We start from the raw sequence: 41,321 nt of genomic DNA on the forward strand, positions 1-41,321 counted from the left end.
CGCTTTGTTGGAGACGCAATCTGCCACGCGAATGTGCGGGGTGGCGGCGGCGATCCGAAGAAACCCGTCATTTTTCATGGTCGACATCCTTTCCTTGCTACTTTTCGAAATGAAATCGCTTAGCCCTCCGCTCCGGGTATTTTTCCTATATGCTGCGTGCGGGAGGGGGAGCCGTAGGATTCCAGGGATATTGGCGGGAGAGTTCCCAATTTCTTTGCAGGAACCGGTTCCCAAACACGGAACAAGAAAAAAGGGCGATGCAGCTTTCTGCATCGCCGGTTGACGTCCGTGTCAACGGATGGAATAGTCTTTTTCCAATTTCTTGTCCGTCGGCGCACACACTACATCCGGCAACTGCGGGGACAGCGGGTCGAATGATTCCGCCGTATAATGCCGCATCGCACGGTTAATCCGGCGCATGTTGGTTAAACAGCCGCGCATGGATTTCTTTTCGTTGTGCATGCGGAGTACGTACCAGTAACAGCAAAGCGCGGTTTTTCGCGTGAGCGCAAGATAGCTTTTGCGGTATTGGCAGAACTGGCCGCTCTTTTCCAGTGACACGCGCACCATCGCAACGGCGCGGATAAAATCGTTGATCTTGCTGGCGTTGATGGTGGCCAAGGTGCTGCCGCTGCGCTGTACATAATAATAGAGGGGTTCATCCAGGATGGCGATGCGCTCTGCATGGGCAAACACGCGGTTTGCGGTCGCCATGTCTTCAAACGCGATGCTTGGAAACTGGATGTTGTAATCGGTAAACAGGGAACGCTTGTACATTTTGTTCCATACCAGGCTTTGGATCTGCATATCGCGCAAAAGCTTGTTCATCGCTTCTTCGCGGGTCAATACCCCGCTGCACCGGAACGGGTATTCAAAGGTAAAGCCGGAGTTTGGAAAGAGATAATAATAGTAACAGCAGGAAATCTGTGCGTCGTTCTCCACACAGGCGTTGTACAAACGCTCCAAGAAGTTGGGCGCAACGTAATCGTCGCTGTCGATAAAACAGATATATTCCCCGCGGGCGAGGCTCAAGCCGCGGTTGCGCGCTTTGGACATGCCGCGGTTTTTCTGATCGATTACGGTGATAAAATCATATTTTTGCTCAAATTCACGCAGAATATCCAGGGAGTGATCGGTGGAACCATCGTTGACAGCGATAATCTCCCGATCCTGAAAGGTCTGTTTTACAAGGCTGGTAAGGCATTTGCGCAAAAATTTCTCCACGTTATAAACAGGGATGATGATGCTGACCGTGGGCGCTTTTGCTTCCATCTTTCAGACAGGCCTCCTTTCTTTGATTTCAGGTTACCCCGTACGGGATTAGCCGACGGGTGTGATGGGCGCTTCCGGGTCCGGCTGCACATCGGCCGAGGTTTCGGCGCCGCTGTCCGGCACGGTGGGGACCACCGTCCCATCCGTTGTGGCGGGCGGCTGTTCCGAAGAGGAATCTGCCGGCTGCTCCGTTGTGGGCGGCGTAGTGGTTTCCGGTTCGCTGTTGGTCGCAGGCGGTGTGGTGGTCTCCGGCGTGGAGGAAGCAGGCGGCGTGGTGGTTTCCGGCGTTGACGAAGATGGCGTCTCGCTGTTGGAAGCCGTGCCGTTGACCGGCTTGCCGGTATAATCCACCAGGACGGCCGTTGCCGGGTCGGTGTCCGGCCCGATGGAATAATAGGCCGGCGCAGGGCGGTAATACGAATTCGGAAGTTTTTCGGTCTTTACCACCTGGCCGTTTTTGTAATAAATGCGCTGTGCGCTGGCGCGGTATCCTTCCCGCGGTGCGGCGTCGTAGTGCATCGTTCCTTTTGCCATGGAATTGTCCACAGTGTACTTTGGCGTGGAATCGGGCTGGATGGTTTCCGTCAACTGGGAGGTAATCTCAATGGTATCATAGTCCGGAGATTGATACCCATACATGGTGACGGTCAATGTTTTTCCGCTCATGCCCGCGGAAATATACACAGGGTAATTTGTGGGGTTTTTAAACGAGAAGTTTAAATCCGGATAGCTGACCGCCGCATCCTGCCCAATGGGGCAATACGTCGCCTTGATCGAGTGGGAGGAGCGCTGCACGATCTCCATGGCGGACCGCAGGGCGGCGCCATAGATGGTGGTGCTCGTCTGGCAGACGCCGCCGCCATAGGACGGGACAAACTTGCCGTTGATGATGGCGTTCGCCTGCTTATATCCCTTTTCAGGGGTCGTATTCCCGACCACCTGCCAGTAGTCAAAGGTGCCGCCCGCCGGGATGCAGGTGCCGTTGACCGCTTCCAACGCGAGCCGCATGTTGGTGTTCCCGTTGCTGGTGTTGGTGGACACGGTGCTGTAGGTACCCAGCTTTTTCATATTGGCTTTGAGGTCTGCTGTGGACACCTGGTATGCTGTTTCGGTGACAGGCACTTCGACCGTGCCGGTCCCGCCTTCCTGTAGCAGGGCTTCGACCTGCTGGGTAAGTTCGTCGATATTGACCGTTACGCCGTTCTGCCCCTCTTCAAACGTAAAGGTTTCGCTCGCAGCGTCGAACGATTTAACGGTGGCGTCCTTTGCCGCCTGGTTGACCTCCTGGGTGAGCGTGGTCAAGGTTTCCTTGAGGTTGGTGGTGTCGGGCGTTGCGGTGATCTCATATGTTTTGGGCTGCGTCTCCAATGAGGAGAGAAGATCTTCGTCGGCCTGTTTGCCGTATTCGAAGGCCTCTTGCAGCACCTCATCCGTATTGTATGTGTAGGTAAAATTGGAGTTGGTCAATGTCCAGCTCTTATCGCCGGAGGTGAGGGTGATGTTGCAGGTGCTCAAGGACGGTTCCACGGCCTTGACCGCAGCGGTGGCCTCCTCCAGGGTCATGCCCTCGAGGTCAATCCCCTCGACCACAATCCCTTTCGGGAAAGTGGTGCGCTCCGCCGTTTGTTCCACGCCTGGTTCCTCGGAGGAAACCTGTGGGTCACCGAGCATTTTGATGCCGGCGCCGACTGCACAGACCACCACGACGGCTGCCAGAACACAGCCCCCGATGATCCATAGCCGTTTATGGTTTGTCTTGGACGCACCAGAATAGATATCGCGTCCGCTGTCTTGCTGTCTGTAATATCTTTTGCCGCTCATTTGGTGCCTCCCTATCTCTATCACAGGCCCTTGCGGGCCGCCGCTATTTTTTGCATACGCCGCCACTCAATCCTGCGGATTTAATAGTATGATATAACTTTTTTGAATAAAAGTAAAGTTACAGCTTTATCATTAATCACGCCAATTCCTGGCGGTTTACTTGCCATTTGCCTTTTTACGGGCATAATCGTTGTTTTTTAAGGGGTAGCGCAGAGATATCGGGATATTTTTGCAAGCGGCCCTTTCCAAGGATGCCTCCTTTTGTAGCGGATGGAGAAGATTTCGTGGTTCGTGTTGAATCGCCCTGAATATATGATATAATAATGAAATCAAAAGAGTTGTCGAAATCGTCCAAGGCAGGATAAATTTGCGGAAAAAGGATTTTTCCAATGCCAAAGGAGGGTCTTTGTGAAGGTATTGATTCTATCTGCCGCAACGGGAGGGGGGCATCTGCGCGCCGCCCGGGCGGTACAGACATGCCTGCGGGAGTATGAACCGTCCTGGCGCGTCGAGGTGGTGGATGCGCTCAAGTGCGTGGGGTCCCTGTTGGATAAAACATGCTGCGACGGTTACCGCTTCCTGGCGACCAAAACGCCAAAGGTCTTTGGACAACTATACCGCGCAACAAACGAAGAAAGCGTGCTCAACACGCTGATGACGCACTTCAGCGGGCTTCTCGGCCTGCGCCTGCTGCCCATGCTTCGGGAACAGGAGCCGGATCTGATCCTATCCACCCACCCCTTTGCCACGGAGATGATCTCCCATTTAAAGGAAAAGGGGCTGGTGCAGGCGCCGCTGATCTGCCTGATGACGGACTACGGCCCGCACCGCGCCTGGATTGCGCCGCGGGTGGACGCCTATGTGGTGAGCAATGAGGACATGCTCCCCGAGATGGTGGAGATGGGCGCCCCACGGGACATCATCTACCCGTTCGGCATCCCGGTGGACAATGTGTTTTTCAGCAAGGAAAACAAGGCCGCGCTGCTCCAGGAGATGGGGCTGGAACCGGGCGTGCCCACCATCTTATTCATGGCGGGCAGCTTTGGGGTGTCGGGTATTATGGATATTTACCGGGAGATCGCGGCGCAGGACATTGTGTTTCAGATCATTGTGATCACGGGCAAAAATCAAAAGCTCTATGAGGCGTTTGCCGTGGAGCTGGCCAAGAGCAAGCGCCGGACGAAGTTGATCTATTTCACGGATGAGGTGGAAAAATACATGCACGCCGCGGACCTGCTGGTGACAAAACCCGGCGGGTTGACGGTTTCCGAGGCGCTGGCGTGCGACATCCCCCTGGCGGTGTTCGACGCGATCCCGGGGCAGGAGGAGGACAACGCACAGTTCCTGCTCTCCCACAATATGGCGGTGCGCATCCGGGCTGGGGAGAGCTGCGGCAAGACCATCCGCATTGTTTTGGCGGACAACCGCCGGTTGGAGGACATGCGTTCTTCGTGCGAGCGCTTTGACAAATCCAAATCGGGGGAAAACATCCTCTGGCTCATCCGCTCGCTCACAGGAAAGGAGAAAGCGCTATGAGAATCTTGTTGCTATACGCCTCGGCGGGCGGTGGCCATAAGCGCGCGGCGCAGGCGATGGAGGCCTATTTCCGCGAGCACCTGCCGGGCGCAGAGGTGCGCGTGGAGGACGCGCTCCGGCATGTGGGGCGCGCGGTGAACGCGCTTTGCTGCGACGGATATAAGTTTTCCGCCAAGCATGCCCCGCAGATTTTTGGAACGCTGTACCGCAGCACCAACCGCGACACCAAATTCGCCGCCCTGCTGCCGCGGGTAAACGGGATGCTCGCCCGGAAGCTCCTGCCCTTGATCGAGGAGTTCCGGCCCGACGTCATCCTGGATACATACCATTTTGCCGGGCAGATGGTCTCGCGCCTGAAAGAGAAGGGGCTGGTCAGCGCCCCGCTGGTGAACGTGGTGACGGATTACGGCCCGCATATGGCGTGGCTGGCGCCGGAGGTGGACGCCTATGTGGTGGCGGAGGACGGGCTCCGGGATGCATTTGTCCGGATGGGCGCGCCCAAGGAAAAAATCCATACCTTTGGCATTCCAATCTTCGAGGCGTTTTACCAGGAGGAGGACCGCGCTTCGCTGCTGCGCGGGATGAACCTATCCCCCGAGCTGCCCACGGTTTTGATTATGGCGGGCAGCTTCGGCGTGAAAAACATCCTCCGCGTGTACCGCGACATTTCGACGCTGGGCACGGCGTTCCAGGTGATCGTCATCACCGGAAAGAATAAAACGCTTTACGAGGCGTTCCAAAAGGAGCTGCCAAACAGCTCCAAGCCGACCCACCTGGTCGAGTTTACCACCGAGGTACAGAAGTATATGCACGCATCCGACCTGCTCATCACCAAGCCCGGCGGGCTGACCGTCTCGGAGGCGCTGGCCAGCGGGCTGCCGATGGCCGTCTTCGACGCGATCCCGGGCCAGGAGGAGGACAACGCCCAGTTTTTGCAGGCACACAGGATGGGCGTCCGTCTCAAGAGCGGGGCGAGCTGTGCGTTTATGGTGCGGTCCCTCTTGCAGGACCCGCGCCGCTTGGCGGATATGCGCGCCGCGTGCAAAGCGTTCGATAAATCGGATTGCTGTCAAAACATCCTGTCTTTGCTACAGGAATTAACGAATGGGAAGAGGGAGTCAACTTGAAACCAAAATTTCGAATCGGCCTGTTGGGCTACTGCATCTTAGGGATCGCCGTCCTGGTGCTGATGGTGTTTGAGATCATGGACGGGAATGGCCCGATGATCGGCCTGGACGCGGTATTGCTGGCCTTTATTGCCTACATGATCTATAAAAGCGTCCGCGCTACAGGGAACGATACATCCACAAAACGATAGGGAACGGGTTGGAACGCCATCCGGCGTGGCTTGCCCGCTCGGGCGTACCTCTTGCCAGCGGCGTCTGGCACGGCATTGTAGGGACGTTCATAACGCAACAGAAAGCAACGGCTGCTGTTTTGGGGGAATCCTCCGGACAGCAGCCGTTTGATTTTTTCTTCATTCCAGTTTGTGTTCCTGGGGACTAAAATCCATACCCAAGTATAGATGGATTTATTTGGTGCGGTCAAACGGCGCTCCATCTTTATCGCAAAGTCAATTTCTCACAGGCTTTCTCCCTTGGCCCTGGAAAGCCGCGCCTTTCTGCCTATGCGCATAGAAAAAGGGAAGGCGAATATGCTTCGGCCTCCCTTCCGCGTCGTGATGGATTTTCACGGTGTACGCTTGGTCATGGAAATCCACCTATTTTTTTCTGCGTTTCCATTTTTTATTCATCTTATCCACCCAAGGCGTTGCCAGCCATTCGATCAGACTCGCTATAAACTCTGCGATAAAATCAATCATAAAATCCATCATACGATGTTTTTCTCCCCGCCATCATAAAAATCCGATTTGCCGCTCTGCCTTAAAAATATTACAAAACCTGTGAGCAGGCTGACCTCATTTCAGCCTGCTGGAAGCATGCTCTTCCCGGTCGGTCCGGTCTGGATCATGCGCGGGTCCGTCTTGGCTCGTCCGCGCATATAAATAGGAATCGTAGAGCATGCCGCGCTTGTAGACGCTGTTCCGCATAAGACCTTCCTGCTGGAATCCTGCCTTTTCCAAGACGCGGCGGGAGGCGAGGTTATAGGCGAACGGCACAGCGAAGATGCGCGCAAGGCCATAGGTTTGGAAGGCAAAGCCGCAGATCTGCCGGACTGCCTCCGGCATAATCCCCTGCCCCCAGTACGGCTCCGCAAGCCAGTAGCCGAGCTCCGCTGATTTAGAGGAAATATCCTCTCCGATGGAAAGGCTGATGCTGCCAACCGCCTCCCCATTCACCGCGATCGCGCGGAAGCAGCATCGGGCGGGGTCCGCGTCCAGGCAGCTTTGGATAAACGCCGCCGCATCTTGCTGGGTATAGGGGTGGGGGAAGGTGTCGCGCAGGTTGGCGGCGACTTTGGGGTTGTTGGCGTAGCGGGCGATGGATTCGGCGTCCTCCATCCGCCAGGGGCGCAGTTCAAATTCCATGGGATGTCCCTCCTGTCTCCGGCTTTTTGGCGCATTTCGGGCATTTGCCATAGATCGTCAATGTGTGGCTTTCCACAGTGAAGCCGGTCTCCTCCGCGATGGTCCGCTCCATGCCGGAGAGCGGGCAGTCGCAGAGCTTGATTTTGGCGTGGCACCCAGTACAGACCAGGTAATGGCCGTGCTGCTCCCGCGCCAGCGAATACCGCACCACACCGTCGCCAAAGTCGCTGCGTTCGACCAGCGCGTCCGCGGCGAAGCGCTCCAGGTTGCGGTAGATGGTGGACAGCGCCAGGGATGGAAACGCCGCCTTCATCTGTGCAAAGATGTCCTCCGCACTCAGCGGGTCGGTGCTCTGGCGCAGGACGCACAGCATGGCTTCGCGTTGTTTGGTGTTTTTCATAGCGGCGCTCCTTTCAAGATTGGATGGAACGGGAGGGCGGGGACGCAGCTGGCGCGTTGCCGCGCCAGCGTTTCGGCGTGCGCCGGAACCCCCGGCAAAAGGCCGGGGGGCGTCCCCGCTTGTCCCGGATTCGCTGCTTCTTATTATAAACAGAAAATCCAAAATTGCAATGGCGCGCGTTGCCCAGACTGCCGGGATGGTGTATAATAGGGACTTATGAATAGACATATCGGAGGTCCTGCCCCTTGAACGAAGTGTATCTCGACAATTCCTCCACCACCCGCGTATGCGAGACGGCGGCCGCCAAGGTGATGGAACTGATGACGGAAAATTACGGAAACCCTTCCTCCCTGCACGCGTTGGGCTTTCGCGCGGAACAAGCGTTGACCCAGGCGCGCCGGAGCGTGGCTGCGGCGCTGGGCGCGAAGGAGGAAGAGGTGTTCTTTACCTCCGGCGGGACGGAGAGCAACAACCTGGCCATTTTTGGCGCCGCATATGCCCGGAAGCGCATGGGGATGCATATCGTCACCACGCAGATCGAGCACCCGTCCGTGGCGAATGCCGTGCGCCAGCTGGAAAAGGAGGGCTGGGAGGTCACTTGGCTCCAGCCCGACCGCGAGGGCCATATCGCGCCGGAGGCTGTCCTGGAGGCGGTCCGGCCCGACACCACGCTGGTCAGCATGATGGCGGTCAACAATGAGGTGGGGACCATCCTGCCCATTGAGGCGGCGGCGCGCGCCATCGCGCTGAAGAAAGCGCCGGCCCTGCTCCATGTGGATGCGGTGCAGGCGTTTGGCAAGCTCGATACCAAGCCGGAGCGGAAAAAGATCGACCTGATGAGCATCAGCGCGCACAAAATTCACGGGCCCAAGGGCGTGGGCGCGCTGTATGTGCGCAAGGGCATCCGGATTCAGCCGCACTCCTTTGGGGGCGGGCAGGAGCGCGGGATACGGCCCGGCACGGAGGCGCTGCCCGCCATCGGCGGTTTTGGCGCGGCGGTGGAGGCGCTCCCGGCGGTGGGCGAGAGCTTGAAGCACGCGCAGGAGCTTGCCGCGGCCTGCCGGGAAAAATTGCGCGCGCTGCCCGGCGTGGCGCTCAATTCGCCGGAGGACGCGCTGCCCTATATCGTCAATTTCAGCGCGGGCGCGGTCCGCGCGGAGACCATGCTCCATTTCCTGGCGGCGCGGGGCGTCTATGTGTCGTCCGGGTCCGCTTGCTCCAAGGGGAAGCAGAGCCCGGTGTTGGAGGCCATGCAGCTGCCCAAAGAGCGGATTCAATCGGCCCTGCGGGTCAGCTTTTCCCGGTTTAATACGCTGGAAGACGTGGACGCCCTCATCGAAGGGGTGCGCGAGGGCATGGCCAGTTTGGCTGTCAAAAAATAAAAGTAAGGATTTGTAAGATGAAAGAGATTATTTTGATCAAATTGGGTGAAATTGTATTAAAGGGGCTGAACCGCCAGAGCTTTGAGTTCGCCCTGATCCGTAACCTGCGCCGGCGTTTGGAACCGTTGGGGAAATTTGATATCCGCGAGGCGCAGTCCACCATCTATGTGGAGCCCCTGGAGGATGGCATCGACTTGGGAGCTGCGGCGGAGCGCGTGGGGAAGGTGTTCGGCGTGATCGCCTTCTCCCGCGCGTGCATGGCGGAGAAGAACATGGACAGCATCCTGAAGACCGCGGCGGACTACCTGCGCGACCAGTTGAGCACCATCTCCAGCTTTAAAGTGGAGAGCAAACGCTCCGATAAACATTTCCCGCTGAAATCGCCCGAGATCTCCGCGGCGGTGGGCGAATACCTGTTGCAGCAGTTCCCCAACCTGCACGTCGACGTGCACAACCCCGACCTGGAGGTGCGGGTGGAGGTCCGCGACTTCGGCGCGTATATCCATGGGAAAGCGCTGCCCGGCGCGGGCGGCATCCCGGTGGGGACGGGCGGCAAGGCGGCGATCCTCATCAGCGGCGGCATCGACAGCCCTGTGGCTGCCTGGCAGATGGCCCGGCGCGGCCTGGAATTGACGGCTGTCCACTTCGCCAGCCCGCCCTACACCAGTGAGCGCGCGGAGCAGAAGGTGGTCGACCTGCTGCAAAAGGTCAGCGAATATGCGGGCCGGATGTTTATGTTTACGGTGCCGTTTACGAGGATTCAGGAGGAGATCCGGGACAAATGCCCCGAGGAGTACTTCACCTTGATTATGCGGCGCTTTATGATGCGCGCCGCGGAGCGCATTGCGCGCAAGGAGGGCTGTTCCGCGCTGATTACCGGCGAGAGCCTGGGGCAGGTGGCCAGCCAGACGCTGCAGGCGATCGTCTGCACGGACGCGGCCGCGATGATGCCGGTGTTCCGCCCGCTGATCGGCACGGACAAGAGCGAAATCGTCGCAATGGCGCGCAAAATCGACACATACGACCTCTCCATCCAGCCATACGAGGATTGCTGCACGGTCTTTACGCCGAAGCATCCGCGCACCCGCCCGGAGATGGAAAAGCTCTTGGAGGCGGAATCCGCATTGGACAGCGAAGCGCTTTTGGAGGACTGCGTGAACCGCACGACCTTCCGGAAGATTACGGCGTATCGTTGAGGAAATCAAGTGGGTGCCGCGGCGCACTCTTGCCCGCGGATGAGCGAGAAAATGGATCTGGAATTTTGCATACACATTTGGAAATTGTGAAGCGTTACCGTGAGGAGGTTACATCGGAATGAATGCGGAAATTATCTCTGTGGGCACCGAATTGCTTTTGGGCCATACGGTCAATACGGACACCACCATCATTGCACGCGAGCTTTCCGCGCTGGGGATCGACCTGCTCTTTTCCTGCACGGTGGGCGACAACGCAGAGCGCCTGCGCGCCGCATTGCGCGAAGCGCTCTCGCGCAGCGACGTCGTGATCACCACCGGCGGGCTTGGCCCCACAGGGGACGACCTGACCAAGGAGACCATCGCGGAGGCGGCGGGCGTGGAGCTCGTTTTGCATGAGGAGAGCCGCCAGCGCATCGAGACCTATTTTAAAGGGCGCTACTGCGGGGAAAACCAATACAAACAGGCCATGCTGCCCAAGGGGTGCACGGTCTTCCCGAACGATGCGGGCACGGCGCCGGGCTGCGGCTTGGAGACGGACACGGGCAAGGTGGTCATCATGCTGCCCGGCCCGCCGTCCGAGATGGAGCTGATGCTCAAGCGCTATGCGGTGCCGTATCTGGCGCAGCGGGAACAGGCGGTCATCGTCTCCCGGATGGTGCGCGTGTTTGGCATTGGGGAGGGCGCGGCGGAGGAAAAGATCCGCGATCTGACCGAAGGGGCCAACCCGACCGCGGCGACGTATGCCAAAGAGAACGAGATGTTTGTGCGCATAACGGCCAAGGCCGCGACAGAGCAGGAGGCCGCCGCCCTATGCGAACCGGTGGTGCGGGAGGTCTGTGCGCGCCTAGGCGAATTCGTTTACGGCGTGGACGTGGAGAGCCTGGAGGAAGTGGTGGTGCATGGCCTGCAAGAAAAGGGGCTGCACTTGGCCACTGCCGAATCCTGCACCGGCGGCCTGGTCGCCAAGCGCCTGACGGACGTGCCAGGCGCATCCGAGGTGTTTGAGATGGGCGCGGTGACCTATTCCAACGACGTCAAGAGCATGTTGCTGGGCGTGCCGGAGGAGCTGTTCCCCGCGTATGGCGCGGTGAGCGAGCCGGTGGCGCGCGCCATGGCCGAAGGCGTGCGGAAAAAAGCCGGGGCCAGCTTGGGGCTTGGGATTACGGGCCTCGCCGGGCCCGGCGGCGGTACACCGGAAAAGCCGGTCGGCCTGGTCTATATGGCATTGAGCGATGGGACGCACACCTGGGTGCGGCGGATGGACCCGCCGGGCCGCGTCAAGAACCGCACGTGGGTGCGCGACCGCGCGGCGCACTATGCGCTCGATATGGTGCGGCGGTATCTGGCGGGGCTGCCGGTGGAAGGACACGCGGTGTAAGCCGCGTCCCGATTTACTTCAAAGAAACGGAGGGAAAAACGATGGATGCTGGACTGCTGTTTTTTCAGGCGCGCCGGACATCCCTGTGTGAGCAGGAGGTGCGCAAAGCGGCGGCAAACCTGCGGGTTGCCCTGCAGGGCGTCAATGCGAGCGCACGCAGGGAGGGCTTGTGCCGCGCATTGGCCTCTTTCCTGAAAAAGTACCCCTTGATTTATCTGGTGAGCGCGGTGGAAGGCGGGCGGCTGCTCTGCGCGGACACCGTGTTCCAGGCGCTGCATGTGCCGCTGGACGAACAGGGCGAACCCAAACATGTGCGCCGCCTGACGGGTTTCGACGCCTGCGGCTATTTGCTGGAGAGCCAGACGCAGGCGATTGTCCTTTTGCCGGATCTGCCGGAAGAGCTGCGGATTCAACTGCCTGGCACCCAGCGGCGTCTGGTGGAAAAATTTGGCCTGACGCCAGTCCCTCCCCCGAAGGAGGTCGACTACGAGGCGTTGATCGAGCCCTTCTTTACGAGGTGATGTCCTATGATGGATTTGCGTTCCCAGATGAAGGTCGTAGACCTGTTGCTAAAGCTGTTCCGCGGCGACTTGCAGCACATCAACCCGTATCCGTTTGTGCCGCAGAAGCACAAAAATATCCCCAACGCCGATTCGGGCGGCCTGATGCGTTCCATCCCGGAACACGAGGGCATACCAAGCGCCCATCTCCAGCGCTTTTTTGAAGAGCTGGATGCCTGCCCATCCATCCATGTGCACAGCGCGATGGTGCTCCGCCATGGGAAGATCGTCGCGGAGGGGAGCTGGAAGCCGTATTCCGGCAGCTATCCGCATATGATGTTCTCGCTCTCCAAGAGCGTGGTGAGCATGGCGGTGGGGTTTGCCGTCCAGGAAGGGCTGCTCGCCCTCGACGACAAGGTGGCCGGATATTTCCCGGATAAAAATGTGCTGTTCCGCAGCCCGCGCATCAACAACATCACGGTGCGCCATCTGCTCAATATGACCTCCGGATTAAAATTCAACGAGGTCCATTCCGTGGTGGAGAAGGATTGGGTCCGCGCCATTTTGCAGTCGGACTGCTCATTTGAGCCGGGGACGGAATTCAGTTACAACAGCTTAAATACGTATTTGCTCAGCGCCATCCTTTGCAAGAAAACGGGGATGGGCCTGGTGGAATACCTGACGCCGCGCCTGTTTGACCCCCTGGGGATTCACAATGTGAGTTGGGACGTGTGCCCCATGGGGATTGAAAAAGGCGGCTGGGGTCTCTGGCTGCGCACCGTGGACATGGCCAAACTGGGGCAGTTTTATTTGCAGCGCGGCCGGTGGATGGTGGATGGCAAAGAAAAGCAGCTTTTGCCGGAGGACTGGGTGATCGAATCCACCAAAATGGACACGCCCACCCGCGAGGGCGACTACTCCAAGGGATACGGCTACCAGATTTGGAGCTTTGGGGCCAAGGGCGCCTATCAGTTCAACGGCATGTTGGGGCAATATGTGATCGTCCTGCCGGAGCGCGATATGGTCATTGCGATGACGGGGGGCAGCCCAAGCCTCTTTGCGGACGAGACCTGCCTGATCGTGGAGAAATACTTTGGCGATGCGGCAAAGGGGCTCTCGGACGATCCGCTGCCAAACGACATCCGTGCCCTGCGTTCGCTGCGCAACGCCCTGGGGAACCTCTATGCCATCCGGGAAACCGCCCCAAAGCCAAAGCGCCTTTCCACTTGGAGCCGTGTGTGGCGGCGTGTGTTCCCGGAAAAGCAGGTTGTGCCAACGGTCCCACCGGAGCTGCGCAAGCTCAACGGCCGTCAGTATCAGTTGGAAAGCAGCTCCGCCGCCCTGATGCCCTTGATCTTGCAGGGGACCACCAACAATTTTGGCGCCAACATTTCCAAAATCAGCATGGAATTTTCCCCCGGCGAATGCCGCCTGATCGTGGAGGATGGTGCGGAGACCAACCTCATTGTGGCGGGGATGGACGGGACCCCGCGCAAGGGCTGCGTGACCCTGAACGGCGAGATCTATGCGGTCGGCAGCACGGCGCGCCTGACGACGGACGAGGACGATCGCCCGGTGTTGAAGGTCTTTATCTGTTTCACAGAGACCCCGAGCGTCCGGATTATGAAATTCATCCTGTACAGCCCGGAGCGGATGCTGATCCGCTTTGACGAGCTGCCGAGTGTGGAAGCTTCGCTTGAGGTGCTCTTTTCCCTGGTGGGCGGCAGGGAGAACCAGAACAGCCTGAATAAACTCTTTATGGATACCGTGGGGCAGCAGCGCTTGGACGAACGCGTCGCGCAGGTTTCGCGCCCACGGGTGAAGGCCACGCGGGTGAGGCCGTGAGTGGCCGCCCGCCAAACGCATGGAATGCGTTTTTGCCGGAGAGGATCTCCGGCAGGAGCGCGCCGTGCGCGCCCGGCGGGCGGGAACAGCAAAGCATGCAAAGAGGGGCGCGTTTGACAAACGGAAGCAATGCGGCGAATGACACGGGCAGCCCCTAAAAAGAAAAGACAACGGCATCCAAGCGGGAAGAAATCCCATGGACGCCGTCTTTTTCTTTATTCTTTATATATAGATTTTTTCCAGCTGCTATTTACAGCGGCCGCGGCTTCGTTCGCATGGCGTGGCCCAAAGATCGGGAATGGGAAAAATGCGTTGAAAGAGTCTGCTTTTTGCGAAAAACCAAAGCCTGGACGCAATACGTCGCATGACAGAAGAAAAACCGCTCTGTGCATCACACCAGAGTTTATTCGGAAAATGGTTTTAACCGCGCGGTGAGATAAGCCTCCGCCTGTTCAAAGGTACAGTTGGGGCTCAGGGTGGTGTACGTTTCGCGATTAAAGAGGAGACCGTCGTCCGTCTCGAGGAAAACGCCATAGTTGCCCCCGCCAAGGCTGTAGTTGGCCAGGTCCGAATAATACAACGTCAGGCCGTTTTTGGTATATGTATCGTCCGCTTTGTACTGCCGGACAGGGATGAAATAGCCGCGCATACCCGCCCGCATGGCAGAGACGATTTCGGTCCCTTCGACCCATGTATGCAGATAGATCGGCCGGGGGAGCAAAACCGTCACCGTTTCCCCGGCGTCGAGGTCTCCCCGATCGCGCGGATCGTCCCCTGAAAGGCCGGGGTATGGTATGTTTGGAACGCCTCCTTTTCCGATAAAAACGCCATTTCACTTTGATGTTCTGGGAGAACAACGGAGGTCCGGAGAGGGACTGCGCGTATTTGCGGCGAGGAACGCGCCAGAGGGAGTTCATTGTGCGCCGTTAGCCAGAACATCGTGAGGAAGGACACCAAAAAACTGAATAAGCCGATCGCAATCCATACAATCTTTTTTCTCATAAGATAATTTTAGCGAAACACAACGGTTTTGTCAATCTTTCAACGCGAAAGCGTCCCCACAGGTAGGGAATAGTTCCCACCCGTGAGGACGCTTTTTTCAAAGGGATGGCTATTTTGCCTGGGACTCGAGGAACACCAAGTGCGCGATGCCGGGGATGCTCTCGCCCTGCTGCGAGGATGTGGTGGACATCAATGCGCCGGTGCCGATGAAGAGCACCTTTTTGAGCTCCCCGGAGGAAAGCTGCCGCAGGATGATCGAGCACAGCACCGCGGCGGAGCACCCGCAGCCGGAACCGCCGGCGTGGACGTCCTGCGCCTGGCGTTCGTAGATCATCAGGCCGCAATCGTTGTGAATTTCCCTGATGTCGATGCCGTCCTTTTCCAGAATCTCGTCCATCAGCTCGCAGCCGACCGCGCCGAGGTCGCCGGTGAGGATCAGGTCGTAGTCCGAGGGGGAGGCGCCGGTGTCGGTCAAATAGTCGTGCAGTGTCTGCGCGGCGGCGGGGGCCATCGCTGCGCCCATGTTGTTGGCGTCCTTGATGCCAAGGTCTGCGATGCGCCCAAAGGTTACGGCGTTGATTTTCACCTCCCCGCGCCCGTGCGCCCCGACGACGACAGAACCGGCCGCGGTCGCGGTCCACTGGGCGGTCGGGGTGCGCTGCCCGCCGTATTCCAGCGGGAAACGGAACTGCCGCTCTGCGGAGCAGAAATGCGAGGAGGTCACGGCTACGGCCCGCCGCGCGATCCCGGATTCCACAAACAGGGACGCCAGGCCCAAAGTTTGGGCCATCGTGGAGCAGGCCCCATATTGGCCAAGAAAGGGGATCCCCAGGCTGCGCAGGCCGAAGGTCGAGGAAATGCACTGGTTTAGCAGGTCGCCTGCGAGGATGTAATCCACGTCTTTGCCCTCCAGAGCGGCCTTTTTGAGCGCCGTCTGCACCGCTTCGGTTTGCAGCTGGCTTTCCGCTTTTTCCCAGCTCACGTCCCCCAGGGTGTTGTCGGTGTGGCTCACATCAAAGAAGGCGCCCAGCGGCCCCTCCTTCTCCTTCTTGCCCGCAACAGAGGCGAATCCCAAAATGCCGGGGGCTTTGTCCAATTGCAGCGTGTATTTTCCGATTCTGGTCGGCATGGAAGCACCCCTTTCAGTACATCTTAAAGAGGAAAAGGATCAGCCCATAGATGATGGAGGCGCATGTGCCGTAGACCAGCACCGGCCCGGCGATGGAAAACATCTTTGCGCCGATGCCCATGATATAGCCTTCGCTTTTGAACTCCATCGCAGGGGAGACAATCGAATTCGCAAAGCCGGTGATCGGCACCAGCGTGCCCGCGCCGGCGTGCTTTGCAATCTTGTCGTAGACTTTTAGGCCGGTCATAATGGCGCTCAAGGCGATCAGGGAGATGGAGACAAACGCCTTGGCTGTCTTTTCCGGCAGATCAAACGACAAAAACAGCGTGGTAAGCGCCTGTCCCAGGGCACAGATTGCCCCGCCGACCAGAAAGGCCATCACGCAATTGCGCAGTACCTTTGACTTCGGCGAAACAGTTTCGGCCATTTGCTGGTATTCGGTTCTGGTGACTTTGATGTCCAAATCCGCTCACATCCTTTTTGTTCTATTTACCTCCTATTTTGGCCTTTTGACACAGTTTTATACCGCATTCCCTGTGGGCGTGGGTTTTCATGGACCGGAAGGGATGCGCTGGTTCGGCGGCGAGCGAAAGAATGGTTCGAACGATCCTGTTGCTTTTATTTTGCATATAAATAAACATGTGCCTCTTTCGGCTTTTCACCGGAAGAGGCGCGTCTATAGTCTGATCTATTTGCAGCAGGTTTTAGCAGCTGTCTTGATTATAGGTATGGATGGTCTTTCCCATCCCCGCACAAATAATCAACGTGTTCATCTTCTAAAAGGGAAATCCGCAGGCGCAGGGCTTCCTTTTGCACATGCTCCAGCTCCCGCCAAACATGCAGGGCATGGAAAGAATCAATATAGGATGGCTGGCGGGCGACGTAGCGGTCCAGCCGCGCCATTTGCAGATAAAGGTCATGGATTCCTTGTTTGTCGCATCGAATCATCCAAACCATCCCCTTTTAGCTGTTATATCCATAATACAACACTAAAAGTAAAATATCAAGCATAAAAATCTCCTTTAAGGGTATAAAAATCCTATACAGTTAATTTGGGTGATGTATATGGGAGAGTTTTATGATTTTGGGCTGCGGTTGAAAGAATTGCGCCAAACAAAACGAATGACACAAAAACAAGTTGCCGAGCGGTTGAAATTAGGAGTTTCAACCGTTAGTGGTTATGAGAATAATACAAAGACTCCCTCCCTTGAGACACTGATCGACCTTGCACGCTTATATAATGTTTCCACCGATTACCTTTTGGGTGTGGATAACCGACCGATGTTGTATTTGGATGGGTTTACTCCCAAACAAGCCCGGTTGATTCGGGAGTTGCTGGATTCGTTCCGGGAAAGATAGTTTTTCTGCTTTAAAGTGAAGAAGAGACCTGTTGCAATAATAAGTGTGGCAGGTCTTTTTTAGATTCGTTTTGATTAAACAGAGAAAAAATCTCTAAATACAAATTTTTCATTGATATTTTTAATCAAGTTGCGTATACTTAAAATTAAAGGGGTGAGATAAATGTTAGTAAAAGTCAGTATAGAAAACTTTAAATCTTTTGACAGTAAGACCGAATTTACTATGATTTCCTCGAACAAAATTAGAAGTCATCGTGATCATAAAATTGAAATTAAAGGAACGGCATTGTTAAAATATGCCGTAATTTATGGTGCAAATGCTTCAGGTAAAACAAATTTAGTGGAGTTCTTCCGCTTTTTTAAAGAATGCGTAAGAACCGGCTTGTCCATTGAATCTGCAAAGATGTTCTGTAAAAATAAAAAGGAAAATGAAGAACGGGAGAGCTCTTTTGAGATTCAATTTACCTATAATGATAAATTTTATGCATATGGCTTTTCGGCTATATTAAGTCAAAGAAAATTTACGGGAGAATGGCTTTATGAGCTATTTCGAAATGGTTCAGCACATTGTTTGTTTGAACGTACGGGGAAATGTCGTCCTGTTCTGGGTGACACAATCCGTTTAAATGAAGAGGAAAAAAATAAATTTGATATTTATGCAGAAGACTTTGCAGGGAATGAGACGTTTCTGTTTTTGTCTGAAATGAACCACGGAAAAAAATACAATGAGGATTCTAAAATACGATTCTTTCAATGGATATTTCACTGGATTCAAAAGAATATAGTGGTTTTAACGCCAAATACTGTGATTACAAATTTTGAATATTACTATAATGAAAAATCGCTGGATCAGATTAATCGTTTAATTAAAACGTTTGATACAGGAATTAGCGAAGTCAAAATCGAGGAAACCAGTTTAGATGAACTTAGCGATGTTTTACCTAGACAAGTTTTTGAAGAGATTTTGCTCCAAATAAAAAGTAAGATAACGAATCAAAAGAAAACCCGTTTATCTATGAGATCGGATACAAACTTTTTTAATGTTGAAGTTGATAGAAATCAACAGGTAAAAGTTACAACAATACGGTTGCATCACGGAAAATCGTTTTTTGACTTCGGTTTTGAAGATGAATCCGATGGAACCCGCAGAATATTCGACTTATTGGATATGATCCTTACATCAAACGATGATATGATATTCGTCGTGGATGAATTAGAGCGAAGTTTACATCCGAAGTTGACAGAACATTTTCTAAAACTATTCATGCAGGCACACGATGATGATAAGGTACAGCTTTTGTTTACGACCCATGAATCTTCTATTATGGATCAATCGCTCTTTAGAAGAGATGAAATTTGGTTTGTAGAACGAGATAGTGAAAATTCCAGTAATATTTACTCCTTGGATCGATTTAAAGAAAGATATGATAAAATTTTAAGCAAGTCCTATTTAGAGGGTAGATATGGTGCTATCCCTATCTTTTCCTCTTTTGAATACGAAAGGGAGGAGTAATTATGCCACCTATTCGTAATTATTCTAATTGGAACAGACGGCCTTCTGATGCGCAAGATCAGATCGATCCATATCGAAGGTATTTTTTTATTTGTGAAGGCGCAAACACAGAGACTTGGTATTTTAAAAGATTAATTGATTTGCGAAAGGAATTGGATATTCATCCCCTAATTGATTTATGCCTATTAGAAAAAACAGAAGAAGATCGAAATATCAGTTATCCGATGCAACTAATAGACTTTGCAAATAAACAGAAAAAGAAAATCGGGTTTCATAAAAAATGGGACAAGATGATCGTAGTTTTTGATGCAGATATTTTTGAGAAGAAGGTGACAAATTTTCAAGAAGTAGTAGCTTTAGGAGAGAAAGAAAATATTTTAGCAATATCGAATCCATCGTTTGAATTATTTTTATTACTGCATTTTAAAGATGCATATGAGAAGGATATTTTGCCTAATATGGATGCAATTATAAAAAACGAAAAAGTTGGAAATCATACTTTTATCTATCATTTGCTTTGGAAAAGGACAGGAAAAAATTCGAAAAAGAATCCAGAGATTGGAGAATTGGCAACCCAAATAGGCATAGAAATTGAGCAAGAGAGAAAAATTAACCAAGATATCCACGACTGCCAAGGCAAAATTACCTGTAATATTGGGAAGATAATTGAAATGATCCGAGGCGATGCAGCCAATAAGCTATAGTTACATATTAAATATTCATAATATTTTGTATAGAAGTTTCGCCCTTGAAATCATGGAACATGATTTTTCATAGTTAACGGGAATCGTATCTTTCCATGAAATATAGAAGCAAAAGAAAAGCCAGCCCATCGGAGCATTTTGCACTCCCGTGAGCTGGCTTATCGTCTATTTCGCAATCAAATAGCCGGCCGTTATTGGGCCAAGAAATTATCCATTACCTCGTGGCCCAGCCACTGGCACTCCATCAGGAAATCGTTGAGCTGCTCGGCAATCAGCTTCGTGCCGCCAACGGTGTCGCTCTCGATATTCAGCGGCATGATCGGATCGTGTACGCTCAACCGCAGCAGGAACCAGCCGTCCCCTTTGTCCTTGCCAAACGAAACGCGGATGCCTTCGCGGTTATCCGGCGCAACATTCCAGGCATGCGTCTTTGCATAGGCGCTCACACCGGCAATCACGGACTCCCCATAGGAACGGAAATCCTCTTTGAGAATCGGGAACCGCAGTTCTGCCGTCTCCACCGGCTCTTTGAGCGATTCCAACATCGAGTCCAGGGTCTTGCCCTCTGCGCGCAGGCGCGCCATCTGGATGATGATTTTTGTCACCAAATAGGCGCCATCGTCCAGGAAGTAATTTTCCCGCATGGCCGCATGGCCGGACGTTTCAATCGCCAACGGGCAGTTGACGCCCTCCTGATTCAGACGCAGCGCCTCGTTGATGACGTTTTTGTAGCCACGCTTAAAGCGATGGTGGACGCCGCCCAAAGTCCCTTCGATGTATTCCTTTAGGCCGCTGGACGTGATGGAGTCGGTCACGATCGTGCCGCCGGGATTGCCCTCCAACGCAATCGCGGATGCAATCGCTACCAGGCGGTTGCGGTTGATCTCTTCGCCGCGCGCGTCCACCGCACCGCCGCGGTCCACGTCGGTGTCGAAGATCACGCCCATGTCCGCCTTTGCATCCAAGACCGCTTTGCAGATGGACTGCATCGCCTCTTCGTTCTCCGGGTTGGGGATATGGTTCGGGAACATGCCGTCGGGCTCCAAGAATTGGCTTCCTGTGACGTCCGCGCCCAGCGGCGCCAGCACATCGCTCGCGTAGAACCCGCCTGCGCCGTTGCCGGCGTCCACCACAATATGGAAGCCCTTGAGCGGATGTTCATAGTCCGCCGCATTGACGCCCTTCTGGATCATCTCGCGCAGACGCTTGGCGTAGTCCGCCATGTAGTTGACCGCCTCCACATGGCCCTCGCCTGCGGGCGGCGTCTGGCCCTCCTGCGCAAACAGAAGGATCTGCTCGATGTCCGGGCCGTCCAAACCGCCGTTTTTGGTGAAGAATTTCAAGCCGTTGCGGTTGAACGGATGGTGGCTTGCGGTGATCTGAACCGAACCGTCGCACGCCAGGTCGATGGTTGTCATGAACATGGAAGGAGTGGAAGCCAGGCCGCAGTCCAGCACCCGCACGCCCGCTCCCACCAGGACGCGCGTGACGGCATCCTGGATGCGCTGCGCAGAAATGCGGGAATCGTGCCCAACAGCGATGGTCAGAGCGGACGGTTCTTTTTCAACCGCTTGGGACAACCACAAGACAAATCCCGCCGCCATTTTTTCAATGGCTTCGTCGGTCAAGTTGACCTCCTGTCCCGCAACCCCCTCGCTGGCCACTCCGCGGATGTCCGTGCCACTCTTAAATTGTTTCCAATAGGTATTCAGCATTGTTCGTTCTCCTTTAATTTATTAAAAATCCTTGGCTTATTAAACTTTCGTGAGATTTCGTAAAAGCAGAGATTGTGGAATCCTATTGCGGTTTGCCTCTATTGAACGTATTGCCATCGATTCGTATGCCATGGATTTTATCCCCTCACGATCGATCCAAGGCGGGACCACTCCATCCTATAGAGTATAAAACCCAAGTAGGGCCAATTCCCCCATGTCTTTCAATCGCACTGATTCGCCTGAAAGGAAAAACACCCTTCTTATCTTTATTATACCGGATTCTGGCACATTTGTAAAAGCTTTTGCTGCCAGTATCTTTGCAATATTGCTGGGTATGATATTGCGGGGTGAAAAGATGGAACCAATTATGATCGTACGCAATCTTTATAAAATCTATCATCAAGGGGAAAATGAGGTCCGCGCATTGGATGGCGTTTCCCTCACGGTGGACAAGGGGGAGTTTGTCGCCATTGTAGGGCGGTCGGGCTCCGGAAAGTCCACGCTGATGAATGTGTTGGGCTGTTTGGATACGCCAACCTCCGGGGAATACATCCTTGACGGGGAAAATGTTGACGCGCTTTCCGAAGACCAGCTCTCCAGCATCCGGAACCGGGAAATTGGGTTCATTTTTCAGGGGTTCAATTTGGTGCCGGGGTTGACCGCTCTGGAAAATGTGGAATTGCCGCTTTCCTACCGGGGAATCCCGCGGGAGGAACGGCGGGCTTTGGCCGAGGACGCCCTGTGCAGGGTAGGGTTGGAGGAGCGGATGTGCCACCGGCCCAACCAAATGAGCGGCGGGCAACAACAAAGGGTGGCCATTGCACGCGCGATTGCGGCAAGGCCACCCATCATTTTGGCGGACGAACCCACCGGCAACCTCGATACGAAATCAGGCGCGGCGGTCATGGATATCTTACATGGATTGCATGAAGAGGGCCGGACGGTCCTCTTAATTACGCACGACGAACGGATTGCACAACGGGCGCAGCGGCGTGTTGCAATACGGGACGGCGTGTTGGAAGAAGCCGTTCGTCCAAGATTGTTGGTTTGAAATGGGCGAGCAGCTCTTTGTTGTGCGCAAAATGGTAAAAACAGTATTCATAAATTTGGCGGATCGCCTGAAGCTGCACGGTGCGGCTGATGGCGCACAATCCACGGCGAGGCTTGAAATATAGATACATGGGAAGCGCGCCGTTTTCGCATGGGAGTTGGAAATCGGCATGCAGCCGGTAGGCCCCTACTTTTTCATAGAACTGAATGCGGAGCTCTTGGCGTTTTGCCAAGCTGGGGTTGTTCTTGCTGATGTGCTCCAGAGAGAACAAAATGCCGTCGTACGGCCCGCAATATTTGTGCCACAGAGCGTTGAACAGCTGGGCGCCATAGCCATGGGTTTGATGCTCCTTTAAAATGGCGATGTAGTCCAGCCAAAGGATGTTGCAATTTTCTACGGTATAAACCAATGCATAGCCGAGCAGCTCTCCATCGGAATTCCGCTTGTACAATAAGATTTTGTATTTGTCCCCGTGCAAAAGATGCAAGAGGTTCTTATACTTGTACATTTCGTCGGGTGGGAACTGCTTCTCCATATCCGCATAGATTTGCGGAAGATCATCCACCGTGCCGAGTGTAATACTGGCCGGCTCTAATGTACGCATGATTCAAATTCTCCCATCTCAAAAATTTTGCCCGGAGTTCGCTCCGGGAGCCTGCGCAACAAAGAGCAGACGCCAATCTGCACTGCCCTCCCGAGGAGGTATGTTTGCGCGCCTACATTATAGCGCGTTCCCCTGGCATCCGCAAGCATTTCCATGCGGATTTTTAGGAATCTTTTTCTGGAAAAAGCACCCTCATAAAAGAACAGCGCCTTTGGATATACAATTTGTATTTTTTAAATAAGTTATACAAATAGTGTGCCTGGTGTGGGCGTTGGCCCCTTGTGCGGCATATACCGTTTTACATAATTATTGTATGAATCGGGACACGGCTTGGGCACAACCAGTTTGCCCGCCGCCCCGGCGGGATTCTTTTCTCACGGGCCGTCGATTTACCAGTTGTATTTTTAGGTCCGTTTGTGATATGATGGTAAGGAAAATGCGACGATTTCCTTTTGGGGCTCGTACGCCTGATTTTAGACAGGAGAGCGAATTAATCAATATGAAACGATCGAAATGCAATAGATTGCTGCACCGGGCAGCCCTCCTATTTACCGTTCTTGTCTTTGCAGCCTCTACATTTGCTGCATCGGCATCCGCAACGGAGATCACGCCGGTCCCAGACCCAACGACGCCGGTAGAGTCTACGGCGGACCCGGGTGTGCCAGGGGATTCAACGGTCAACCCCATTATTCCAAACACGGACCCCAATACGCCGGCCGATCCAACGGTCCCGTCTGGCACCGATCCCAATGCAGAGACGCCTGTGGACCCAAACAACCCAACGACCCCGACGGACCCGGGGATTTCCCCGCCGTTTGATCCCAATGCGCCTGTCACTTCGCCGGGAGAGGAGACACCGCCAACGACGGAGCCTCCCACAGACCCGAACGCGCCGGTAAATCCCGATGGGACGACCCCGTCTGATGGGACGGAGAGCCTGCCGGAAGGAACAGAATCCTCCGATACGGAGGCATCGGAGCCTGTGGAAGAGGAACCCGTGGAGGAAGAGCCCTATCAACCGCCGGTCAGCCAGAGACCGTCGGTCATCGTTGACACGGACAACGAGGAGATCAACGAGAACGCTTCCCGTGCAGCCGAAGCGACCGATGACCCGGATCTGCTTTCCTCCCAGGATTGGAGCGAGCTGCTCACAAGCGGGGAGGTCAGCCAGTCGCCCGATGCAAAGCCCTTTGAGAACATCCAGCAGCAGGAAAACCAGAGCGGCTCGAATACAAGCCAAGGATCGTTCTCCTGGATTTTACCGGTGGGAATCCTCTTGATTGTGCTTGGTTTAGGCGGCATCGCGTTCTTTGTATACGCCCAGTTCTTTGCGCCGCGGAGACGCGCGGCCTTTGATGATACGGGGGAAATCCAGGAATTTACGGACATCAGCTCCGACAGCAGCGGCGTCCAGCAGCGCGAGGACTATCTGTTTGGAGGGGAATCGGAGCCGGAAGACCTGGCGGAACCCGAGGAAGAGGAGCAGATCCCCACGGAAGAGCCGCAGGACGAAGCGGTTACGGAAGAGGGAGCGCCCCCGGTGGGTGCGCTGACAGAAGAGGCGCCCATACAAAAGAATGTTGAGATTGCCGAGCCGGAAGTGCGGTTTATTCCGGATGCAAAGCCGGGGGAGATGCCGCGTGAGGAATCCAAGGATGCGGCGGCCAATCCTTATGGATTTAAAGTCGAGATCATGAAGGATCAAAAGGACGAAAACGGGAACTTTGATTGGGACGCTTTCTTTGACAACGGGCCAAACGACAAATAAACCGGAAGGCCGTGGGCTGCAACAATGCCCACGGCCTTTTGTGGCTTTTTCCCGCAGTTGCCCATCTGGGAAGGTCCCGCCCCCCTTGCAGGAAAAACCAGCGCCGGACGCTTCCCTTGCGTGTTTCCCGCCTATTTGTTATAATGGTTTCCAGAATCAAGCCGTTCGGGTAAGCATCTGCCGTATTCAAGGCGAAACTTGGATACGGTTTTTCTTTTGGAGGCGGCTACTTACCCCAACAGAGCTGGGGGATTTATGACAGGGATGATTCCATTTTGCAGGGTTCCGGGATTCGGAGAATGGGATCTTTAGGAGGGGATGGCCGGTGGTTGAATCAAAAGGGCCAAGCGGATTTAAAAGCATCGCATATGGATTGATTACGTTCAGCTTGCCGCTCATTTTGAGCGGGATCTTGCAGCAGCTCTATAACTGGGCAGACGCCTTCATCGTGGGAAATGTGGAGGGCGAGCGGGCGTTGGCGGCGGTCGGGGCGACCACCACCGTTATCAACTTTTATCTTATGGCGATCACCGGGTTTACCCTGGGGCTTTCGATCTTGGTCGGGCAAAGATTCGGAGGGGGCCGTACGGATTCCGTGCCCCAAGTGCTGTCAACATTTTCTGTGACGCTTGGCGTGTTTTTTGCGATCCTCGCCGCGGTGGGGATTTGGTTGACTTCCCCGATTTTGCACCTTCTCCATACCACGCCGGATACGGTGCTGCTGGCGGAAGCGTATTTGCGGATCATTTTTCTGGGCATTCCCTTTTTGGCGGTTTACAATGTCTATTCCGCCGCACTCCGTGGGATGGGGGACAGCCGCGCCCCCTTTCTGGCAGTCCTGATTTCCTCCGTTGTGAATGTAGCCTTAGATCTCTATTTTGTCGCCGTTCTGCATTGGGGCGTGTCGGGGGCTGCCATTGCAACGGTTGTTTCCCAGGCGGCCATGACGGTGTTCATCATCCTTTACGCAATCAAAAAATACCCTGTGCTGCGGTTCCGCCTGCGGCGGGGGATTGTGGACCGGCAGACCCTGGCCGGTGGGCTGCGCTTTGGCATTCCGCCGATGATCCAGTCCAGCGTCAGTGCCTTTGGAAGCCTGCTGCTGCAAAACTTTATGAATGGCTTTGGAACGCAAACAGTGGCGGCGATCACAACGGCATACCGGATCGATTCGATCGCACTGCTTCCCATTATCAATTTGGGTTCCGGGATCTCCACGATTGTCGCCCAGAGCTACGGCGCGGGGGAAGAAAAGAAAACCCGGAAGATTTATATGGTCGGTACGGTGCTGATGGCCGTTGTGTCGGTGTTGATGACGGTGCTGGTTGTCCCCGTTGGAGGCCCGCTGATTGCGCTGTTCGGCGCTGGGCCCGAAGCAGTGGAAATCGGGCGTGGATTCTTCCAACGGCTGGCCAGCTTTTATGTGGTCTATGGCCTCGCGACTGCCACGCGCGGGTATCTGGAAGGGATTGGCGATGTGGTCTATTCCAGTGTCGCAGGAATCGTATCGTTGGCGTGCCGGATTATCGCATCGTATGCCTTTGCAGGCGTTTTTGGAAACAGCATCATCGCCTATGCGGAGGCGTTTTCGTGGGGGATTCTGCTGTTGTTGTATGTTGCCCGTATGCTCTGGAAGCGGGCCCAAGCGCGCCCGTCGGCCTCCAATGCCTAACGGATTCGCAGGCGGCAAGGGAAAGCCAGAGGAAGGGGCACGGCTGGCAGATGGAAACTACTTCGTCGTTTTGGGAATTCCCGGATAGCGATATTTGAAACGAAACCAAAAAACGCATGACAGAATTTGTTCTGTCATGCGTTTTTTGCAGGGATATGCCTGTGGCGCATCTGCGGAAGAATCCTTTGCAGGCGGGCTGCCCACGGGCGGAGAGATTTATTTGGCGAGCGAAATGCTCACATTCTTGTTGAACTTTTGTGCGAACGCCTCCGCCTCGGGGCGGTTTTCCGGCTTGACCGGGACAAAGAAGGATTCCCCAGAGACGCACGGGAAACAGAGGGAGAGCTCGCCTTGCGCAGAGGATACCACGGACGCCTCCCCGACGGCGCTGCGGAAGAGATAGGCGACGTCGATGGCGTTTTCTGCGATCTTCTCCAAAGCGAGGCCCCGGCCCATGAGCGCAGCGAGATATTCCGTATCCTCTATGCGCTTCAGGCTCTTTGCGTTGCGCTTCTGCTGCTCCGGCGTGATGTTTTTATCCCAGTAATACGCCAGGATGGTATCGTCAAAGCGGTAAACGAAATCCAGATAGCTGCACATCTTGAAGGTCTTTTCCTGGAGGGAAACGATGGTATCCGCTTGGTTTTTGCTGCGCGCTTCGCTCGGCTGTGTAAAGGGGTTCCGCAGAAGAAGCTCGAATACCGGGTAGAAGAGTTCTTCCGTGGCCGCGTTGAAATGAAGCATGATGGTTTGCGGCTCGTTGCCTGCCGAATAACCGATCGTCATGCGGTTGTCCAGAAGGCGATGGGAATATAGGGCGTAGAAAATGGTATCGGCCTCGATCACCGTGGGGGCCACGCCGCCCAGGGGCTGCTTTTGAATATAGAGGAGGCGGCGCCCCATCCAGGCGAGCACATACTCCGGCTTTTCCGTGACCCAGTGGTTGGTCTGCCGGACAAAAATGACCTGCGAGAGGGGCATCCCCTGCTCCATCCATTCCGCCACATGCGGGCGGTACGGCGCGGGGAGTTCCTCCAACGTGTTGACGTGGCGCGGCCAAAATTCCCGCGCACGCGAGGTGTCGATTTTAAAATTTTTCAGAAACATGGCTGTGCTCCTTTACTTGACAAGAGATCCGAGGCCGGTCTGGAAGGTGACGTCCGTCCCGTCGCACACAGCCAGGATGGTGTCCTGCTCGTCGGTGCGGTAAATTTGGACGCCAGCGTCGTTGAGTTTATCCAGCGTTTCACGGTGCGGATGGCCGTAGTCGTTGTCCACCCCGCAGGAGATCACCGCGTATGTGGGCTGGACCGCCTGCAAGAACGCCGCGCTGGTGGAGGTGGAACTCCCGTGGTGGCCGCATTTCAGGACGTCGCTGCGCAGGTCGTAGCCTGCATGGAGCATTTCCTCCTCGCTGTCCGACTCCGCGTCGCCGGTGAACAAAAAGCTCTTCTGCCCACAGGTGAGCTTTGCCACAATGGAGTAGCTGTTTAGGTCCGCATAGGAGTCGGCGTTCGGGGCGAGAAATTCCAATTTGATGCCATCGTCGTCCAGGATGGTCATCCCGCCGCGGCCGGGCGTGATCGAAAGGCCTTTGTCCGCAATCGCGTCCAAAAGGCGCTCGTAGGTGCGCGTGGTGGGCGTTTGGCTGTCCGCCACCTTTGGCAGGTAGACGTCGCCAATGGGAAATGCGTTGACCACCTCATCCATCCCGCCGATGTGGTCCTCGTGCGGGTGCGTGGCGATCAGGGTGTCGATCTGCTCCACACCGAGCTGTTCCAGGTATTGGACCAACTTGTCTCCCGTTGCGTTTGTTCCCGCGTCGATCAGGATGTTCTGCCCGTCCGGTGTGCGGATCAGTTCGCAATCCCCCTGCCCGACGTCGATAAAATAGACCGAGGTGGAGCCTTCCGGGATGACCGCGGCGTCTGTTGCGTTGGACAGGATATCGTTCCAATGCAGGCGGATGCCGCTGACCGATGCAATGATTAAGATAGCTGCTACCACCAGCCAGGATGAAACACGGCGCGCCGTGCGGCTTGGCCGTTTACTCATACAGATCCCTCCCCATGATTTAGATTGGCTTCTAAAACGCATTTGACCAGCTCTTTCAGGTCTTCGCGGGTCGTCAAGGTGCCCGCGCGCCGGCGGAATTCCGCCGCGCCGCGCATGCCCTTGAGATACCAGCCAACGTGCTTGCGGGCCTCGCGCATAGCGTGCGCCTCGCCCTTATATTGGCACATCTGCTCGATGTGCTTCACCATCACTGTCAGGCGCTCAAAAAGGCCCGGCCCGGGGATGATGCAGCAGGAGTCCGTCAGATATGCGTTGATCTGCTGGAAGATCCAGGGGTTCCCCAGCGCCCCGCGGCCCACCATCACCAGGTCGCAGCCGGTTTGCTGCAAGAGTTTTGCGGCGTCCTGCGCGCTGGTCACGTCGCCGTTGCCCATGACCGGGACTTTCACAGCTTCTTTGACCTGCCGGATGATGTCCCAGTCGGCGGAGGGTTCATACATCTGGTCGCGCGTGCGCCCATGGACCGCGATGGCGTCCGCGCCCGCTTCCTCGCAGATTTTTGCGACCACCACGGCGTTGACCGAGTTGCGGTCCCAGCCCTTGCGGATTTTCACTGTGACAGGCACGGGGACCGCCCGTTTGACCGCTGCGACGATCTCCCCGCACAGGGGCGGGTTTTTCATCAGCGCGCTGCCGGAACCGTTCCCGGCGACCTTTGGCACCGGGCACCCCATGTTGATGTCGATCACGTCCGGATGGTACGCCATGGCCTTTTTTGCAGCCAACGCCAGGACCGCGGGTTCGTCGCCAAAGAGCTGAATGCCCGCGGGCCGCTCCGCGCCGCCCAGCTCCATGAGGCGGCCGGTGTTTTTGTCGTTGTATTGCAGGCCCTTGGAGCTGACCATTTCGCTTACCACATAGGACGCGCCAAAGCGTGTGCAGAGCTCGCGGAAGGCACGGTCGGTGACGCCGGCCATGGGGGCCAGCACGGCGCGCCCTTCCAATTCCAAATTCCCAATCTTTACCATTCGAATACTCCGTATTTCTTTAATATTGTTGGAAAGCCGGTTCCCGGGGAGGGTTCCCCGCCCGTATCGGGCGAAAAACCGGCTGCCTGTTCTTTTCGCAAATACCCATTGCAAACGCGGAATATAAGAAGTCAGAGGGATTCTCTGAAAGATAGTGGCAAATGACACTTTTTATTATATTCCAAAACGTTGGCTTGTCAATAGATAGTTGCTTTTGCCACGATTTTTCGCTATAATCGAAACACAACAAACGAAAAAAGGTGAAGGACATGCGATTGCCAGATCGAAATATTGCCGCCTTGTTGATGATTTACCGCAAAATCAACGCCTGGCGAAGCGAACACGCTGCGCCACTGGGTCTTTCCTCCTCGCAGGTTACCATTATCATTGAGACCTGCAAAAATAGCGGCATTTCCCAGACCGAGCTTGTGAAACGGCTTTCCCACGAAAAAAGCGTCGTGGCAAAAGCCATTGCAAAGCTGATTGCAGCCGGATACATCACCAGGGAGCAGAATCCCAAGGACAAGCGGGCGTTTAACCTGTTCCCAACGGAAAAGGCCCAGGAGGTCTACCCCATGTTGGTCGGACAGGGGGACCAGTGTATGGAACGGCTGACCGCAGGATTGACGCCGGAGGAAAAGGAGGAGCTGGGCGTCCTGCTGGAAAAAATGGTGGAGAACACACAGCTTTAAGGCGTTCGGAAAACCAAAGAGGGCGGGCCCCACGGCCGCCGGTTTCTCCCTTTTGCGGTGTGGTTGCCCCAGCAGGCGGAAATAATAAAGGATAGATGCTATTATAGCACTTAAAATTCCCTTCGGAAAGTGATATAATAAAACAATTGACTGATAAGACGGGAGAGACATCATGAAACTGCTTGTTTTGGACGGAAACAGCATCCTGAACCGCGCCTTTTATGGCATCCGCCTGCTGAGCACCAAGGAGGGGCTGTATACAAACGGCATTTACGGCTTTATGACCATGCTGGAAAAGCTGAAGCATGAGACGGAGCCGGATGCGGTGGCGATTGCCTTCGACATGCGCGCCCCGACGTTCCGGCATAAAGAGTATGCAGGTTATAAAGCGCAGCGCAAGGGGATGCCGGAGGAGCTGGCGCAGCAGCTGCCGAACCTCAAAGAGCTGCTGCGGCTGCTGGGCTACCGCCTGGTGGAGTGCGAGGGCTTTGAGGCGGACGACATCCTTGGCACGCTGGCCGCGAAATGTACGGAGACCGGGGACACCTGTGTGATTGCCACCGGGGACCGCGACAGTCTCCAGCTTGTCAATGCGCAAGTGACGGTGCGCCTGGCGGCCACCAAAATGGGACAGCCGCAGGTGACCTTTTACGATGAGGCGGAAATTTTGGAAGACTACGGCGTTACGCCGCCGCAGTTGATCGATATCAAGGCCATCCAGGGCGACAGCTCGGACAACATCCCCGGCGTGGCGGGCATCGGCCCTAAGGGGGCGGGCGAGCTGATCCAGAAATACCATGACCTCGATCATATTTATTCAAATATCGATACGCTGGACATCAAAGAGGGGATGCGCCAGAAGCTGATCCGCGACAAGGACAGCGCTTACCTGAGCCGCTACCTGGGCACCATCCGGCGGGATGCGCCGGTCGACACGGAGTTGGCCGACTATATCCCCACCGAAGGCGACCGGGAGGGTGCGGCGCGCCTGCTCGTCAAGCTGGAGATGTTCTCCCTAATCGAAAAATTGGGGCTGAACGTCCCCACCGCGGCGCCGGAAACGAATGTCCAGGAACCCGCCCATGAGGTGGTGCAGGGTGCGCCGGACACGCTGTTTGACGAGCTTCGCGCAGCAGGGCGCGCGGATTGCCTGGTCTGGTATGAGGATGGCCAGGTGTATCGCGTATACATCGGCCGGGAGGCCCGTGTATATGAGTTGGAAGGGATGGATTTCCTGCGCAAGCTGTGTGCGTGCAGCGAGATCCGCATCAACACCCACGACGTCAAGCCGCTGTATGCGGCGCTCGGCGGCGAAGAAATCCCGGGCGGGGCGTTTGACACCATGTTGGCAGCCTACCTGCTGAACCCGTCCGCGTCGTCCTACGATGTGACGCGGTTGGCGCAGGAATACAACCTCCCGTTGGAGCTGCCGGAGCAGGAGGCGCTCAAGCGCGGCGATGTGGAGGGGAAACGGCGGCAGACGGAGGCGCTGTTCCGCGCGCAGGCGGCGGTTTTCCCCGCGCTGGTGGACAAGCTGGCGGAACAGATCGCCCGGAACAACCAGACGGAGCTTTTGGAAACGATTGAATTGCCGCTGGCGCGCGTACTGGCACATATGGAGGCGATTGGCTTTTTGGTGGATGCCGAGGGCATTGCGCAGTACGGCGAGACGCTCCAGGCGGAGATCGACCGCATTCAGGGGGAGATTTACCAGTCCGTGGGCTATGAATTCAACATCAACAGCCCGCGGCAGCTGGGCGACGCCCTCTTTGAGAAGCTCGGATTGCCGCATGGAAAAAAGACTAAGACGGGCTATTCCACCAAGGCGGAGATTTTGGAAAACCTGCGCTATGAGCATCCGGCGGTCGAAATGATTTTGAATTACCGCAGCTTGACGAAGCTGAAATCGACCTACTGCGACGGCCTGACCAAGGTGATCGCCGTGGACGGGCGGATTCATTCCAATTTCAACCAGACCGAGACGCGCACAGGGCGCATCAGCTCCACGGAGCCCAATTTGCAGAATATCCCAGTGCGCACGGATCTGGGACGCGAGATGCGCCGCTTCTTTGTGGCAAAAGAGGGATGTGTGCTGGTGGATGCGGACTATTCCCAGATTGAGCTGCGCGTGTTGGCGCATGTGGCGAACGACCAGAATATGATCGATGCCTTTTTGCACGACGACGACATCCACAGGATCACAGCCGCACAGGTGTTCCACATGCCGGAGCAGATGGTCACCCCGATGATGCGCAGCCGGGCCAAGGCGGTCAATTTTGGCATTGTGTACGGCATCGGCGCGTTCTCCCTGGCGAAGAACATCGGCGTTACCCGCAAGGAGGCGGAGCAATATATCCACGATTATCTGGCGCATTACAGCGGCGTGGACGATTATATGAAGCGAGTGGTGGAGCAGGCCAAGGAGCAGGGGTATGTAGAGACCATGTTTGGGCGCAGGCGCTACCTGCCGGAACTGGCGTCCTCCAATTTCAACATGCGCGCATTCGGGGAGCGTGTGGCGCGGAACATGCCCATCCAGGGCACGGCTGCGGATATCATCAAGATCGCGATGATCCGCGTGGAGGACCGGCTTCGCAAAGAAGGCATGAAGTCCCGGCTGATCTTGCAGGTACACGACGAGCTGATTGTAGAAGCGCCCGAGGACGAGGCGGAGAAGGCCGCCGCCGTCCTGACCGAGGAGATGCGCAGCGCGGCGCAGCTATCCGTTCCGCTGATCGCTGACGCCGGGATCGGCAAATCCTGGTTCGACGCCAAAGCAGGCTGAGCAGGCTGAGCCTGCACGCACGGCCGGCGCAGGGCTTTCTGCGAAGAGCAAGCGAAGTGACGCCGGACAGAAAGGACAAGCTCCCGTCAGGCTGAGCCTGCACGCACGGCCGGCGCAGGGCTCTCTGCGAAGAGCAAGCGAAGTGACGCCGGACAGAAAGGACAAGCTCCCGTCAGGCTGAGCCTGCACGCACGGCCGGCGCAGGGCTTTCTGCGAAGAGCAAGCGAAGTGACGCCGGACAGAAAGGACAAGCTCCCGTCAGGCTGAGCCTGCACGCACGGCCGGCGCAGGGCTCTCTGCGGAGAGCAAGCGAAGTGACGCTGGACAGAAAGGACAAGCTCCCGTCAGGCTGAGCCTGCACGCACGGCCGGCGCGGGGCTCTCTGCGGAGAGCAAGCGAAGTGTACGCCGGACAGAAAGGACAAGCTCCCGAAGAGCAAATGATAATGAAAAGAAGGGAGGGGGAAACGTGTTTATCTGCCCTGTCTGCGGAAATCTGTTGCAGAAAGAGGAAAAAGCCTATATATGTCCGAAGGGGCACAACTACGACCTGGCGAGAGAGGGATACGTTTATCTCCTTCCGCCCAATAAAAAGCATTCAAAGGACCCCGGCGACAACAAACAGATGGTGGCCGCACGGCGTGCGTTTCTGGAGACGGGCCTGTATCAGCCCTTCAGCGACGAGCTGGACCGGCTGGCGCTGGAGTGCCTTGGGAAAAACGGGTCGCCAGTTGTGCTGGACGCAGGATGCGGAGAAGGCTATTACACCGGCCGGTTGGCGCAGGCGCTCGGGGAACGGGCGCGGGTGTTTGGGTTTGATATATCCAAATGCGCGGTGCGCGCTGCGGCAAAGCGGTACCGGGAGATCGCGTTTGCGGTGGGAAGCAGCTTCGGGATCCCTTTTGCGGATGCTGCGGCCGACCTGGTGGTGAACGTCTTCGCGCCGATTGTCCCCGAAGAGCTGGCGCGCGTGGTCAAACCGGGCGGCCACTTGATTTTGGCGGTGCCGGGGGAAAGGCATCTCTATGGATTGAAAGAGATTTTGTATGAACATCCGTATGAGAACCCCTATAAGGAGACGGAGTATCCTGGATTCACCTTTTTGCAGCGCACTGCGGTTGCAAGGGAAATCACGATCACCGATCCGCAGACCATGCTCAATTTGTTTGCAATGACCCCATATTATTGGAAAACCGGCGTTGAGGGCGGGGAACATCTGCGCCAAACGCAGCGGTTGGAGACGCATATTGAATTTCATTTTCTGGTCTATCAAAGAAATCTTACATAAATTTCCGAAAGGGGCGGGCACGCTTGGAAACGACAAAACGCGCGCGTGAGGAAGTCCGATGGGAGGACATGTTGTTCCTTCTTTTGATTTCCGGCGCCGCGCTGCTGACGCGGTTTTACTTATTTCCGATTGAGTCGAACGACTACCAACAATTCTTACAGAACTGGTTTGCAACCTTGAAGGAGAACGGCGGGCTGGCGGCCATCGGGATGAACATCGGCGATTATATGCCGCCGTACTTTTATATTTTAGCGTTGCTGACCTATCTGCCGTTCAACGATTTATATTTAATCAAGCTGGTCTCCTGTGCGGCGGATTTTGTATTGGCCTATTATGTGATGCGGGCGGTTAGCCTGCGGTATCCCGGAAGGCCCCAGGGCTTTATGGCCTATGCGGTGGTGCTCTTTTTGCCCTCGGTGGTGTTGAATTCCGCGGCATGGGCACAGTGCGACGCGATGTATACTGCGGCGTTGCTCGCATGCCTGTATTATCTGTTGGTCAACCGTCCCAACCGGGCGGTGCTGGCGTTTTCCATTGCGTTCGTGCTGAAATTGCAGGCGATTTTCTTTGCGCCGTTTTTGCTTTTGTTGGTTTTGAAGCGGAAGATCAAATTGCGCAGTTTGGTGCTAATCCCGGCGGTATATATTCTATCGATTATACCAGCTGCAATCATGGGCAGGAGCCTATGGGACCTGCTCACCGTGTATGTCTCGCAGTCAAAGCTCTATACGAGCCTTTGCATGTCCATCCCGAATTTGTATGCGTTTCTCGGGAATGTCGCCTCCGAACCGTTGGGGGATGCGGGCGTTATCTTCGCGGGTGGCGCGGTGCTGATGCTGCTCTATGCGCTGTACCGGAAGGAATACACCATTACGCCGGATATCCTGGTGACCATCGGGCTGCTGTTTGCCATCTTAATGCCGTTTATCCTGCCGCACATGCATGAACGGTACTATTTCTTGGCGGACATCGTCAGCGTGGTGTTCGCGTTCTATTTCCCGAAAAAGCTCTATGCGGCGGTGATTATGTGCGTTTCGTCCGCCTGTGCGACCGCGAATTATCTGTTTGGGCTGGTATATTACCCGCAGCAGCTTTTGGCCGTTGCAATCCTGATCAACCTGGTATTGCTGATGAAGCATCTGTGGGAGCTGCTTTCGCAGAACCCCATCCAGCGGCGCGTGGAGGCGGCGGTATGAGCCTTGCGATCGTCCCGATGGAGGGGCGGCATCTGAACGAACTGGCGGAGATCAGCCGGTTGTGCTTTTCCATGCCGTGGAGCCGGGACGGGCTGGCGGCGGAGCTCTCCAGCGATACGGCCCATTTTTGGGTGGCGGAAGAGGCGGGCCGCTGCCTTGGGTTTGCCGGGATGCACGCGGTGTGCGGGGAGTGCTATGTGGACCTGGTCGCCGTGCATCCGGCGGAACGCCGCCGGGGGATTGGCGAACAGCTGGTCCGGCAGATGATCGCATGGATGGAGGAACAGCACGGGGAATTCATCACCCTGGAGGTGCGGGTGTCGAATGCGCCCGCGATTGCCCTGTATGAAAAGCTGGGCTTTGAGCAGGCCGGCGTGCGCAAGGGGTTTTATGAGGACAACCACGAGGATGCCTTGCTCCTGACCCGGCCCGCAAAGGGGATTCAATAAAGGGGGAAGCTTATGAAGATATTGGCATTGGAGAGTTCCTGCGACGAGACCGCTGCGGCGGTTGTGGAGGATGGGCGGCTGGTCCGTTCGTCCGTCATTGCGTCGCAGGTGGAGGAACATAAATTGTACGGGGGCGTGGTGCCGGAGATCGCCTCGCGCAGGCATTCGGAGGCCATTGTCCCGGTTACGCAGAAGGCCCTGGACGACGCTGGTGTGACGCTCGACGAAATCGATGCCATCGCCGTGACATACGCCCCCGGTCTAATCGGGGCGCTGTTGGTGGGGGTCAATTTTGCAAAGGGGTTGTCGCTCTCCGCGAAAAAGCCGCTGATCCCCGTCCATCATCTGCGCTCCCATATCGCAGCAAACTATATCACCGCGCCGGAACTGGAGCCGCCCTTTTTGTGCCTGGTGGTGTCCGGAGGCCATACGCACATTGTGGAGGTCAACGGGTATACGGACCTCCGTGTGATCGGCTGCACAAGGGACGACGCGGCGGGCGAAGCCTTTGACAAGGCGGCGCGCGCCATGGGGATGCCGTATCCGGGCGGCGTGGAGATGGACCGGGTTGCAGAGAGCGGGGACCCGATGGCGTTCCGCCTGCCCCATCCCAAGGTGGACGGCGCGCCCTACGATTTCAGCTTTTCCGGCTTGAAGACAGCGGTGATCAACCTGATCCACAACGCCAAACAGAAGGGTGAGGAGCTTCCGGTCCCGGATCTGGCCGCTTCCTTCCGCAAAGCGGTGGTGGACTGCCTGGTGCAGAATTTTGTAAAAGCGGCGGAAGCGTCTGGAAGCAAGAAGCTTGTGATTGCGGGCGGCGTATCGGCAAATTCCCTGCTGCGGCGCCGTCTGGACGAAGAGTGCAGAAAGCACGGATGGAAGCTGTATATGCCGGCGTTAAACCTCTGCGGCGACAATGCGGCGATGGTGGGCGCGCAGGGATATTACGAATTCTTGGCGGGGAATACCGCGGGGCTGGACTTAAACGCCTGCGCGGAAATGCCCATACAGGGCCCACAGGGATGAAAGAGAGGTTCCAAAAACCTGCACGAATTTGGAAAATAGGCTAGGTATTCACAAATTTTTAATTGCTATTTTTGCGACAATGTACTATACTTAAACCAGTAATGTGAATTTGGCCATTGGGCCGGAAGGAGAACACTTATGACAAAAAATGAATCCGTTTTGAATTGGATTGAAAACATGAAAAAGCTTGTCAATCCGGACAATGTGATGTGGATTGACGGCTCTGAGGAACAGCTCAACCAGCTGCGCGCAGAGGCTTGCTCCACGGGCGAAATGATTAAGTTGAACGAGGAGAAGCTCCCGGGCTGCTACCTGCACCGCACGGCGGTCAACGACGTGGCTCGCGTGGAGGGCAGAACCTACATTTGCTCCCGCAAGGAAGAGGATGCAGGCCCCACCAACAACTGGATGGAGCCGCAGGCAGCGTATAAGATGCTGTTCGATATTGCGAAGGATAGCTATAAGGGCCGCACGATGTATGTCATCCCGTATTCCATGGGCCCGATCGGTTCCCCGTTTGCGAAGATCGGCGTGGAGCTGACCGACTCCATCTACGTTGTCATGAACATGAGCATCATGACCCGCGTAGGCGAGAAGGTTTGGGACGTTCTCGGCGACAGCAACGACTGGGTGCGCGGCCTGCACTGCAAGTGCAACATCGATGAAGAGAAGCGCTATATCTGCCACTTCCCGGAGGACAACACCATCATCTCCGTGAACTCCGGTTACGGCGGGAACGTGCTGCTGGGTAAGAAGTGCTTTGCACTGCGCATCGCTTCCTACCAGGGCAAGACCGAAGGCTGGATGGCAGAGCATATGCTGATCCTCGGCCTCGAGAACCCGAAGGGCGAAGTGAAATATATCACCGCTGCATTCCCGTCCGCGTGCGGCAAGACCAACCTGGCCATGCTGATCCCGCCGGAGGGCTACAGAGCGAAGGGCTACAAGGTTTGGACCGTCGGCGACGACATCGCTTGGATGCGCATTGGTCCGGACGGCCGCCTGTGGGCGATCAACCCGGAGAACGGCTTCTTCGGCGTAGCACCGGGCACGAACGAAAAGTCCAACCCGAATGCACTGCACACCACTGGCAAAGGCACGATCTTCACCAACGTTGTGCATAACCTCGACGACAACACCGTGTGGTGGGAAGGCCTCGATAAGAATCCGCCGGAGCATGCGGAAAACTGGAAGGGCGAGCCGTGGAACGGCAAGACCTCCACTGAGAAGGGCGCGCATCCGAACAGCCGCTTCACGGCGCCTGCGAAGAACTGCCCGTGCATCAGCCCCGAGTTTGAGAACGGCGCTGGCGTGCCGATCTCTGCAATCGTGTTCGGCGGCCGCCGTGCACAGACCACCCCGCTGGTGTATCAGTCCCGCGATTGGAACAACGGCGTGTTCGTTGGCTCTATCATGGCTTCCGAGACCACCGCTGCTGCGACCGGTGCGGTCGGCGTAGTGCGCCGCGACCCGATGGCAATGCTGCCGTTCTGCGGTTATCATATGGGCGACTACTTCAAGCATTGGATCGAGATGGGCGAAAAGCTGGGTGACAAGGCTCCGAAGATCTTCAACGTCAACTGGTTCCGTCTGGACGACGAGGGCAACTTCATTTGGCCGGGCTTCGGCGACAACCTCCGCGTCCTCGAATGGATCATCAACCGTTGCGAAGGAAAGGTGGATGCCCAGGAGACCGCAATCGGCTATGTACCGTATGCGGAGGACATCAACCTGGAAGGCCTGGACTTCAGCGTCGATACGTTGAAGAGCATCCTGGCGGTCGACAAGGACCAGTGGACCAAGGAAGCCGAGGGCATCGAGGAGTTCTACAAGAAGTTTGGCGACAAGCTGCCGCAGGAGCTCCGCGATCAGCTGAATACCCTCAAGGCGAACCTCGCAAAATAAGGAAATTGACCCGCAGGGGTTTGGGAGCGTTCCGGGAGACCGGAACGCTCTTTTTGTTTGGAACCGGCCTGCCTGGTAGGATGGTTCCAGATAGGAACGGCGGCGGTTGGCGAAAGGAATGGAACGACGCCTGGTAAATTGGAAACAGTTGCCTGGTTGGTTCCATTGACATGGCTTTTCTTCCCATGGTATGATGAGGGCGTTGATTGAGCATATTGGGAAGAGGAGTTTTGAATATGAAATGTACAAGGTGTGGATTTGACAATCCATATGACGCCCATTACTGCAAGCAATGCGGCGCCCCGTTGGAGGCCGCTGCTCCGCAGGGGCAAGCGGGCCCGCAGTATGCTGCGCCGCCTCCCTATACGTACCGGGAAGGGCAGTGGAACCCGCCGCCCCCGACGTATTATGCCCCGCCGAACTACCCGCCTTATATGGAGGTGGTTTCCGCATCGAGCAAATGGGTTGCGCTGCTTCTGTGCATCTTTTTAGGCGGGTTGGGCGTCCACCGCTTTTATGTAGGCAAGATCGGCACAGGGGTGATCTACCTGTTGACCGGCGGCGTCTTTGGAATCGGCTGGCTGGTGGACGTGATTCTAATCGCCTGCGGGAGTTTCGCGGATTCTGCGGGCGCGCCTTTGAAGCGATAGAAATTTCGAAATATGGAGAAACGTTCAGATGGGGAAGGGGCCTTTCCGTTGTAAACGGAGGGGCCTTCCCTGTTTTTTCTTCAGAGGGCGTGGGACTTCGAAATACATCCATCGTATATTTTGTGGCAGGAAAACTCGAAAAACGGCCGGGGATGCAAGTTCACTCTTGATTTTTTTGAGAATCTATGCTATCATAAATAGCGTTCTAAAAATCCGGGTGTAGCGCAGTTTTGGTAGCGCGCTTGAATGGGGTTCAAGAGGCCGCAGGTTCAACTCCTGTCACTCGGACCAAATCCGTCAAAGTCTTATGGCTTTGACGGATTTTTTCTGTTTTAAGCGCTCATGTAGGTTTGATTGTGAAGAGCTGATTCTGCACGGACAAATCAGTTTGGATAGGTTTCGTGATTCTCGACTTGGGACTCATCTATCTTTCCCGTGTCGAGAATATTCTTTTTATCGTCGGTTGCTTAAAACCTCCTTTGTTGGGATATAGAAAAAGACAGACCGACGGCTGGCACGTAAGGAATACCTTTTCTTTTTGGTATTGGTATATGAAAACGTTGCCCGTAGTCCTGTTAGACGGAGAAATCCCTAAACGGACAGTAATAGAAAAACTTGAAATTATTTATCAAGGTAGATATACTAAATATTAGGGGGAGAGATGATGGAAGGGCTAAAAAGGTTTTTATTAAAATATGGGCTTATTTTAATAGTATTTATTATATCTTTGTGTATCCCTTTTATAATTAATGAAGCATATAAGTTTGGTAATGGATACGTTACTTTATGGGGGGCGCCAGAAGTGCTAAGTTTCTATGGTTCGTATTTGTCATTCCTTGGTACGGTAGTTCTTGGTATTGTAGCAATATATCAGAATAATAAAGCATATCAGTTAAACGAGCAAATGCAAAAGCTGGAACAAGCACAATTTGTTTCTATGATATCTATTAAATGTTTAGAAATAAATAGACGAAGCGTTTCCCAACCTCGGTATTTAAATCAAAATATGCGCAATATTGAAATTTTTGATTTAAAAATGGAAAATTTTCAAAGCGATAATTGTTATCATATTGATGTTAATTTTGAAAATAATAGTTCATTCCCTGTGGTTCAACTATGTGTCCATGCAGGTGCCAAAAATAATATTAATTGTATTTTGTGGGGAATTGAGGCTATGAAAAAAATCGCAATCTACATACCACCTCACGGGACACAGGCCATTCGTTTTATAGTACCTTGTGAAATGTTTGAGGCAGAAAATAAGTACCAGTTACCTCTACATATAGAGTTTATAAATATTTTTGATTTTAGGACGGTCGGTACGATCTATTTACATAACTTGGAAAATACGGAAAGAAGGAATGAATTCCAATTTCGCTTGGCTAAATTCACAGATGTGCGATCTAAGTGATAGTTCCAAAGACAATAAAAGTGAGTTCTTGTACTGATCCGCACCCTTTAACCCCTATTTATGAAAGATATGTGGTCAAATGGGATTGGAGCCCAGTTGAAGCAATTACACCACTTTCTTAAAACTAAGAAACGTTCTTTCACACCTCTATGGGTATGGATTACGTTTGGTTTTATAGGATAAGAGCCTTACTTGCTATTTGCAAACCATTAATTTATTGGATTTTGACAGATCTTTTAATGACACTCAGACTAGATTCAGCTTTTTCTTTTGATTTTTTGCGCGCATTGGAAATAGACGGCTGTTTTGTCAAGATTCTCACAGCAATAATTCATAAAAAATATGTATCTACCAGGGCGCTCCTTATGGAGTGCCCTGGTTTGCTTTCTAAATTGTCCTGCCGATATGGGAAAGTGGGCTTTCGCCTATCACACCAGAAGGTGGGCTTGCAATGTTACGATAGATAAGGTACAATAAGTTTCGCAAATTGAAAAGAGGATAAAAGAAGACATGGTTTGCAGAACTCTGGTAGAATGAAG

Annotated in this window: 37 protein-coding genes and 1 tRNA gene (1 of these 38 only partly in view); 25 read left to right on the top strand and 13 right to left on the bottom strand. The window is 55.0% G+C overall.

What is annotated here, in order from left to right:
* The 3 genes from I2E77_RS10065 to I2E77_RS14105 all read right to left on the bottom strand — a co-directional run.
* Positions 1-78 carry the start of an NAD(+) synthase gene (locus tag I2E77_RS10065; protein ID WP_207727290.1) on the bottom strand. 1,839 nt of this gene lie to the left of the window's left edge, so only the first 78 of its 1,917 coding nucleotides appear in the window; it begins with the start codon at positions 76-78; its stop codon lies beyond the left edge, outside the window.
* A 213-nt stretch (positions 79-291) separates the two neighbouring features.
* Complete coding sequence (locus I2E77_RS10070; protein ID WP_195451164.1) at positions 292-1,272, bottom strand: glycosyltransferase; 981 nt, start codon at positions 1,270-1,272, stop codon at positions 292-294.
* 48 nt (positions 1,273-1,320) lie between these two features.
* Positions 1,321-3,093, bottom strand: coding sequence for a VanW family protein (locus I2E77_RS14105; RefSeq protein ID WP_195451165.1), 1,773 nt, complete (start codon positions 3,091-3,093; stop codon positions 1,321-1,323).
* A gap of 408 nt (positions 3,094-3,501) precedes the next feature.
* On the opposite strand from I2E77_RS14105, the gene I2E77_RS10080 reads away from it, so the two are divergent.
* Genes I2E77_RS10080 through I2E77_RS10090 form a run of 3 tightly spaced genes read left to right on the top strand, consistent with a single transcriptional unit; the run spans position 3,502 to position 5,947 of the window.
* Entirely contained in the window at positions 3,502-4,629 is a 1,128-nt protein-coding gene (locus I2E77_RS10080; protein WP_087231141.1) for an MGDG synthase family glycosyltransferase, read from the top strand.
* A complete protein-coding gene (locus I2E77_RS10085; protein WP_195451166.1) occupies positions 4,626-5,756 on the top strand; it encodes an MGDG synthase family glycosyltransferase in 1,131 nt (376 codons plus the stop codon). The genes I2E77_RS10080 and I2E77_RS10085 overlap by 4 nt, the downstream gene beginning before the upstream one ends.
* Entirely contained in the window at positions 5,753-5,947 is a 195-nt protein-coding gene (locus tag I2E77_RS10090) for a hypothetical protein (RefSeq protein ID WP_087231147.1), read from the top strand. The genes I2E77_RS10085 and I2E77_RS10090 overlap by 4 nt, the downstream gene beginning before the upstream one ends.
* A 600-nt stretch (positions 5,948-6,547) precedes the next feature.
* Here the strand turns inward: I2E77_RS10090 and I2E77_RS10095 are convergent.
* Together I2E77_RS10095 and I2E77_RS10100 are read right to left on the bottom strand one after the other, a co-directional pair.
* Complete coding sequence (locus I2E77_RS10095; protein ID WP_195451167.1) at positions 6,548-7,117, bottom strand: GNAT family N-acetyltransferase; 570 nt, start codon at positions 7,115-7,117, stop codon at positions 6,548-6,550.
* Complete coding sequence (locus I2E77_RS10100; protein ID WP_087231152.1) at positions 7,107-7,517, bottom strand: Fur family transcriptional regulator; 411 nt, start codon at positions 7,515-7,517, stop codon at positions 7,107-7,109. Before I2E77_RS10100 ends, I2E77_RS10095 begins: the two co-directional genes overlap by 11 nt.
* 254 nt (positions 7,518-7,771) lie before the next feature.
* On the opposite strand from I2E77_RS10100, the gene I2E77_RS10105 reads away from it, so the two are divergent.
* The 5 genes from I2E77_RS10105 to I2E77_RS10125 all read left to right on the top strand — a co-directional run bounded on the left by I2E77_RS10105 (position 7,772) and on the right by I2E77_RS10125 (position 13,818).
* The gene (locus I2E77_RS10105) at positions 7,772-8,899 is read left to right on the top strand and encodes a cysteine desulfurase family protein (protein WP_242969642.1); all 1,128 of its coding nucleotides are present in this window, start codon (positions 7,772-7,774) and stop codon (positions 8,897-8,899) included.
* 17 nt (positions 8,900-8,916) lie between these two features.
* The gene (gene thiI / locus I2E77_RS10110; protein ID WP_195451168.1) at positions 8,917-10,095 is read left to right on the top strand and encodes a tRNA uracil 4-sulfurtransferase ThiI; all 1,179 of its coding nucleotides are present in this window, start codon (positions 8,917-8,919) and stop codon (positions 10,093-10,095) included.
* Between the two features lie 118 nt (positions 10,096-10,213).
* On the top strand, positions 10,214-11,473 hold the full coding sequence (locus I2E77_RS10115; RefSeq protein WP_191405482.1) for a competence/damage-inducible protein A: 1,260 nt from the start codon (positions 10,214-10,216) through the stop codon (positions 11,471-11,473).
* Between the two features lie 41 nt (positions 11,474-11,514).
* On the top strand, positions 11,515-11,994 hold the full coding sequence (locus tag I2E77_RS10120) for a hypothetical protein (protein ID WP_195451169.1): 480 nt from the start codon (positions 11,515-11,517) through the stop codon (positions 11,992-11,994).
* 6 nt (positions 11,995-12,000) lie between these two features.
* Positions 12,001-13,818 carry a serine hydrolase domain-containing protein gene (locus I2E77_RS10125; protein WP_195451170.1) on the top strand — a complete coding sequence of 606 codons (1,818 nt, stop codon included), beginning with the start codon at positions 12,001-12,003 and terminating at the stop codon, positions 13,816-13,818.
* 403 nt (positions 13,819-14,221) lie between these two features.
* Here the strand turns inward: I2E77_RS10125 and I2E77_RS10130 are convergent, their stop codons facing one another.
* The 3 genes from I2E77_RS10130 to spoVAC form a co-directional block, all read right to left on the bottom strand.
* Complete coding sequence (locus I2E77_RS10130; RefSeq protein WP_195451171.1) at positions 14,222-14,548, bottom strand: hypothetical protein; 327 nt, start codon at positions 14,546-14,548, stop codon at positions 14,222-14,224.
* Positions 14,549-14,929: 381 nt separating this feature from the next.
* Positions 14,930-15,949: a stage V sporulation protein AD gene (spoVAD, locus tag I2E77_RS10135; RefSeq protein WP_191395845.1), complete on the bottom strand. Its 1,020-nt coding sequence runs from the start codon at positions 15,947-15,949 to the stop codon at positions 14,930-14,932.
* A gap of 13 nt (positions 15,950-15,962) precedes the next feature.
* Positions 15,963-16,376: a stage V sporulation protein AC gene (spoVAC, locus tag I2E77_RS10140; protein WP_087231689.1), complete on the bottom strand. Its 414-nt coding sequence runs from the start codon at positions 16,374-16,376 to the stop codon at positions 15,963-15,965.
* Between the two features lie 28 nt (positions 16,377-16,404).
* On the opposite strand from spoVAC, the gene I2E77_RS10145 reads away from it, so the two are divergent.
* The 4 genes from I2E77_RS10145 to I2E77_RS10160 all read left to right on the top strand — a co-directional run bounded on the left by I2E77_RS10145 (position 16,405) and on the right by I2E77_RS10160 (position 19,524).
* Positions 16,405-16,962, top strand: a complete 558-nt coding sequence (locus I2E77_RS10145) for a hypothetical protein (RefSeq protein ID WP_195451172.1) — start codon at positions 16,405-16,407, stop codon at positions 16,960-16,962.
* Positions 16,963-17,014: 52 nt separating this feature from the next.
* Positions 17,015-17,308, top strand: coding sequence for a helix-turn-helix domain-containing protein (locus tag I2E77_RS10150; protein WP_087231178.1), 294 nt, complete (start codon positions 17,015-17,017; stop codon positions 17,306-17,308).
* A gap of 162 nt (positions 17,309-17,470) precedes the next feature.
* Complete coding sequence (locus tag I2E77_RS10155) at positions 17,471-18,820, top strand: AAA family ATPase (RefSeq protein ID WP_191395843.1); 1,350 nt, start codon at positions 17,471-17,473, stop codon at positions 18,818-18,820.
* Between the two features lie 2 nt (positions 18,821-18,822).
* Complete coding sequence (locus I2E77_RS10160; protein ID WP_191395842.1) at positions 18,823-19,524, top strand: RloB family protein; 702 nt, start codon at positions 18,823-18,825, stop codon at positions 19,522-19,524.
* A gap of 191 nt (positions 19,525-19,715) precedes the next feature.
* On the opposite strand, the gene I2E77_RS10165 is transcribed toward I2E77_RS10160, so the two are convergent.
* Positions 19,716-21,239 carry a phosphomannomutase/phosphoglucomutase gene (locus I2E77_RS10165; protein WP_087231181.1) on the bottom strand — a complete coding sequence of 508 codons (1,524 nt, stop codon included), beginning with the start codon at positions 21,237-21,239 and terminating at the stop codon, positions 19,716-19,718.
* Positions 21,240-21,606: 367 nt separating this feature from the next.
* Between I2E77_RS10165 and I2E77_RS10170 the strand changes: the two genes are divergently transcribed.
* Positions 21,607-22,290 (top strand): ABC transporter ATP-binding protein, encoded by a 684-nt coding sequence (locus I2E77_RS10170; RefSeq protein ID WP_442858922.1) that lies wholly within the window; start codon positions 21,607-21,609, stop codon positions 22,288-22,290.
* On the opposite strand, the gene I2E77_RS10175 is transcribed toward I2E77_RS10170, so the two are convergent.
* Positions 22,193-22,894, bottom strand: a complete 702-nt coding sequence (locus I2E77_RS10175; RefSeq protein WP_140400328.1) for a GNAT family N-acetyltransferase — start codon at positions 22,892-22,894, stop codon at positions 22,193-22,195. The two genes, I2E77_RS10170 and I2E77_RS10175, sit on opposite strands and share 98 nt — an antisense overlap.
* A 499-nt stretch (positions 22,895-23,393) precedes the next feature.
* Here I2E77_RS10175 and I2E77_RS10180 point away from each other — a divergent pair, with 499 nt between their 5' ends.
* Together I2E77_RS10180 and I2E77_RS10185 are read left to right on the top strand one after the other, a co-directional pair.
* Positions 23,394-24,662, top strand: coding sequence for a hypothetical protein (locus I2E77_RS10180; RefSeq protein WP_191441138.1), 1,269 nt, complete (start codon positions 23,394-23,396; stop codon positions 24,660-24,662).
* A 325-nt stretch (positions 24,663-24,987) separates the two neighbouring features.
* Positions 24,988-26,334, top strand: a complete 1,347-nt coding sequence (locus I2E77_RS10185; protein WP_195451174.1) for an MATE family efflux transporter — start codon at positions 24,988-24,990, stop codon at positions 26,332-26,334.
* 216 nt (positions 26,335-26,550) lie between these two features.
* On the opposite strand, the gene I2E77_RS10190 is transcribed toward I2E77_RS10185, so the two are convergent.
* From I2E77_RS10190 to dusB, 3 genes are read right to left on the bottom strand one after another with little or no spacing between them, the layout of a single operon-like run.
* Positions 26,551-27,441, bottom strand: coding sequence for a hypothetical protein (locus tag I2E77_RS10190; protein WP_195451175.1), 891 nt, complete (start codon positions 27,439-27,441; stop codon positions 26,551-26,553).
* Between the two features lie 12 nt (positions 27,442-27,453).
* Positions 27,454-28,389 (bottom strand): ComEC/Rec2 family competence protein, encoded by a 936-nt coding sequence (locus tag I2E77_RS10195; protein WP_207738234.1) that lies wholly within the window; start codon positions 28,387-28,389, stop codon positions 27,454-27,456.
* Positions 28,386-29,378, bottom strand: coding sequence for a tRNA dihydrouridine synthase DusB (dusB, locus tag I2E77_RS10200; RefSeq protein ID WP_195451177.1), 993 nt, complete (start codon positions 29,376-29,378; stop codon positions 28,386-28,388). Before dusB ends, I2E77_RS10195 begins: the two co-directional genes overlap by 4 nt.
* Before the next feature lie 275 nt (positions 29,379-29,653).
* Here dusB and I2E77_RS10205 point away from each other — a divergent pair, with 275 nt between their 5' ends.
* From I2E77_RS10205 to I2E77_RS10250, 10 genes are all read left to right on the top strand, one after another.
* The gene (locus tag I2E77_RS10205; RefSeq protein WP_172749574.1) at positions 29,654-30,070 is read left to right on the top strand and encodes a MarR family winged helix-turn-helix transcriptional regulator; all 417 of its coding nucleotides are present in this window, start codon (positions 29,654-29,656) and stop codon (positions 30,068-30,070) included.
* Positions 30,071-30,242: 172 nt separating this feature from the next.
* Positions 30,243-32,855: a DNA polymerase I gene (gene polA / locus I2E77_RS10210; protein WP_195451178.1), complete on the top strand. Its 2,613-nt coding sequence runs from the start codon at positions 30,243-30,245 to the stop codon at positions 32,853-32,855.
* A gap of 468 nt (positions 32,856-33,323) precedes the next feature.
* On the top strand, positions 33,324-34,142 hold the full coding sequence (locus I2E77_RS10215; RefSeq protein ID WP_195451179.1) for a putative RNA methyltransferase: 819 nt from the start codon (positions 33,324-33,326) through the stop codon (positions 34,140-34,142).
* A 23-nt stretch (positions 34,143-34,165) separates the two neighbouring features.
* Positions 34,166-35,338, top strand: coding sequence for a glycosyltransferase 87 family protein (locus tag I2E77_RS10220; RefSeq protein ID WP_195451180.1), 1,173 nt, complete (start codon positions 34,166-34,168; stop codon positions 35,336-35,338).
* The gene (gene rimI, locus I2E77_RS10225) at positions 35,335-35,787 is read left to right on the top strand and encodes a ribosomal protein S18-alanine N-acetyltransferase (protein ID WP_191441130.1); all 453 of its coding nucleotides are present in this window, start codon (positions 35,335-35,337) and stop codon (positions 35,785-35,787) included. The genes I2E77_RS10220 and rimI overlap by 4 nt, the downstream gene beginning before the upstream one ends.
* A gap of 12 nt (positions 35,788-35,799) precedes the next feature.
* A complete protein-coding gene (tsaD, locus tag I2E77_RS10230) occupies positions 35,800-36,816 on the top strand; it encodes a tRNA (adenosine(37)-N6)-threonylcarbamoyltransferase complex transferase subunit TsaD (protein WP_195451181.1) in 1,017 nt (338 codons plus the stop codon).
* 138 nt (positions 36,817-36,954) lie between these two features.
* Entirely contained in the window at positions 36,955-38,721 is a 1,767-nt protein-coding gene (locus tag I2E77_RS10235; protein WP_195451182.1) for a phosphoenolpyruvate carboxykinase (GTP), read from the top strand.
* A 236-nt stretch (positions 38,722-38,957) separates the two neighbouring features.
* A complete protein-coding gene (locus tag I2E77_RS13965) occupies positions 38,958-39,371 on the top strand; it encodes a TM2 domain-containing protein (protein WP_243252590.1) in 414 nt (137 codons plus the stop codon).
* Positions 39,372-39,584: 213 nt separating this feature from the next.
* A tRNA-Pro gene (locus I2E77_RS10245) sits at positions 39,585-39,662 on the top strand.
* A gap of 373 nt (positions 39,663-40,035) precedes the next feature.
* A complete protein-coding gene (locus I2E77_RS10250; RefSeq protein ID WP_195451183.1) occupies positions 40,036-40,782 on the top strand; it encodes a hypothetical protein in 747 nt (248 codons plus the stop codon).
* Positions 40,783-41,321 lie beyond the last annotated feature (539 nt).

This window comes from Anaeromassilibacillus sp. 1001302B_160321_C8 (genome assembly GCF_015554745.1).
Taxonomy (GTDB): Bacteria; Bacillota; Clostridia; order Oscillospirales; family Acutalibacteraceae; genus Anaeromassilibacillus; species Anaeromassilibacillus stercoravium.

Coding starts and splice junctions, on each gene's coding strand:
- I2E77_RS10070 (WP_195451164.1), bottom strand. CDS start 1,272: ATGGAAGCAAAAGCGCCCACGGTCAGCATCATCATCCCTGTTTATAAC.
- I2E77_RS14105 (WP_195451165.1), bottom strand. CDS start 3,093: ATGAGCGGCAAAAGATATTACAGACAGCAAGACAGCGGACGCGATATC.
- I2E77_RS10085 (WP_195451166.1), top strand. CDS start 4,626: ATGAGAATCTTGTTGCTATACGCCTCGGCGGGCGGTGGCCATAAGCGC.
- I2E77_RS10095 (WP_195451167.1), bottom strand. CDS start 7,117: ATGGAATTTGAACTGCGCCCCTGGCGGATGGAGGACGCCGAATCCATC.
- I2E77_RS10100 (WP_087231152.1), bottom strand. CDS start 7,517: ATGAAAAACACCAAACAACGCGAAGCCATGCTGTGCGTCCTGCGCCAG.
- thiI (WP_195451168.1), top strand. CDS start 8,917: ATGAAAGAGATTATTTTGATCAAATTGGGTGAAATTGTATTAAAGGGG.
- I2E77_RS10115 (WP_191405482.1), top strand. CDS start 10,214: ATGAATGCGGAAATTATCTCTGTGGGCACCGAATTGCTTTTGGGCCAT.
- I2E77_RS10120 (WP_195451169.1), top strand. CDS start 11,515: ATGGATGCTGGACTGCTGTTTTTTCAGGCGCGCCGGACATCCCTGTGT.
- I2E77_RS10125 (WP_195451170.1), top strand. CDS start 12,001: ATGATGGATTTGCGTTCCCAGATGAAGGTCGTAGACCTGTTGCTAAAG.
- spoVAD (WP_191395845.1), bottom strand. CDS start 15,949: ATGCCGACCAGAATCGGAAAATACACGCTGCAATTGGACAAAGCCCCC.
- spoVAC (WP_087231689.1), bottom strand. CDS start 16,376: ATGGCCGAAACTGTTTCGCCGAAGTCAAAGGTACTGCGCAATTGCGTG.
- I2E77_RS10145 (WP_195451172.1), top strand. CDS start 16,405: ATGTCCAAATCCGCTCACATCCTTTTTGTTCTATTTACCTCCTATTTT.
- I2E77_RS10150 (WP_087231178.1), top strand. CDS start 17,015: ATGGGAGAGTTTTATGATTTTGGGCTGCGGTTGAAAGAATTGCGCCAA.
- I2E77_RS10155 (WP_191395843.1), top strand. CDS start 17,471: ATGTTAGTAAAAGTCAGTATAGAAAACTTTAAATCTTTTGACAGTAAG.
- I2E77_RS10160 (WP_191395842.1), top strand. CDS start 18,823: ATGCCACCTATTCGTAATTATTCTAATTGGAACAGACGGCCTTCTGAT.
- I2E77_RS10165 (WP_087231181.1), bottom strand. CDS start 21,239: ATGCTGAATACCTATTGGAAACAATTTAAGAGTGGCACGGACATCCGC.
- I2E77_RS10170 (WP_442858922.1), top strand. CDS start 21,607: ATGATCGTACGCAATCTTTATAAAATCTATCATCAAGGGGAAAATGAG.
- I2E77_RS10175 (WP_140400328.1), bottom strand. CDS start 22,894: ATGCGTACATTAGAGCCGGCCAGTATTACACTCGGCACGGTGGATGAT.
- I2E77_RS10180 (WP_191441138.1), top strand. CDS start 23,394: ATGAAACGATCGAAATGCAATAGATTGCTGCACCGGGCAGCCCTCCTA.
- I2E77_RS10190 (WP_195451175.1), bottom strand. CDS start 27,441: ATGTTTCTGAAAAATTTTAAAATCGACACCTCGCGTGCGCGGGAATTT.
- I2E77_RS10195 (WP_207738234.1), bottom strand. CDS start 28,389: ATGAGTAAACGGCCAAGCCGCACGGCGCGCCGTGTTTCATCCTGGCTG.
- dusB (WP_195451177.1), bottom strand. CDS start 29,378: ATGGTAAAGATTGGGAATTTGGAATTGGAAGGGCGCGCCGTGCTGGCC.
- polA (WP_195451178.1), top strand. CDS start 30,243: ATGAAACTGCTTGTTTTGGACGGAAACAGCATCCTGAACCGCGCCTTT.
- rimI (WP_191441130.1), top strand. CDS start 35,335: ATGAGCCTTGCGATCGTCCCGATGGAGGGGCGGCATCTGAACGAACTG.
- tsaD (WP_195451181.1), top strand. CDS start 35,800: ATGAAGATATTGGCATTGGAGAGTTCCTGCGACGAGACCGCTGCGGCG.
- I2E77_RS10235 (WP_195451182.1), top strand. CDS start 36,955: ATGACAAAAAATGAATCCGTTTTGAATTGGATTGAAAACATGAAAAAG.
- I2E77_RS13965 (WP_243252590.1), top strand. CDS start 38,958: ATGAAATGTACAAGGTGTGGATTTGACAATCCATATGACGCCCATTAC.
- I2E77_RS10250 (WP_195451183.1), top strand. CDS start 40,036: ATGGAAGGGCTAAAAAGGTTTTTATTAAAATATGGGCTTATTTTAATA.